General features: G+C 68.8%; 46 protein-coding genes (1 of these 46 running past the window's edge). 22 read left to right on the top strand and 24 right to left on the bottom strand.

Annotated features, from left to right (window positions below; genetic code table 11):
• Positions 1 to 2,141, top strand: the 3' portion of a protein-coding gene (gene ileS / locus AB0I35_RS21740) for an isoleucine--tRNA ligase (RefSeq protein ID WP_357397978.1). It extends 994 nt beyond the left edge of the window; the window shows 2,141 of its 3,135 coding nt (coding positions 995–3,135); the start codon falls outside the window, past its left edge; the stop codon is at positions 2,139 to 2,141.
• 511 nt (positions 2,142 to 2,652) lie between these two features.
• Here ileS and AB0I35_RS21735 read toward each other — a convergent pair.
• Positions 2,653 to 3,534, bottom strand: coding sequence for a UTP--glucose-1-phosphate uridylyltransferase (locus AB0I35_RS21735; protein WP_357397977.1), 882 nt, complete (start codon positions 3,532 to 3,534; stop codon positions 2,653 to 2,655).
• Between the two features lie 94 nt (positions 3,535 to 3,628).
• Between AB0I35_RS21735 and AB0I35_RS21730 the strand changes: the two genes are divergently transcribed.
• Together AB0I35_RS21730 and AB0I35_RS21725 are read left to right on the top strand one after the other, a co-directional pair.
• Positions 3,629 to 5,005 carry a DNA polymerase IV gene (locus tag AB0I35_RS21730; RefSeq protein WP_357397976.1) on the top strand — a complete coding sequence of 459 codons (1,377 nt, stop codon included), beginning with the start codon at positions 3,629 to 3,631 and terminating at the stop codon, positions 5,003 to 5,005.
• A 103-nt stretch (positions 5,006 to 5,108) separates the two neighbouring features.
• Entirely contained in the window at positions 5,109 to 8,339 is a 3,231-nt protein-coding gene (locus AB0I35_RS21725; protein WP_357397975.1) for an arabinosyltransferase domain-containing protein, read from the top strand.
• A gap of 122 nt (positions 8,340 to 8,461) precedes the next feature.
• Here AB0I35_RS21725 and AB0I35_RS21720 read toward each other — a convergent pair whose 3' ends face one another.
• Positions 8,462 to 9,385, bottom strand: a complete 924-nt coding sequence (locus AB0I35_RS21720; protein ID WP_357397974.1) for an ADP-ribosylglycohydrolase family protein — start codon at positions 9,383 to 9,385, stop codon at positions 8,462 to 8,464.
• 315 nt (positions 9,386 to 9,700) lie between these two features.
• Here AB0I35_RS21720 and AB0I35_RS21715 point away from each other — a divergent pair, with 315 nt between their 5' ends.
• A complete protein-coding gene (locus tag AB0I35_RS21715) occupies positions 9,701 to 10,570 on the top strand; it encodes a M12 family metallo-peptidase (RefSeq protein WP_357397973.1) in 870 nt (289 codons plus the stop codon).
• Between the two features lie 138 nt (positions 10,571 to 10,708).
• Here the strand turns inward: AB0I35_RS21715 and rarD are convergent, their stop codons facing one another.
• Positions 10,709 to 11,665 (bottom strand): EamA family transporter RarD, encoded by a 957-nt coding sequence (gene rarD, locus AB0I35_RS21710; protein ID WP_357397971.1) that lies wholly within the window; start codon positions 11,663 to 11,665, stop codon positions 10,709 to 10,711.
• A gap of 35 nt (positions 11,666 to 11,700) precedes the next feature.
• Between rarD and AB0I35_RS21705 the strand changes: the two genes are divergently transcribed.
• Together AB0I35_RS21705 and AB0I35_RS21700 are read left to right on the top strand one after the other, a co-directional pair.
• On the top strand, positions 11,701 to 14,121 hold the full coding sequence (locus tag AB0I35_RS21705) for an HAD-IC family P-type ATPase (RefSeq protein ID WP_357397969.1): 2,421 nt from the start codon (positions 11,701 to 11,703) through the stop codon (positions 14,119 to 14,121).
• A gap of 70 nt (positions 14,122 to 14,191) precedes the next feature.
• Positions 14,192 to 15,010, top strand: a complete 819-nt coding sequence (locus AB0I35_RS21700; RefSeq protein WP_357397968.1) for a PhzF family phenazine biosynthesis protein — start codon at positions 14,192 to 14,194, stop codon at positions 15,008 to 15,010.
• Positions 15,011 to 15,071: 61 nt separating this feature from the next.
• On the opposite strand, the gene AB0I35_RS21695 is transcribed toward AB0I35_RS21700, so the two are convergent.
• The 3 genes from AB0I35_RS21695 to lspA form a co-directional block, all read right to left on the bottom strand.
• On the bottom strand, positions 15,072 to 15,845 hold the full coding sequence (locus tag AB0I35_RS21695; protein ID WP_357397967.1) for a hypothetical protein: 774 nt from the start codon (positions 15,843 to 15,845) through the stop codon (positions 15,072 to 15,074).
• Positions 15,838 to 16,764 carry an RluA family pseudouridine synthase gene (locus tag AB0I35_RS21690; RefSeq protein WP_067497526.1) on the bottom strand — a complete coding sequence of 309 codons (927 nt, stop codon included), beginning with the start codon at positions 16,762 to 16,764 and terminating at the stop codon, positions 15,838 to 15,840. Before AB0I35_RS21690 ends, AB0I35_RS21695 begins: the two co-directional genes overlap by 8 nt.
• 73 nt (positions 16,765 to 16,837) lie before the next feature.
• A complete protein-coding gene (gene lspA / locus AB0I35_RS21685) occupies positions 16,838 to 17,371 on the bottom strand; it encodes a signal peptidase II (RefSeq protein ID WP_357398117.1) in 534 nt (177 codons plus the stop codon).
• 164 nt (positions 17,372 to 17,535) lie between these two features.
• Between lspA and AB0I35_RS21680 the strand changes: the two genes are divergently transcribed.
• The gene (locus AB0I35_RS21680; protein WP_357397965.1) at positions 17,536 to 18,483 is read left to right on the top strand and encodes a hypothetical protein; all 948 of its coding nucleotides are present in this window, start codon (positions 17,536 to 17,538) and stop codon (positions 18,481 to 18,483) included.
• Entirely contained in the window at positions 18,480 to 19,190 is a 711-nt protein-coding gene (locus AB0I35_RS21675) for a hypothetical protein (protein ID WP_357397964.1), read from the top strand. The genes AB0I35_RS21680 and AB0I35_RS21675 overlap by 4 nt, the downstream gene beginning before the upstream one ends.
• 90 nt (positions 19,191 to 19,280) lie before the next feature.
• Here AB0I35_RS21675 and AB0I35_RS21670 read toward each other — a convergent pair whose 3' ends face one another.
• A complete protein-coding gene (locus tag AB0I35_RS21670; protein WP_357397962.1) occupies positions 19,281 to 20,129 on the bottom strand; it encodes a TIGR03619 family F420-dependent LLM class oxidoreductase in 849 nt (282 codons plus the stop codon).
• Positions 20,130 to 20,245: 116 nt separating this feature from the next.
• Between AB0I35_RS21670 and AB0I35_RS21665 the strand changes: the two genes are divergently transcribed.
• Entirely contained in the window at positions 20,246 to 20,713 is a 468-nt protein-coding gene (locus tag AB0I35_RS21665; RefSeq protein ID WP_357397961.1) for a VOC family protein, read from the top strand.
• 40 nt (positions 20,714 to 20,753) lie between these two features.
• On the opposite strand, the gene AB0I35_RS21660 is transcribed toward AB0I35_RS21665, so the two are convergent.
• Complete coding sequence (locus tag AB0I35_RS21660; RefSeq protein WP_357397960.1) at positions 20,754 to 21,155, bottom strand: Rieske (2Fe-2S) protein; 402 nt, start codon at positions 21,153 to 21,155, stop codon at positions 20,754 to 20,756.
• A gap of 335 nt (positions 21,156 to 21,490) precedes the next feature.
• Between AB0I35_RS21660 and AB0I35_RS21655 the strand changes: the two genes are divergently transcribed.
• Positions 21,491 to 21,649 (top strand): hypothetical protein, encoded by a 159-nt coding sequence (locus AB0I35_RS21655; RefSeq protein WP_357397959.1) that lies wholly within the window; start codon positions 21,491 to 21,493, stop codon positions 21,647 to 21,649.
• A gap of 12 nt (positions 21,650 to 21,661) precedes the next feature.
• On the opposite strand, the gene AB0I35_RS21650 is transcribed toward AB0I35_RS21655, so the two are convergent.
• From AB0I35_RS21650 to AB0I35_RS21610, 9 genes are all read right to left on the bottom strand, one after another.
• Positions 21,662 to 22,282 carry an LON peptidase substrate-binding domain-containing protein gene (locus tag AB0I35_RS21650; RefSeq protein WP_357398116.1) on the bottom strand — a complete coding sequence of 207 codons (621 nt, stop codon included), beginning with the start codon at positions 22,280 to 22,282 and terminating at the stop codon, positions 21,662 to 21,664.
• A gap of 89 nt (positions 22,283 to 22,371) precedes the next feature.
• Positions 22,372 to 24,300 carry an acetate--CoA ligase gene (gene acs, locus AB0I35_RS21645; RefSeq protein ID WP_357397958.1) on the bottom strand — a complete coding sequence of 643 codons (1,929 nt, stop codon included), beginning with the start codon at positions 24,298 to 24,300 and terminating at the stop codon, positions 22,372 to 22,374.
• A gap of 76 nt (positions 24,301 to 24,376) precedes the next feature.
• Positions 24,377 to 26,011 (bottom strand): cation acetate symporter, encoded by a 1,635-nt coding sequence (locus AB0I35_RS21640; RefSeq protein WP_357397957.1) that lies wholly within the window; start codon positions 26,009 to 26,011, stop codon positions 24,377 to 24,379.
• Between the two features lie 70 nt (positions 26,012 to 26,081).
• Positions 26,082 to 26,438: a DUF485 domain-containing protein gene (locus tag AB0I35_RS21635; protein ID WP_357397956.1), complete on the bottom strand. Its 357-nt coding sequence runs from the start codon at positions 26,436 to 26,438 to the stop codon at positions 26,082 to 26,084.
• A gap of 215 nt (positions 26,439 to 26,653) precedes the next feature.
• Positions 26,654 to 28,399 carry a cation acetate symporter gene (locus AB0I35_RS21630; RefSeq protein WP_357397955.1) on the bottom strand — a complete coding sequence of 582 codons (1,746 nt, stop codon included), beginning with the start codon at positions 28,397 to 28,399 and terminating at the stop codon, positions 26,654 to 26,656.
• A gap of 191 nt (positions 28,400 to 28,590) precedes the next feature.
• Positions 28,591 to 28,956: a hypothetical protein gene (locus AB0I35_RS21625; protein ID WP_357397954.1), complete on the bottom strand. Its 366-nt coding sequence runs from the start codon at positions 28,954 to 28,956 to the stop codon at positions 28,591 to 28,593.
• Positions 28,953 to 29,744: a LytTR family DNA-binding domain-containing protein gene (locus AB0I35_RS21620; RefSeq protein WP_357397953.1), complete on the bottom strand. Its 792-nt coding sequence runs from the start codon at positions 29,742 to 29,744 to the stop codon at positions 28,953 to 28,955. Before AB0I35_RS21620 ends, AB0I35_RS21625 begins: the two co-directional genes overlap by 4 nt.
• A gap of 7 nt (positions 29,745 to 29,751) precedes the next feature.
• A complete protein-coding gene (locus tag AB0I35_RS21615) occupies positions 29,752 to 29,982 on the bottom strand; it encodes a hypothetical protein (protein ID WP_357397952.1) in 231 nt (76 codons plus the stop codon).
• A gap of 224 nt (positions 29,983 to 30,206) precedes the next feature.
• Positions 30,207 to 31,385, bottom strand: coding sequence for a histidine kinase (locus AB0I35_RS21610; protein ID WP_357397951.1), 1,179 nt, complete (start codon positions 31,383 to 31,385; stop codon positions 30,207 to 30,209).
• Between the two features lie 354 nt (positions 31,386 to 31,739).
• On the opposite strand from AB0I35_RS21610, the gene dnaE reads away from it, so the two are divergent.
• The 4 genes from dnaE to AB0I35_RS21590 all read left to right on the top strand — a co-directional run bounded on the left by dnaE (position 31,740) and on the right by AB0I35_RS21590 (position 40,389).
• Complete coding sequence (gene dnaE, locus AB0I35_RS21605; protein ID WP_357397950.1) at positions 31,740 to 35,282, top strand: DNA polymerase III subunit alpha; 3,543 nt, start codon at positions 31,740 to 31,742, stop codon at positions 35,280 to 35,282.
• A gap of 122 nt (positions 35,283 to 35,404) precedes the next feature.
• Positions 35,405 to 37,246 carry a hypothetical protein gene (locus AB0I35_RS21600; RefSeq protein ID WP_357398115.1) on the top strand — a complete coding sequence of 614 codons (1,842 nt, stop codon included), beginning with the start codon at positions 35,405 to 35,407 and terminating at the stop codon, positions 37,244 to 37,246.
• 64 nt (positions 37,247 to 37,310) lie between these two features.
• Positions 37,311 to 39,062 carry a malto-oligosyltrehalose trehalohydrolase gene (treZ, locus tag AB0I35_RS21595; protein ID WP_357397949.1) on the top strand — a complete coding sequence of 584 codons (1,752 nt, stop codon included), beginning with the start codon at positions 37,311 to 37,313 and terminating at the stop codon, positions 39,060 to 39,062.
• A 76-nt stretch (positions 39,063 to 39,138) separates the two neighbouring features.
• Entirely contained in the window at positions 39,139 to 40,389 is a 1,251-nt protein-coding gene (locus AB0I35_RS21590; protein ID WP_357397948.1) for a serine hydrolase domain-containing protein, read from the top strand.
• Between the two features lie 22 nt (positions 40,390 to 40,411).
• Here the strand turns inward: AB0I35_RS21590 and AB0I35_RS21585 are convergent, their stop codons facing one another.
• On the bottom strand, positions 40,412 to 41,872 hold the full coding sequence (locus AB0I35_RS21585; protein ID WP_357397947.1) for an MFS transporter: 1,461 nt from the start codon (positions 41,870 to 41,872) through the stop codon (positions 40,412 to 40,414).
• Positions 41,873 to 42,015: 143 nt separating this feature from the next.
• Here AB0I35_RS21585 and AB0I35_RS21580 point away from each other — a divergent pair, with 143 nt between their 5' ends.
• A complete protein-coding gene (locus AB0I35_RS21580; protein WP_357397946.1) occupies positions 42,016 to 42,609 on the top strand; it encodes a TetR/AcrR family transcriptional regulator in 594 nt (197 codons plus the stop codon).
• 16 nt (positions 42,610 to 42,625) lie between these two features.
• On the opposite strand, the gene ilvA is transcribed toward AB0I35_RS21580, so the two are convergent.
• Positions 42,626 to 43,978, bottom strand: coding sequence for a threonine ammonia-lyase IlvA (gene ilvA, locus AB0I35_RS21575; RefSeq protein WP_357397945.1), 1,353 nt, complete (start codon positions 43,976 to 43,978; stop codon positions 42,626 to 42,628).
• A gap of 49 nt (positions 43,979 to 44,027) precedes the next feature.
• Positions 44,028 to 44,462, bottom strand: coding sequence for a nitroreductase family deazaflavin-dependent oxidoreductase (locus tag AB0I35_RS21570; protein ID WP_181700639.1), 435 nt, complete (start codon positions 44,460 to 44,462; stop codon positions 44,028 to 44,030).
• A 97-nt stretch (positions 44,463 to 44,559) separates the two neighbouring features.
• On the opposite strand from AB0I35_RS21570, the gene AB0I35_RS21565 reads away from it, so the two are divergent.
• A complete protein-coding gene (locus tag AB0I35_RS21565; RefSeq protein ID WP_357397944.1) occupies positions 44,560 to 44,775 on the top strand; it encodes a hypothetical protein in 216 nt (71 codons plus the stop codon).
• Positions 44,776 to 44,779: 4 nt separating this feature from the next.
• Here the strand turns inward: AB0I35_RS21565 and AB0I35_RS21560 are convergent, their stop codons facing one another.
• The gene (locus AB0I35_RS21560) at positions 44,780 to 47,695 is read right to left on the bottom strand and encodes an AAA family ATPase (RefSeq protein ID WP_357397943.1); all 2,916 of its coding nucleotides are present in this window, start codon (positions 47,693 to 47,695) and stop codon (positions 44,780 to 44,782) included.
• A 157-nt stretch (positions 47,696 to 47,852) separates the two neighbouring features.
• On the opposite strand from AB0I35_RS21560, the gene AB0I35_RS21555 reads away from it, so the two are divergent.
• Positions 47,853 to 48,209 carry a nuclear transport factor 2 family protein gene (locus AB0I35_RS21555; protein ID WP_084457462.1) on the top strand — a complete coding sequence of 119 codons (357 nt, stop codon included), beginning with the start codon at positions 47,853 to 47,855 and terminating at the stop codon, positions 48,207 to 48,209.
• A gap of 28 nt (positions 48,210 to 48,237) precedes the next feature.
• Positions 48,238 to 48,654: a hypothetical protein gene (locus tag AB0I35_RS21550; RefSeq protein WP_357153095.1), complete on the top strand. Its 417-nt coding sequence runs from the start codon at positions 48,238 to 48,240 to the stop codon at positions 48,652 to 48,654.
• A 36-nt stretch (positions 48,655 to 48,690) separates the two neighbouring features.
• On the opposite strand, the gene treY is transcribed toward AB0I35_RS21550, so the two are convergent.
• The 3 genes from treY to AB0I35_RS21535 are packed head-to-tail and all read right to left on the bottom strand — an operon-like array spanning position 48,691 to position 53,833.
• The gene (gene treY, locus AB0I35_RS21545; protein ID WP_357397942.1) at positions 48,691 to 51,111 is read right to left on the bottom strand and encodes a malto-oligosyltrehalose synthase; all 2,421 of its coding nucleotides are present in this window, start codon (positions 51,109 to 51,111) and stop codon (positions 48,691 to 48,693) included.
• A gap of 7 nt (positions 51,112 to 51,118) precedes the next feature.
• Entirely contained in the window at positions 51,119 to 53,239 is a 2,121-nt protein-coding gene (gene glgX, locus AB0I35_RS21540; protein WP_357397941.1) for a glycogen debranching protein GlgX, read from the bottom strand.
• 57 nt (positions 53,240 to 53,296) lie between these two features.
• Positions 53,297 to 53,833: a cupin domain-containing protein gene (locus AB0I35_RS21535; protein WP_357398114.1), complete on the bottom strand. Its 537-nt coding sequence runs from the start codon at positions 53,831 to 53,833 to the stop codon at positions 53,297 to 53,299.
• A 28-nt stretch (positions 53,834 to 53,861) separates the two neighbouring features.
• On the opposite strand from AB0I35_RS21535, the gene AB0I35_RS21530 reads away from it, so the two are divergent.
• The 4 genes from AB0I35_RS21530 to bioD all read left to right on the top strand — a co-directional run bounded on the left by AB0I35_RS21530 (position 53,862) and on the right by bioD (position 57,580).
• A complete protein-coding gene (locus AB0I35_RS21530; protein WP_357397940.1) occupies positions 53,862 to 54,308 on the top strand; it encodes a MarR family transcriptional regulator in 447 nt (148 codons plus the stop codon).
• Positions 54,309 to 54,367: 59 nt separating this feature from the next.
• Positions 54,368 to 55,645: an adenosylmethionine--8-amino-7-oxononanoate transaminase gene (locus tag AB0I35_RS21525; RefSeq protein WP_357397939.1), complete on the top strand. Its 1,278-nt coding sequence runs from the start codon at positions 54,368 to 54,370 to the stop codon at positions 55,643 to 55,645.
• A 35-nt stretch (positions 55,646 to 55,680) separates the two neighbouring features.
• Entirely contained in the window at positions 55,681 to 56,832 is a 1,152-nt protein-coding gene (locus tag AB0I35_RS21520; protein WP_357397938.1) for an 8-amino-7-oxononanoate synthase, read from the top strand.
• Between the two features lie 73 nt (positions 56,833 to 56,905).
• Entirely contained in the window at positions 56,906 to 57,580 is a 675-nt protein-coding gene (gene bioD / locus AB0I35_RS21515) for a dethiobiotin synthase (protein ID WP_357397937.1), read from the top strand.
• Positions 57,581 to 57,671 lie beyond the last annotated feature (91 nt).

The following is a 57,671-nucleotide window of genomic DNA, read 5'->3' as shown; positions in this document are numbered from 1 at the left end:
ACTACGTCACCACCGACTCCGGCACCGGAATCGTCCACCTCGCACCGGCTTTCGGTGAGGAGGACATGGACGTGGCCTCGGCCAACGGCATCGAGATCGTGCAGCCGCTCGACCCGGCGGGCAAGTTCACCTCGATGGTGCCGCCGTACGAGGGCCTGATGGTCTTCGACGCCAACCCGGTCATCATCAAAGACCTCAAGGCCGCCGGAAAACTGCTTCGGCACGAGACGATCGAGCACTCCTACCCGCACAGCTGGCGTTCGGGGCAGCCGCTGATCTACATGGCGGTCCCGTCCTGGTTCGTCGCGGTCACCAAGTTCCGCGACCGGATGGTCGAGCTGAACAAGCACATCACCTGGGTGCCCGAACACATCCGCGACGGACAGTTCGGCAAGTGGCTCGAGGGCGCGCGGGACTGGAACATCAGCCGTAATCGCTACTGGGGCAGCCCGATCCCGGTGTGGGTGTCCGACGACCCGGCCCACCCGCGCGTGGACGTCTACGGTTCGCTCGACCAACTCGAGCGCGACTTCGGCGTGCGCCTGGAAGACCTGCACCGGCCCGGCATCGACGATCTCACCCGGCCCAACCCCGACGACCCGACCGGGAAGTCGACCATGCGCCGGGTCCCCGAGGTGCTCGACTGCTGGTTCGAGTCGGGTTCGATGCCGTTCGCCCAGGTGCACTACCCGTTCGAGAACAAGGAGTGGTTCGACAGCCACTTCCCCGGCGACTTCATCGTCGAGTACAACGGGCAGACCCGCGGCTGGTTCTACACCCTGCACGTGCTCTCGACCGCGCTGTTCGACTCGCCGTCGTTCAAAACCGTTGCCGCGCACGGCATCGTGCTCGGTGACGACGGCCTGAAGATGTCGAAGTCCAAGGGCAACTACCCCGACGTCAACGAGGTCTTCGATCGCGACGGTTCCGACGCGATGCGCTGGTTCCTGATGAGCTCGCCGATCCTGCGCGGCGGCAACCTCATCGTCACCGAGCGCGGCATCCGCGAAGGCGTCAGCCACGCGCTGCGCCCGCTGTGGAACGCGTGGACCTTCCTGCAGCTCTACGCCTCGAAGCCCGGTGTGTGGCGCACGGACTCGCCGAACGTGCTCGACCGCTACATCCTGGCCAAGCTCGCGGTGACCCGCGACGTGATGACCGAGGCGCTCGAGACCTACGACATCGCCGGTGCCTGCGATGAGCTGCGCTCGTTCGCCGACGCGCTCACCAATTGGTATGTGCGCCGGTCGCGTTCGCGCTTCTGGTCCGAGGACCGCGACGCGGTGGACACGCTGCACACCGTGCTCGAGGTGGCCACCCGCCTGGCCGCGCCGCTGCTGCCGCTGATCAGCGAGGTGATCTGGCGTGGGCTCACCGGCGAACGTTCGGTGCACCTGGCCGACTGGCCCGCCGAGTCCGAACTGCCGCACGATCCGGAGCTGGTCGCGGCCATGGACGAGGTGCGCACCGTGTGTTCCACGGTGCTGAGCCTGCGCAAGGCCAAGAACCTGCGGGTGCGGTTGCCGCTGGCCGAGGTGACCATCGCGGCGGCCGACGCCGAACGGCTCGCCCCGTTCACCGCGTTGATCGCCGACGAGGTCAACGTCAAGAAGGTCGACCTGACCACCGATGTCGCCGCGCACGGCCGTTTCGAGCTGGCGGTCAACGCCCGCGCGGCCGGTCCGCGCCTGGGCAAGCAGGTGCAGACGGTGATCAAGGCCGTGAAGGCGGGGGAGTGGTCGGAATCGGCCGACGGTGTCGTCACCGCCGCCGGGATCACGCTGCTGCCCGAGGAATACACCCAGCGCCTGGTCGCCGCCGAACCCGAATCCACGGCCGCCCTGCCCGGCAATGCCGGTCTGGTGGTGCTGAATTCGGTGGTCACCGAGGAGCTGGAAGCCGAGGGCTGGGCCCGCGACCTCATCCGTGACCTGCAGGAAACCCGCAAGTCGCAGGGCCTCGACGTCTCGGATCGCATCTCCGTCGTCCTCGAGGTCCCCGCCGAGCGGGCCGGGTGGGCCGAAACCCACCGTGACCTGATCGCCGGTGAAATCCTCGCCACCACACTGACTTTCGGTGCGGTGGACGCGGACGCCGCCACGATCACCGGCGGTGTGAAGGTCTCGGTCAGTAAGGCCTAGGTAGTCGACCTACCCCGGGTCACGCGACTGACCCGGGGTAGGTGCTGCATTGCGCGGGAAATCTTCGGCACGAACCGATTTCGCGCGGCCACAGGGTTATCGCGGTCGAGCTTTTCCGACATACCGAGCCAGATCGCCGAAGAGTTGCTGAAATGAGTGACTTCAGGCATCGCGTGGGGCACAATCAGATCTGTTGCTGCTCATGCGCATGGAACACGCTGAGATATCAGTGACGGTTCGTGATGAGTGTCCTGTGGAAGCGGTGTCGCGACGGTAGGGGTCCAAGCTCCGTCGCGACACCGGATCAGCGGGCAGCCACCCGCGCCATCGGGGATGCTGCCCGGTAACCGACCAGTCGGCGACCCGTCGCCGGGGCGAGGGGAGTCCACCATGCGACGAAAAGTCCTGCGACGTCTGCTCTTCGGATTCGTGGCAACGATCGCGACGAATATTGTCCTCTCGGACAAACGATCCTGACCGGTGGTGGGCGCCGCGCGTGCGCGGCGCCGTGTCACCGCTCGTCCACCAGCTGACGCAACAGCGGCCCGTACTCCGGATGGGCCAGCGCCGAAGCGAATTGGGCGACCAGGTAGTCGCCCGGGTTACCGGTGTCGTACCAGCGGCCCTGGATCACCTGCCCGTACACCGCGTGTTCGGCGGCGTACTTGTTGATCGCGTCGGTCAGGTACACCTCGCCGGTGCGGTGGGTGTACCAGTTGTCGGTCTGCAGCTGCAGTTCGTCGATGATGCCCGGCGTCACCACGTACCCGCCGATGGCCGCGTACGCCGACGGCGCGTCCTCCGGTTTCGGCTTCTCCATCAGCCCGGAGATGCGCAGCAATCCGTCGTCGAGGTCCTCGCGGACCACCGGCACGCCGTAGCGCTGCGACTCGCCCGGTTCCATCGGCATCAGGGCGAGCACCGGGCAGCCGGTGGACTCGTAGGCCTTGATGAGCTGCTGGGCGCGCGGTACCTCGGCGACGAACACGTCGTCGGGCCAGAGCACCAGCATCGGTTCGTCGCCCAGGTGGCGGGCGGCGTTGAGCACCGGGGTGCCGTTGCCGTACGGGCCGTGCTGGTCGAGGTAGGTGATGTGGCCCTCGCGCGATAGCTCACCCACCTCCTCCACGGCGTCGGCGTAGGCGGACTTGCCGTCGGCACGCAATTGGGCGACCAGCGCCGGGTTCGGCCGGAAATGGTCCTGGATCAGCGACTTGCCACTGGTCACCACGATGGTGATGTCGGTGATACCGGAGGCGACCAGCTCGCGCACCGTGTGCTCGATGACGGGTTTGTCGCCGACCGGCAGCATCTCCTTCGGCGTCGCCTTGGTCAGGGGCAGCAGCCGGGAGCCGATTCCCGCGGCCGGGATAACAGCCTTACGGATCTTCATCACCCGATCATCACACATTTCGAGGTGTCTGTGCGGTGCCTCGGTGGCGGCCGGGTGTCGAGGATCTGTCGGTGGGGCCGCGTACATTGCGCTCGTGAGTACCCATGTCCCGGTCGAGGCCAGGCCCGATGCCGCGGTCACCGCACGTCGGTGGGTGCTGCACATCGATATGGACGCCTTCTTCGCCTCGGCCGAACAGCTCACCCGGCCGACCCTGCGCGGCAGGCCGGTGCTCGTGGGTGGGGTCGGTCAGCGCGGGGTCGTGGCAGGTGCCAGCTATGAGGCGCGGGTGTTCGGTGCGCGTTCGGCCATGCCCATGCATCAGGCGCGGCGGCTGGTCGGTGTCTCGGCGGTGGTCGTGCCGCCACGCGGTGCCGTGTATTCGGTGCTGAGCGGACGGGTGTTCGACGCGCTGCGCAGCCGGGTGCCGGTGCTCGAGACGTTGTCGTTCGACGAGGCGTTCGCCGAACCGGCCGAGCTCGCCGGGGCGAGCGTCGCCGCCGTCGAGGAGTACTGCGCGATGCTGCGCGCGCTGGTCCGCGCGCGGACGGGTCTCACCGCCTCCATCGGCGCGGGCACCGGGAAACAGCTGGCCAAGATCGGCTCCGGACTGGCGAAACCCGATGGGATGCGGGTGATCTCGCCGGCTGAACAGGGCGCGCTACTGGCCGGGTTGCCGGTGCGCAAACTGTGGGGCATCGGTCCGGTCGCCGAATCGCGATTGCGCAGCCTCGGTATCGAGACCGTCGGCGCGTTCGCCGCGCTGCCGGAATCCGAGGCAGCCTCGATCCTCGGCGGCAGTGTCGGGGCCGCGCTGCACCGGCTGGCGCGCGGAATCGACGACCGGCCGGTCGCCGAGCGCGCCGAAGCCAAGCAGATCAGCGCCGAGAACACCTACGAGCGCGACATCGTCACCCTCGCCGACCTGCGCACCGCGATCACGGCCATGGCCGCCTCGGCGCACCGCAGACTCGGACGCGACGGTCGCGCCGCCCGCACCGTCGTCCTCAAACTCAAGAAGTCCGACATGAGCGTCGTGACCCGCTCGTTCACACTGCCCTACGCCACCACCGAACTGAGCACGCTGGCCGCGGCCGCGCAACGTTCGGCCGTCGACCCCGCCGAACTCGGGCCGATCCGGCTGGTGGGGGTCGGTTACGGCGGTCTCACCATGGTTCGCCAGGAATCGCTGTTCCCCGAACTCGACCAGGCGCTACCCGCCGATATCGACACCGATTCCGTCGAGGCGCCCGAGCCGGTGGCCGAACAAGCGGAAACGCCGGTGGGGCAATGGTCTCCGGGTATGGACGTGCGGCATCCGGAGTTCGGGCACGGGTGGGTGCAGGGGGCGGGCTACGGCGTAGTGACAGTGCGTTTCGAGACCAGTTCGACAGGTCCCGGCCCGGCGCGAACATTTCCTGCCGACGAATCGGGACTTTCGCCCGCCGACCCGCTCGCCAGCCTCGACTGAGCGGGCCACGCCCGGCACCGCACCCCGAACCGAAGGACGAGCGGGACGGCTCCACGCCGGGGCGGCTGGGGCGCGGGCGGGCGCGCGGTTAGGATCAGGCCCCGTGGTTGAGACGATCGTGCGGCAGGGGCATCCGCCCAGGGGTGCTTCGGAGCCGGTGCGACCGGGTTCGCCCGGCTGGGCGCGGGTCGTGGCGATCGTCGCCGGGCTGATCGCGGTGCTCAGCGCCGCGGCCATCCCCTTCCTTCCGGTCCGCGTCGACGCCGCGAGCGTGTCCTGGCCGCAGCAGGGCTCCCCCGCGTCGGTCGAGGCACCGCTGGTGGCCTACGCACCGGCCGCGCTGACGGCGACGGTGCCGTGTGCGGCATTGAGTTCGGTCGCGGCGACCGGCGGGGTGGTCGTGTCCACCGTGCCGAGGCAATCGGCGGACATGGAGAAATACGGCTTCGTCGTCAAGGTCGTCGCCGATACCCCCGAGCGTCCCGGCCGGGTCGACGTGGTGTCGCGCTCGATGCTGGTGTGGACCGCGCCGCTGGCCGAGGTGCTCGACCGGTCGTGCGCGCTCACCGTCACCTTGTCGCCGACCGGATCGACGGTCACCACAACAGGACTCGGGGAGGGCGCCACCCTCGCCGGTGATCTCCGTCCGCAGGTGGTCGGAGTGTTCAGCGAGCTCACCGGCGCCGCACCCGCCGACCTCGCGGTGCGCGTCGACGTCGATTCGCGCTATATCACCTCACCCACCTGGCCCAAGCTCGCGGTGATCGCGCTGTGCGTGCTCGCGACGCTCGTCGCGCTGTTCGCGCTGCACCGGCTCGACGCCGCCGACGGCCGGTCGGCGCGCCGGTTCCTGCCGCAGCGCTGGTGGCGGTTGCGCCCGGTCGACTGGCTGGTGTTCGCGGTGCTCGGGGTCTGGCATTTCATCGGCGCCAACACCTCCGACGACGGCTACATCCTCGGGATGGCAAGGGGCGCACGCAGTTCGGGCAACATGTCGAACTACTACCGCTGGTTCAGCGTCGACGAGGGGCCGTTCTACACTCCCTACACCGACATCATCGGCTGGCTCACTCACATCTCCACCGTCAGCCCGCTCGTGCGCCTGCCCGCGCTGCTCGCCGGTGTGCTCACCTGGTGGTTGATCAGCCGGGAGGTGCTGCCGCGCCTGGGTGTCGCGTTGCGGCACAGCAAGCTGGTCACCTGGACCGCGGCGCTGGTGTTCCTCGCGTTCTGGCTGCCCTACAACAACGGCTTGCGCGCGGAATTCGTTGTCGCCCTCGGTGTTCTGGTCACCTGGGTGTCGGTGGAGCGGGCCATCGCCACGCGACGGTTGCTGCCCTACGCGGTGGCGGTGATCGTGGCCGCGTTCACCCTCACCGGTGCGCCGTCGGGGCTGATCTGCCTCGGCGCGCTGGTGGCCGGTGCGCGCACCATGACGGCGGTGATCGTGCGCCGGGCCAAGACGGTGGGCTTCCTGTCGCAGCTGCTGCCGATCCTCGCGGCGGGCGTCGTCGTGCTCACCGTCGTCTTCGCCGACCGCACCCTGGCCGGTGTGCGCGAGATGTTCGCGGTGCACGAGAAGATCGGGCCGGGGGAATCCTGGTTCTTCGAGTTCCTGCGCTACCAGTTCCTGTTGCAGATCAACGCCGACGGCTGGCTCACCCGCCGCTTCGGGGTGTTCGTCATGCTGCTCGGCCTCGTCGTGTGTGCGGCGACCATGCTGCGGCGTGGCGGTCACATCCCCGGCACCGCCGTCGGACCCACCCGGCGTCTGCTCGGCATCACCCTCGCCGCCATGGTGCTGATGATGTTCTCGCCGACCAAGTGGACACACCAGTTCGGCGTCTTCGCCGGTCTGGCCACCTGCGTCGCCGCTGTCACCGCAGTCGCCGTGAGCCCGGCGGTGCTGCGGCCCTTGCGTAACCGGGCGCTGTTCGCCGCCGCGGTGTTCTTCGCGCTCGCGGTGACCTTCGTCGGCGCCAACGGCTACTGGTACGTGTCGGCGTGGGGTGTGCCGTGGTGGGACAAGCCGCCGTCGGTCGCCGGGTTCGGTATCTCCACGGTGTTCGCCGGACTCACCGGGCTCGCGCTGCTGATCGCCGCCTGGTTCCACATCCACCCGAATCCGTCGGCCAAACCGACGCGGCTCAGCGGTGTGCCGGTGCTCGCGGTGGCTGCCGCGATGATGGTGCTGTTCGAGGTGGCGTCCTTCGCCAAGGCCGCCGTCGCCCAGTACCCGGCGTACTCGGTGGCGAGTTCGAATCTGAACGCGGCATTCGGCGGCGGCTGCGGGTTGGCCGACGAGGTGCTCGTCGAAACCGACGCCAACGCCTCGATGCTCGCCCCGCTCACCGGTGACATGACCACGACCATGACGGGCGAATCGACCGGTTTCCGCCCCGACGGCGTGGCCCCCGTGCTCACCTCCGACGAGGTGGAATCCACGACCGGCCAAGCGAATTCGGTCTCCGACGACCCCGACGAGCTGCGCGACGCGACCACGTCGGCGGGTTCGGAATCGCGCCAGGGCTCGCTGCAGCTCCCGTTCGGCCTCGACCCGGCCACCACCCCGGTACTCGGCAGCTACCGGGCGGGCACGCAGGAACCTGCCGCCCTGACCACCGGCTGGTTCCGCTTGCCCGAGGGCCCGCGCGGCCCGCTGCTCGCGGTGTCGGTGGCCGGCAGGATCCGTTCGGTCGACGCCGACGGCATCGTGCATCCCGGCCAGGACCTGATGGTCGAATACGGCACCGCCGCGCCCGACGGCACGGTGCGGGTCACCGGTCAGGTGATGCCGATCGACATCGGCCCCGCACCGGTCTGGCGCAACCTGCGCGTGCCGCTCGACCAGCTCCCCGCCGACGCCACGGCGGTCCGTCTGGTCGCTGCCGACAAGGATCTCGGGCCCGACCAGTGGCTCGCCGTGACCCCGCCGCGCATGCCCCAGACCACCACCCTGAGCGCACTGGTCGGTCGCACCACCCCCGTACTGCTGGATTGGACTGTGGGCCTGCATTTCCCGTGCCAGCACCACATGCCCAGCTACAACGGTATCTCCGAAATCCCCGGGTACCGCATCCTCCCCGACCGCAACAGCGCGACCATCACCAACCTCTGGCAGGGCCACGACGGCGGCGGCCCACTCGGCTGGACCCAACTCCTCTTCACCGCCCGCACCCTCCCCACGTACCTGAACAACGACTGGGACAAGGACTGGGGCTCCCTCGAGCAATACCTCCCCCGAGACACCACAGCCACGCCCGCCGAGGTCTCGGTGAACCCCCGCACCGAGTGGGGCACCTGGACTCCCGGCCCCGTCATCACCGCCTGGTAACCCTGGACACTTGATCGCCACGCTCAGGTGGATGGATTGCACCCGATGTGCGCGGTTGCCGCCGACGCCCAGGGCATCTGTGCGAACCTGCGTGACTGGGCGGGGTTGCGTCTGCGCGGGTGTCAGGTGGTGGTGATGCGGTGGGCGAGGGTGGGGAGGTCGGTGCCGGTGAGGCCGGGGTAGCCGTGGAGGATGTCGCGCCAGCGGGTGGGGACGGCGGAGGCGCCCCAGCGGGCGCCGAGGAGGCCGCCTGCGATGGCGGCGGTGGTGTCGGTGTCGTTGCCCGCGCGGACGCACGCTTCCAGGGCGAGGGGAAGGTGGGTGGGTGCGGATCTGTCGGTGGTGGTGATGGCCCACCAGGCGGTCTGCAGGGCGTGGACGACCCAGCCGTTGTTGGGGAAGTCGGCGGGGGTGCCGTGTTCGGCCTCGTCGAGGCGGGCGGTCCAGTATTCGGAATAGGCTGAGCCGCGGACGTATTCGCGCACGCCGTCGAAATTCGCGTGCAGGACGGCGTGCCGGATGGCGTACGTCCAGATCTTGCAGGCTTCGACCGCCTGTTCGTCGTAGTGGGTGAGCATGCCGACCCGCCCGGCCGCCGCCACGCATTCGGCCGCGTCGTCGAGGTAGGCGAGCGCCACCGGCGCCGTGCGCATGAGCGACCCGTTCCCACCGGTCCGTCCGGTCAGCGACATCGCCGCCGCCTGCATGTCCAGCGCCGAGCTCGGCCTGATCGACAGCACCGCCCTGGTCTGATTGCCGATATCCGGCGGATCGGTGTCGTACCAGCGAACGAACCCCTCGGCCACCGCGTCCAGGTCGATCCCGGGCCCCCGCGCCGCGGCCTGGGCGACCACCAAGGCCATCGAGGTGTCGTCGGTCCACTCACCGGGCGCCCAGTGGAACGGCCCACCGCCGATCATGTCGATCACCACATCGGCCCCGGGCTCGGTGAACTCGTACCCCGCCCCCAGCGCATCCCCGGCAGCCGTCCCCACCAGCACCCCGGCCACCCGATCCGCAAACCCCGAATCCCGCACAGCATCCACCTCTTTCGCCGACGAACCGACTACTGACCCTACCGTCCACCCGCAGGCTCGGTCGGTCTGCCGCAATCCGACGTCCAGCGGGTCGGTGGGCGGGGAAGACCCGGCGCGGGCCGCCGCACGCTTACCGGCCCGCAGGTTTGTAAACAACGATGTTTCACATTCTCCTGCTGGTCCATCGAGTTGCAGCTACTGTTCCACACGCAGTTCGGTGAACGCGCCAGGAGTGAGAGATGAGCACCTTCCAGGCACGAACCGCGGGTGCCGAACTGGCGTTGCGACAGCCCCGACGCCCACGAATTCATCGAAAGGTTTCAGATGAAAGACAAGTCCAGGCCACTGCGAGCAGCGCGAATGGCCACGGCGTTCGCGGCAACGGTGATGTCCGCGATGACGATCACCGCGAGCGTCACGGCCTTTGCCGCGCCCGGCGGTCTCGATACCGGTTCAGGGTCCTCGGGTAGCGCGAATTCCGGTGCGAGCGGACCTGTCATCGATCTACTGGTGTACTACACGCCTGAAGTCCTGGCCGCACGCGGCAGCGAGCAGGCCGTGCTGGCCGCGATCGACAGCAGCGTGCGGGGCATGAACGATGCCTTGGCCCGCAGCGAGATCGCCGGTCAGGTCCGCGTCACGACAGCGCTGAAAGCTGGTGCCGGTGAATCGGTGACCGGCCGGGGCGGCAAGGCGCTGGACTGGCTGCGGGGCAACTCCGGCGTCCAGCAAGCCCGTGACCAATACAAGGCGGATCTGGTCTCGCTGGTGATCACCGGCGGCGAGGGCGTGGCAAGCCTGCCCAACTTACCGCTGAGCCAGGCCTCGGCGGGTGCCACGTGGAGTGTGGTCGGAAACGATTGGCTCGAACCGGATCTCGCGCACGGCGAGGCCGGAGTGTTCGCCCACGAACTCGGCCACAACCTGGGAGCCATGCACGACTGGGGCACCAGTCCCGGCAGCGGCGGCGAGTACCCCGAACGCCACGGCCACGTCACCGCGGCCAGTCACGTCGATATCATGGCCTACAACACCTCGCCCCTGTGCAAGACCACTTGCCAACGCAAGCCCTACTACTCCAATCCCGATGTCACTGTCGAGGGTGAGGCATTCGGCCGGCGCGGTGGTGAACATCCTTCCGACCTCGCTTCTGTCTTCGCGCTGACGATTCCGGTCGTCGCTGCTTACCGCTGACACCGCCATAGGTGTTCGGAGAACCGGCCGCTCCGAAAACCCATGGCGCGTCGCCCGGCCCACTACCAGTGACATGTCCCGGCGCTCGAACTCGCGGGTACTTCGAGTGCACGGCGTGACAGTCGCCACCTCGATTCACTAGGCGCCGGGATCGGAGTGACTGGTTGTCTGCACTGAGCGGCGCGCGGATGGTTCGGCGGCGCGGGCGAAGACGGGGCGACGGTTGCGGTGGGCTCGGCGGAGGGCGTCGGTGGTGAAGACGGCCAGCGCGGTCCAGATGAGGGCGAAACCGATCCAGCGGGAGGGTGGCATCGGTTCGTGCATCACCGCGACGCCCCAGGCCATCTGGAGGGCGGGGGTGAGGTACTGGAGGATGCCCATGGTCGACAGGGGAACGCGCTGGGCGGCGACGGCGAACAGCAGCAGCGGGATCAGGGTCACCGGCCCGGTGGCCATCATCAGCCCGAAATGCGCGGGGCTGGAGGTGAACTCACTGCGCCCGGTGGCCAGCAAGACGATCACGAACGCCAGCGCGAACGGGGCGGCGACCATCCCCTCGGCGGCGATCCCGCGCAGCGCGTCGAGCCGGATCACCTTCTTCACCAGCCCGTAGGTGGCGAACGAACACGCGAGCACCAGGGCGATCACCGGCGGTCTGCCGTAGTCGACGGTGAGCACGACCACCGCCAGCGCACCGAGCGAGAGCGCGGCCCACTGGGCACGGGAGAGCCGTTCCCGGAAGAACACCACCCCGAACGCCACGGTCACCAGCGGGTTGATGAAGTACCCGAGCGCGCACTCCACCACGTTCCCGGAGATCACCCCGAACACGTAGACGCCCCAGTTGATCGAGATCGCCGCCGACGCGACCGCCGCCAGCCGCCAGGTCCGCGCGTCGATTGCCCGCATCTCCCGCAGCCGCCCGCTGAGCAGCAACACCAGCACCACGACGACCAAGGTCCAGATGATCCGCTGCGCCACCACCTCCACGGCCGACGCGAACGCCAGCAGCCCGAAGAACGCCGGAAACAGACCCCAGATCAGATAAGCCCCCGTCCCGAAGACGACACCGGGCGGGGACGTTCTTGGCTGCATTCATCCCATGTTACGACTGACGTAGCCTGTCGGGCATGTCCATATCCGTGCGGGAGCCCGCCACCGGGCTCAGCGCAACAGAGGTCGAACAGCGGCGCCGTGACGGTCAGACCAACGACGTGCCCGCGCGGGCGAGCCGGTCGGTCGGCGAGATCGTCCGCGCGAACGTGTTCACCCGCATCAACGCCATCCTCGGTGTGCTCTTCCTGCTCGTGCTGTCGACCGGTTCGGTCATCGACGGCATGTTCGGGCTGCTCATCGTGGCCAACAGCGCGATCGGCATCATCCAGGAGGTGCGCGCCAAACGCACCCTCGACCAGCTGGCCATCGTCGGCCAGGCCATGCCGACCGTGCGGCGCGACGGCGTCGCGAAGGAGATCGCCCCGGGTGAGGTGGTGCTCGACGATCTGATCGAGCTCGGCCCCGGCGACCAGATCGTGGTCGACGGCGAGGTGACCGAGGCCGCCGCCCTCGAGGTGGACGAGTCGCTGCTCACCGGTGAGGCCGATCCGATCGACAAGGGTGTCGGCGCCCCCGTGATGTCGGGCAGCTTCGTGGTGTCGGGCTCGGGCGCCTACCGCGCGACGAAGGTCGGCAAGGACGCCTACGCCGCCAAGCTGGCCGAAGAAGCGAGCAAGTTCACCCTGGTGCACTCGGAACTGCGCTCGGGTATCGACAAGATCCTGAAATTCATCACCTACCTGCTGATTCCGGCCGGTCTGCTCAGCATCTACAACCAGCTCGTCTCCAGCGGCGAGTCGTGGCGCCCGGCGGTGACCGGCATGGTCGCGGCCCTGGTGCCGATGGTCCCCGAGGGCCTGGTGCTGATGACCTCCATCGCCTTCGCGGTCGGTGTGGTCCGTCTCGGTAAACGCAACTGCCTGGTGCAGGAGCTGCCCGCCATCGAGGGCCTGGCCCGCGTCGACGTGGTGTGCGCGGACAAGACCGGAACCCTCACCGAGAACGGGATGCGCCTGGCCCGCGTCGAACCGCTCGGCTCCTTCGACGAGGCGAGCGTGCGTCGGGTACTCGCCGCCCTGGCGGCCGACGATCCACGCCCCAATGCCAGTGTGCAGGCCATCGGCGAGGCGCTGCCCGACCGCCCGGACTGGACCGGGACGGCCGTCGCCCCGTTCTCCTCGGCCAAGAAGTGGAGTGGCATTTCCTATGGTGCCCACGGTGATTGGCTCCTCGGCGCACCCGACGTGCTGCTCGATCCCACCTCCGGGACCGCCGCGCACGCCGAGCAGGTGGGTGCCCAAGGTCTGCGGGTGCTGTTGCTCGCGCGCGGTGACCGCCCGGTCGATGCCCCCGACGCGCCGGGCCGGGTGGAGCCCGCCGCCCTCGTCGTGCTCGAACAGAAGGTGCGCCCCGACGCCAAGGACACCCTCGAATACTTCGCGAGCCAGCATGTCTCGATCAAGGTGATCTCCGGCGACAACGCCGTCTCGGTCGGCGCGGTCGCCGCCTCGCTCGACCTGCCCGGTGGATCCGATCCCGTCGACGCGCGCACCCTGCCCGAGGACCGCGACGAACTCGCCGACGTACTCGACGGGAAATCCACCTTCGGCCGCGTGCGCCCCGACCAGAAACGGGCCATGGTCGGCGCCCTGCAGTCGCGCGGCCACACCGTCGCCATGACCGGTGACGGCGTCAACGACGTGCTCGCCCTCAAGGACGCCGACATCGGTGTCGCCATGGGCGCGGGCAGCCCGGCCACCCGCGCGGTGGCCCAGATCGTCTTGCTGGACAACAAATTCGCGACCCTGCCGTACGTGGTGGGGGAGGGGCGACGTGTCATCGGCAATATCGAGCGGGTGTCGAATCTGTTCCTCACCAAGACCGTGTACTCGGTGCTGCTGGCGTTCCTGGTCGGCCTGGCGGGTGTGGGTTCGCAGATCTTCGGCTACGACCCCATCGGGTATCCGTTCCTGCCGCGCCACGTGACCATCGCGGCCTGGTTCACCATCGGCATTCCGGCGTTCGTGCTGTCGCTCGCGCCCAACAACGAGCGGGCCCGCACCGGGTTCGTCGGCCGGGTGATGCGGCTGGCGGTGCCCTCGGGTGTGGTGATCGGCGTCGCGACGTTCGTGGCCTACCTGATCGCGTACGCGGGCCCCGAGGCCTCGGAGACGCAGCGGGTGCAGGCCGGGACCACCGCGCTGATCACGCTCATCATGATCGCGGTGTGGGTGCTCGCGCTGGTCGCGCGCCCGTACGTGTGGTGGAAGGTGGTGCTGATCGCGGTGTCGGTGCTGGCCTATGTCGCGCTGTTCACGATTCCGTTCACCCGCGAGTTCTTCAAGCTCGACCCGTCGAATCCGCGGCTCACCCTGGCCGCGGTGGTGTGTGGTGTGATCGGCATCGTGCTGGTGGAACTGGCCTGGTGGGTGCAGGCGCGACTGACCGGCAACGCGGGCAAACTCGTCCCGCCGGTCGGGGCACAGGGGGCGTAACCGGGGCCGGGCCCGCCTCGAGAACCCTTGTGCCGGGCGAAGTTTCGGTGTTGGAGTACCTTTGCCGGTTATGGAGGTATTGCTGCACCAGATCGACGCTTTCGCCGACGCGCCGTTCTCGGGCAACCCGGCCGCGGTCATGCCGTTGCCCACCTGGCTGCCGGACACATTGCTGCAACAGCTCGCCGAGGAGAACAACCTCGCCGAGACGGCGTTCTATACCTCCCAATTACCCCCGGAGGCAGGCGGCCCACCCGGTGACTGGCCCGCGTTCCACCTGCGCTGGTTCACTCCGGCCGTCGAGGTGGACATGTGCGGGCACGCCACCCTCGCCTCGGCGGCTCAGATCATCTCCGACATCCACCCCGAACACGACCGCGTCAGCTTCTACACTCGTTCCGGCTGGTTGCACGTCGACCGCACCGACGACGACGAATACGTCCTGAACCTGCCCGCCCTCGCCTCGGTCCAGGTCGATCCCGACCCTGCTCTGGTCGCGGCGCTCGGCGTCACCCCGGTGCGTGCCTACACCGGTCAGGACGAGATCATCGTGGTCGCCGGCGAAGACGAAGTTCGTTCGGCCACACCCGATTTCGGCGCCTTTCCGCAGCTGCCACGCGGTGCGGTCCTCACCGCTCCCGGTCGTTCGAGCGACTTCGTCTCCCGCTTCTTCGGGCCCGGCGTCGGCGTTCCGGAAGACCCGGTCACCGGCTCGGCCCACGCACAGCTGGTTCCCCTCTGGGCCCGCGAACTCGGGCACTCCACCCTCACCGCCCGCCAGCTGTCCCGCCGTGGCGGCACCTTGCGCGGCGAACTGGCCGACAACCGGGTCCTGCTCCTGGGCCGATGCAGACGCTATCTCGACGGAGTCGTCACGCTGCCGGACTGAGGCCGCGACGGAGCCGGGCACTGATCGAGCCAGGCGCTGAGCGGACACAACGCGTGCGTCCCTACTCGGTGGGAACGGGACCGTCGTCGGGGGTGGGGGTGATCGTCCCGGTGTTCTCCGGCAGCAGCGGGCTCACCGCGAAGCGCCCGGCGACGGCGTCGGCCGGAAGCGCTTGCACCGCACGCACTCCCGGTGCGGCGGCGAGATCGCGGAGTTGGGGTAGCGTCCCACGGACGACGATCCCGGCCGTGCAGGCGTAGCCGCCGCGCAGCCGGGAAGCGCTCACCCGCACCACTTCGGCGCTTCGGCCGTCCCGCACCTGCTGCGATTCGAGCAGCCCAGCCGCCGCTTCGCCCGAACGCACGGCGGGTTCGTCGCCCGCGGGCGTAGCGACGGTGACGACCGGGGTCTGCACCCGATCGATCGGCACGTGCTGGATGACCCCGGAGATCCGCAACCCGTCGGCAATGCCCGGAAGCTGTTGTGGCGTCTGGTATTCCGTGAACGACACCAGCGCCCAGCGCGGATCGGCATCGGTGCCGTCGAGGGAGGCTCGAGCGTCGGCGAGGTAGTCGTCGACCTGCTCGCCCTGGGCGGGCCCGAGCCGATCGGTCGCCACGTGACCCGCCGCGTGCGGACGGGTGAACGCCACGATCAGCAGCACTAAGGCCAGCACCGCCGCCGCACCGAGCACCACCTTCGACCGACCCGACAGACCGGTCGAATCGTCCACGCCCGCTACTTCTTCGGGCGGGACAGTCGGCGCGACGAGATCCCCGCGGTCGTCCGGCGCCGTCGTCGACGCCGGATCGGACGACCGCGGGTCGTCAGGCATTGCGTAATACGTCCAGGGCGCCCGCCAGGTCGGCGGGGTACTCGCTGGTGATCTCGAGCCAGCGCCCGTCGGCCGGGTGATGGAAACCCAGCTGGCGCGCGTGCAACCACTGCCGTTCCAGCCCGAGCCGCTTGGCCAGCGTCGGATCGGCGCCGTAGGTGAGATCACCCGCGCAGGGGTGACGGATCGCGGAGAAATGCACGCGGATCTGATGGGTGCGCCCGGTCTCGAGATGCACGTCGAGCAGGCTCGCCGCCTGGAACGCCTCGATAGTGTCGTAGTGAGTGATGCTCGGCCTGCCGTCGCCGGTGACGGCGAACTTCCAGTCGTTGCCGCGCGCACGCCCGATCGGCGCGTCGATGGTGCCGCTGCTCGGATCGGGGTGTCCCTGCACGAGAGCATGGTATTGCTTGTCGACCGTGCGTTCCTTGAAGGCGCGCTTGAGCATCGTGTAGGCGTGTTCGGATTGGGCCACGACCATCACGCCGGAGGTGCCCACATCGAGGCGGTGCACGATGCCCTGCCGTTCGTGCGCGCCGGAGGTGGAGATGCGGTAACCCATCGCGGCCAGTCCACCGACCACGGTCGGGCCGGTCCAGCCGACACCGGAATGCGCGGCGACGCCGATCGGCTTGTCCACCGCGACGATGTCGTCGTCGGCGTAGAGGATCTTCATCCCCTCCACCGGGGCCGCTTCCACGGTCAGTTCACGTTTGGGTTCGGGGAAGATCACTTCCAGCCAGGCGCCCGCGGTGAGCCGGTCGGACTTGCCCGCGGCGACACCGTCGAGCTGCACCGACCCTTCCTCGGCGAGCGCGGCCACCGCCGTGCGCGAGAGGCCGAGCAGCCGCGAAAGCCCCGCGTCCACCCGCATCCCGTCGAGCCCGTCGGGCACGGGCATAGTCCTGGTTTCTCTCATACTGCGTCCTCCTGCGCCTGCCGGAGGGGCGCTCCGTTCTTACGCAGGTCGCCGCCTCCTGGCTTCGACTCGGTCATGCGGTCTTCTCGGTGTGTTTGCGACCGCTGCGGGTGCCGTCCGGTTCGAAGCCGAAGATCGTCAGCGCGACCAGCAGAATCGCCCCGCACACGATGGCCGAGTCGGCCACATTGAACACCGGCCACCAGCCGATCGCGACGAAGTCGACGACATGGCCCTGCAGCGGGCCGGGGGAGCGGAAGATCCGGTCCACCAGGTTGCCCATCGCCCCGCCGAGCACCATGCCGAGCCCGATCGCCCACCACAGCGAACGCAGGGTGCGACCGATGCGGATCACACCGACCACCACGGCGGCCGCGATCAACGTGAGCAGCCAGGTCATGCCGGTCGCCATCGAGAACGCCGCGCCCGGATTGCGCACGAGGTCCAGGCGCGCGAAGTCGCCGATGATCGGCACCGGGTCGTCGGGATCGATGTAGGCGACCGCGAGGCACTTGGTCAGCAGGTCGAGTCCGAACAGCACGGCGGCGATGATCAGCAGCGTTGTCAACCGGCGGCGACCTGGGGTTTCGGGCTTGGTCACCGTGATGGTTTCCGGTGCGTCGGCGGCGTCGCCGGTCGCGGGGACTGCGGCGTTGTCGGTTGACCGGTCTTCACTCACGTGTCCATCATTCCTTAGTCGTTCGCGGAGCCGCGTCGCGGACCGGCCGGAGTCCCAGCAGTTCCTCAGGAAGCGGTCGTACCCTGATCGCTGTGACGGTGTTGTCTAGTTCTCGCTTACCCCGCATCGCGCGCCCCGGGGTGTTTCTGGTGGCGCTCGTGCTCGGGTTCGCGACCTTCGGTGCCGGGTGCGCCGATCGGTCGCCGTCGACCGCCGATTCCGAGGGCCTCGAGCCGCTCGGCATCGGCAAGGAGGTGACCGTGCCGATCACCGCCGCGGTCGCCACCGTCGTCTCCCCGGGCGACGAGCCCCGCAGCCGGCTGCGCCCCCTCTACAGCGTCGGCGCCACGCAGGAGGTGACGTTGCGCACCGACTACCGCATCCAGCAGCAGGTCAACGATCAACCGGTGCGCGACTTCTCGCCCGCCGCGCTCACCATCCCGATGACCGCGCGCGCCGATGTCGACGGCGTGGATCTGACGGTCGGCACCGTCACCACCCCCGACCCGGCGCTGAACAAGGCATTCACCAACGCCGACGGTTCCCAGGCCGGGCTCGCGATGAGTGACCTCGGTGCCATCACCGAACTGCGGATGGCGCCCTCACCCGAGACGCCCAACTCGGCGCGGGCAGCGCTCGAGCAGGCGTTCTATCAGGCGGTGTACCAGTCCGTGGCGTTCCCCGACGAGCCTGTCGGGGTGGGCGCGGTGTGGACCGTGCACCAGCAGATCACCGGCGGAGTCACCCTCGATCAGGTCACCACCGCGACCCTGGTGAGCCGCGACGGCGACCGGCTCACCATCGACCTGCAGGTGAACCAGACCCCCACCGGAAACGTGTGGACGCTACCCAACAACGCGGGCGCCTTGGACATCCAGAACTACGTGATGCAGGGCGCGGGCACGATCACCGTCGATCTCGGTCTGCCGCTGCCTGTTTCCGGTGCCATCGAGGTGGGCGGTCAGCAGACCTATCACGATCCGCGCAGCATGAGCACGCTCGTGCAGACCCAGTCGACCCGCATTTCCTGGACCGAATGATGCGATCGGTCCTGGCCCGCGCGGGCGCGGTCGCTTCGGCCTGCGCGGCGCTGGCAGCGTGCTCGTCGACGTCCGACGACTGCGGTGCGTCGTGTGCGTCGACCTGGCCCTCGCCTGCCGCGGTGGCTCCCGGATCCGGGTCCGTCGTGCGTGATCAGGCGCAGCTGACCGCGGGCCTGCTCGCGGCCGGCGACCTGCCCGGCGACTTCACGGCGGTCCCGCCGCGCAGCGCGGGCGACGACACCGCGGTGCCCGCCGACGCGCCGACCGACCCCGCCGACTGCGGCAGGCTGCTCACACCGATCGCCCAGCAGTGGCCAGGCTCGGCCACCGCCGCCTCGGTCCAGTTCGCCGGACCGAGCTTCGCCACCATCGACATCGACGCCGCGAGCTATCCCGATACCGCCCTCGCCGCCGCGTTCGACTCGCTGCAATCCAGGCCACGGCGCTGCGCCAGCTACACCGGTGACGAGGGGGGCGTGCGCATCGACTACCGGACCGCCCCGCTGGATCAGCCGCCGGTCGGCGACGCGGGGTCGGCGTTCACGTTGACCGCGACGAGCGAGGGCCTGACCCTGACTTCGGCCACCTCACTCGTTCAGGTGGGCAACACTCTGGTCCAGGTGGTCGTGACCGCTCCGGAAGAAGTCGATCCCGGCGTACTGGCCGACCTCACGGCGGCTCAGGTGCGCAAGCTGCGCGGCTGAGCGGCGACCGCCAGCCGAGTCTCCAGGAGCGTTTGAAGGCCGGTCGGCGTCGCAGGTGTGACCGGCGCGGCCGGAGTTGGGCCCCACTCGTCAGCCGAGCAGGCCGAGCTTTCCGCCGAGATGTGCGATGTAGCCGGTCACCTCGGCAGCGTCCCGGTCCGGCAGCCCGAAGACAACCTCCGTGACACCGAGATCGGCCCACCGAGCGAGCTGGTCGGCATTGTGCTTGCCCGCGAGCGCGATCACGCGCGGGCTGCCCTCGCGCTCGGCTTCCTTCCAGACACGCCGCAGCAGTTCGATTTTCGCGCCGAGGTCGTCTTCGGTGGGTGTGGTGATCCAGCCGTCGGCGTGCGCGGCGAGCCAGGTGAAGGTCTTCTCGGTGCCGCCCGCGCCGAGCAGCACCGGAACTCCCGCACGCACCGGCTTCGGCCACGACCAGCTCGGCCCGAACTTCACGAAGTCGCCGTCGAACTCGGCCTCCTCGGTCGACCACAGCGCCCGCATGGCGTCGAGATGTTCGCGCAGCACCGTGCGGCGCTTGTTGGCGGGCACGCCGTGGTGGGCGAGCTCGTCGGTGTTCCAGCCGAAACCGACACCGAGTTCCACCCGGCCGCCGCTGAGGTGGTCGAGCGAGGCGATGGATTTGGCCAGGGTGATCGGGTGATGCTCGGCGGGCAGCGCCACCGCCGTCGACAGCGTGATCCGGCTGGTGACCGCGGCGGCGGTGGCCAGGGCGACCCACGGGTCGAGAGTGCGCAGATAGCGGTCGTCGGGGAGGGAGGAGTCTCCGGTCTGCGGATGCGCCGCGGCCCGGACCACCGGGATATGGGTGTGCTCGGGCACGTAGAAGGCGTCGAATCCCGCCTGCTCGGCGGCCGAGGCCGCGTCGGCGGGCGTAATGCCCCGGTCACTGGTGAACAACACGATCCCGTACCGCACGCCCCGGCCCTCCTGGATAGTCAAAACTGAAACAAGTTCTACCAGGGTTCCGGTGTGGGCGACAGGGGAATAGGCTCGGTGGCATCCGAGCAATACCGTCGACCCGGAGGTATCCGATGTCCGATGTGTCACCTATTCCCGCTGGTTATCCGGCGATCTGTCCCGGCATCGCCTGCGCGGGAGCCGCGGACGCGCTCGCTTTCTACATTTCCGTCCTCGGCGCCACCGAACGCATGCGCATGCCAGGTCCCGACGGCACGATCGTCCACAGCGAACTGCTGATCGGTGATTCCGTCCTGATGGTCGGCGACCCGGTTCCCGACATCGGCTTCGTCGACCCGAAGGCCATCGGCGGCTCGCCGGTGAACCTGATGGTCTACGTCCCCGACGCCGACGCCGTTTTCGCCGCCGCCCTCGACGCGGGCGCCTCGGAGATCACCCCGATGGCCGACCAGTTCTACGGTGACCGCACCGGCTCCTTCGAGGACCCGTGGGGTCACCGCTGGACCGTGGCCACCCACATCGAGGACGTGTCGCCGGAGGAAATGGACCGGCGCATGGCCGAGATGATGAACGCCAGCTGAGCGCACCCGCCGGGCTCCGATCCGGAGCCCGGCGCAACCGCTACCCGGAAACGATCGAATCCCCTTCGACCCGAACCGGTTTCGTAGGCAATGGGTTGCGCGCGGGCCCGCCGCGCACGGCGCCGTCCAGCTCGAACCGGCTCCCGTGACACGGGCACACGATCACCCCGTCCTTCACCGACGACACCTTGCACCCCGCATGCGTGCAGGTCGCCGAAAGCCCGACGAATGCCCCCGCCGTCGGCTGCGTGATCACGGTGTCGCCGACGATCACCCCACCGCCCACCGGCACGTCCCCGGTCTTGGCCAACGCCGTCCCCGGCGCGGCAGGCGCCCCCGTCGACCCCGACCCACCCCCACAAGCAGGCACCACCGCCACCGCGGCCAGCGCCCCGGCCCCTACCACCACACTCCGTCGCCCCACCACAACATCGCCGCTCATCGCCGCCTCCTCCTCGAATACCGAGCGGCCGATTCCGCTCTTCTCTCAGACAACGGCACGAGTTCCCTCCCGGTTCGAAACGACACTCGGGCCAGCTCTTATTGAAGGAGCCCTGGATGGCAGAGCTACTGCGGTGCCACTGGTCGAGTTCGATGGACCGTGGTGGTCTTTCCCGTCGTGACCGGAGCGCGGGGACCCGACGACCTGCCCGCCGTCGCCCCTGTCTCGCTCGTGCTTGCCACGGCCACCCGAAGCTATATCGACGGGCTCACCGAATTCCGGCACCTCGGCCCACCGGATACGCCCGCCGCGATGGACGGAGTGAAATCGACCGCTTGGTCGAGGCGGGCGTCCTCCTCCAGCTCACTGTCGGGCGCCGCAATCGCGCCTTCGAGGCACCCGAGGTGTTCGAGGCCTTCAGCGCGCTCGAACGGTGCCGGGCGAATCCCGAGGGGTCGACCCGTTCGCCGCACCGCCCGGTGCCGCGCACCTGAGTCCGCGCCCCGCTATTGGAGGCGGAACTCGACCATGGCGATGGCGTCGTCGAGAGCCGTCGACAGGTGGTTGAGGCGGGTGTGGGGGTCGGGGGCGGTCAGGGCGGTTTGGCGGTCGGTCAGGGAGATGGGGAGGGCGGCGGCAAGGGCGTAGGAGCGGGTGGTCGGGTCGATGGGGAGCTGGTCGAGGGTGGCCGACGGGGGTGGGTGGCGGATGCCGCTGCGCAGGGCGAGGCGGGTGGTGAGGTCGTGGAGGCGGGTGGCGCGTTCGCGCAAATCGTCCAGGAGGGCGGTGTCGTCGGCGCCGGGTTCGTCGGGCCAGACCGAGGTCTCGGCGCGGGGGTAGGGGTCGTCGGGGAGCCATTGCTGAACGCGCAGGCGTTCGGTGCCGAGGCAGCGCAGCCGGAACCGGTCGCCGGGCAGTTCGGTCACATCGGTGATCTGGGCGAGCACACCCACGTCGGTGCGTACGTCGCCACCGCCGACCTCGCTGCCACGTTCGATCAGCACGACGCCGAACTCCGGTTCGCGACTGCCGTCGAGGCAGTCGCGAACCAGCGTCACATACCGTGGCTCGAAGATCTGCAGGGACAACGGCTCACCGGGCAGCAGCACGGTACCCAGGGGGAACATCGGAATCTCCACGGTCACAGCATGCCCGGTTCGATCGCGCTGTTCGTGCTCGGACTCGCCGGGCGGCCGAGAGCCCTGGTCCCGGGCATTCATGCCTTGGCGATCGCCTCGAAGACGGCGGGGTCGACGAGGGTCGAGGTGTCGCCGAGTTCGCGTCCTTCGGCGACGTCGCGCAGGAGCCGGCGCATGATTTTGCCGCTGCGGGTTTTGGGGAGTTCGGGGACGATGTGGATTTCGCGGGGTTTGGCGATGGGGCTGATCTGTTTGGATACTTCGGCTTTGAGGGTGTCGACGAGGGTGTCGTCGGGTGTGGTGGATCCGGTGAGGATGACGAAGGCGACGATGCCTTGGCCGGTGGTGGGGTCGGTGGCGCCGACGACGGCGGCTTCGGCGACGCTGGGGTGGCCGACGAGGGCGGATTCGACTTCGGCGGTGGAGATGCGGTGGCCGGAGACGTTCATGACGTCGTCGACGCGGCCGAGGACCCAGAGGTCGCCGTCGGTGTCGAGTTTGGCGCCGTCACCGGCGAAGTACCAGCCTTCGGAAGCGAAACGCTGCCAATAGGTTTCGCGGTAGCGGTCCATGTCGTTCCAGATGCCGCGCAGCATGGACGGCCACGGCTTGTCCAGCACGAGCAGGCCCGACGCGTCGGCGCCCAGCGGTGATCCGTCGTCGTCGACGACCTTCGCCGAGATGCCGGGCAGCGCACGCATGGCGGCGCCGGGCTTGGCGTGGGTGACGCCGGGCAGTGGCGAGATCATGATGGCGCCGGTTTCGGTCTGCCACCAGGTGTCCACGATGGGAGTCTCGTTGTCGCCGAACACTTCCCGGTACCAGCGCCAGGCTTCGGGGTTGATCGGTTCGCCGACCGAACCCAGCAGACGCAGTGACGACAGGTCATGGGCGTCGGGGATCTCGCGACCCCACTTCATGAATGTGCGGATCAGCGTGGGCGCCGTGTAATAGATGGTGACACCGTATTTTTCGATGATCTCGAAGTGGCGGTGCTCGTTCGGTGAGTTCGGGGTGCCTTCGTAGACGACCTGGGTGGCGCGGTTGGCCAGCGGTCCGTAGACGATGTAGCTGTGTCCGGTGACCCATCCGATGTCGGCGGTGCACCAGTAGACGTCGTGTCCGGCCTTGTGATCGAAGACGTTGTGGTGGGTGTAGGCGGTTTGGGTGAGGTATCCGCCGCTGGTGTGCAGGATCCCCTTCGGCTTCCCGGTGGTCCCGGAGGTGTAGAGGATGAACAGCGGATGCTCGGCGGGAAAAGCCTGCGCCTCGTGCGACGGCGAAGCGGTGGAAACCGTTTCGTCCCACCACAGATCCCGAACCTCGGTCCACGGCACATCCAACCCGGTCCGCCGCACCACCAGCACATGCTCGACGCTGGTCGGGTCGTCACCGAGCGCCTCGTCCACGGCGTACTTCAGCGGCGCGGGCTTACCTCGCCGCCACTGCCCGTCGGTCGTCACGATCAGCCGCGCTTGCGCGTCGTCGACCCGCTGACGCAGTGCGCTCGGCGAGAACCCGGCGAACACCACCGAATGCGTCAAACCCAGCCGCGCACACGCCAGCATCGCCACGATCGCCTCGGGGACCATCGGCATGTAGATGGCGACCCGGTCACCGGCGACGAGCCCGAGCGCGCTGAAAGTGTTCGCCGCCCGGCACACTTCGTCGAGCAGGTCCTGATAGGTGATCGCCCGCGAATCGCCCGGCTCACCCTCCCACAGGACGGCGACCTGGTCGCCGTGCCCGTCGAGCACATGCCGGTCGAGGCAGTTGTAGGCCACGTTCAGCTCGCCGTCGGCGAACCAGCGTGCCACGGGTGCGTCGGACCAGTCCAGCACCTGGGTGAACGGCGTGTGCCAGTGCAGGCGGCGCGCCTGTTCGGCCCAGAAGCCGTCGCGGTCGGCGTCGGCCCGCTCGTAGAGGTCGGCGGTCGCGTTCGCCTGGGCGGCGAACTCCGCACTCGGTCCGAAGCTGGTCGCGGGATTGGTCACTGCGCCGGTCACAACAATTCTCCTTCGAAACACTCAGGGGTACAGCCCGTTCCGGTGGGGCGAACCACCGGAACGGGCGTGGGGGACATCAGTGCGAGATCGCCTTCTCCGCACCGACGCCGGTCAGGGCACGCACTTCCATCTCTGCGGCCTTGCCGAGGTCGACCTGCTCGCCGCGGCCACCCAGATAGGTGCCGACCACACCGAGCACGAACGCCAGCGGGATGGACACGATGCCCGGGTTGGACAGCGGGAACCAGTGGAAGTCCGTCCCGGTGATCATCGAGGTCTTGGTGCCCGACACGGCGGGCGAGAACACGATGAGCACGATGGTCGAGATCAAGCCGCCGTACATCGACCACAGCGCGCCGGTGGTGTTGAAGCGCTTCCAGAACAGCGAGTACAGGATGGTCGGCAGGTTCGCCGCCGCCGCGACCGCGAAGGCCAGCGCCACCAGGAACGCGATGTTCTGGCCGTTGGCCAGGATGCCGAGCCCGATGGCCAGCACACCGATCACCACCGCGGTGATCCGCGAGACCCGCACCTGCTTGCGCTCGTCGACCTTGCCCTTCTTGATCACGCTGGCGTAGATGTCGTGCGCGAACGACGCCGACGCGGTGATCGTCAGACCGGCGACGACCGCGAGGATGGTCGCGAACGCCACCGCCGAGATCACCCCGAGCAGGATCACGCCGCCGAGCTCGAAGGCCAGCAGCGGTGCCGCCGCGTTCTGCCCACCCGCCGCGGCCAGGATCTTGTCCGGGCCGACGATGGCCGCCGCGCCGTACCCGAGCACCAGGGTGAACAGGTAGAACGCGCCGATCAGACCGATCGCCCACACCACCGAGCGCCGAGCCTCTTTCGCGGTCGGCACCGTGTAGAAGCGCATCAGGACGTGCGGCAGACCGGCGGTGCCGAGCACGAGTGCCAAACCGAGCGACAGGAAGTTCAGCTTCGACATCTCGCTGCCGCCGTACTGGGCGCCGGGGGCGAGCACGTCGCGGCTCGCGACGGCCTTGTTGGCCGACTCGCTCACCGATTCCTGTGCGGCACCGAGGATGTCGGACAGGTTGAACCCGAACTTGGCGAACACCATCACCGTCATCAGCGCGGCACCGGCGATCAGCAGGACCGCCTTGATGATCTGCACCCAGGTGGTGCCCTTCATCCCGCCGACGAGCACATACACGATCATCAACACACCGACGATCGCGATGACCACCGATTGCCCCGCACGCGAGGAGATGTCGAGCAGCAAGGCGACCAGACCGCCCGCGCCCGCCATCTGCGCGAGCAGATAGAACAGCGACACGGTGAGCGTGGTCAGCGCGGCCGCGGTGCGAACCGGGCCTTCCTTCAACCGGAAGCTGAGCACGTCGGCCATCGTGAATTTGCCGGTGTTGCGCAGCATTTCGGCCACCAGCAGCAGCGCGACCAGCCACGCGACGAGGAACCCGATCGAATACAGGAACCCGTCGTAGCCGTAGACGGCGATGGCGCCGGCGATACCGAGGAAGCTGGCCGCCGACAGGTAGTCACCGGCGATGGCGATGCCGTTCTGCGGACCGGAGAACCCGCGACCACCGGTGAAATAGTCCGCGGCACTGGCGTTGTTGCGGCTGGCCCGGATCACCACGATCATGGTGACCACCACGAACAGCCCGAAGATAGCGATATTGGCGACGGGGTTACCCACCGTCGTATCCGCGGCGAGAATGCTCATGCTGTGTCCTTTCGGCATGCTCGGGCGCCCTGCGTGGTTACGCGAGCTGCCGCCTTCGGGCGCTGACCGATCATGCCGCGTCCCCTTCGAGTTCTTCCCGGATGGCCGCGGCCCGCGGATCCAGTTCACGATTGGCGAACCGGACGTACACGCCGGTGATGACGAATGTGGAGACGAACTGCGCGAGGCCGAGCAGCAGTCCGACGTTGATATTGCCGAAGACCGAGGTGGCCATGAAGTCGTGCGCGTAGGCACCGAGCACCACATAGGTCAGGTACCACACCAGGAACAGTGCGGTCATCGGGAAGACGAAGCGGCGCAGCCGGTTCCGCAGATCTTGGAACTGCGGGCTCGCCTGCACGGCGAGGAATTCGTCGGCACTCGGCGGGCGCCGGTCGGGCGCTTCTTCGGTGTCGGTTTCGGTCATGCTGCGTCCTTGATTGCATGCCCGCGAGGCCCTACGTGGTTACGCAGGCTGCCTCCTTCGGGCCTTGACTCGGTCATGCGGTGGGGTCCTAGCGTGAAGGGGGACTTGCTCTGTGATGACGGTAGGACGCACGGCGTTCTGTGGTGTGGGTCACTCGGTGAAGGTGCTCACCTGTGCGGTGAACGGTCGTCGGCGTGCGATGAACGGTCGGCCGGTCAGCGGTCGACCGGGTTGCGGTCCGCGCCCATCCCGAGCCGTTCCGGCGCGTGCATGCGCAGGAAGATGCCCGCGACGACCCGCCCGTCCGGTCGCTTGCCGAGCAGGCTCACCACGATGGTCACCGCGAAGGCCAGCGGCACGCTCACCGCGCCCGGATAGTCGACGATCGCCGTCGCCCAGCCGTTCGCCACGTGCGTGGGTGCACCGCCGAGCACCGCGAGCACGGTCGCCCCGCCCGCGGTGACAGCGCCGACGAGCATCCCGCAGGCCGCGCCGGTGGCGGTGAGCCCACGCCACCAGATGCCGAGTACGAGCAGCGGGCACAGGGTCGAGGCGGCCACCGAGAACGCGAGCGCGACCGTGCGCGACAGGTCGAGCGAGGCGACGGTGAGCGCGAGGGTGAGCGGAACGAGCCCGGCCACCAGCGCCGCCGCCCGGAAGTCGCGGATCCGGCCGCGCAGCACGTCGGTGCTGAGCACCCCGGCAAGACTCACCAGCAACCCCGACGACGTGGACAGGAACGCCGCGATCGCTCCGGCCGCCGCCAGCGCGGTGAGCACTTGGCCACCGAGCCCGCCGAGGACAGCACCGGGCAACAGCACGACCGCCGCGTCGGAGGCTCCGGTGATGAGCAGTTGCGGCACGTACAGCCGGGCAAAGACGCCGAGCAGGATCGGGAACAGATAGAACACGCCGACCAGACCGATCACGGTCAGCGCCGTGCGTCGCGCGGACGGTCCGTCCCGGTTCGTGTAGAAGCGGACGAGCACGTGCGGTAGCCCCATGGTGCCGAGGAATGTCGCCACGATCAGCGAGAACACCTGGTACCGGGGATGATTCCCGCCGAAGCCGCCGCCGGGTTCGACCCAGCCGGTGCCGCCGGACGGTGCGCCGGCGACGACGGGTACCGCCGAACCGGGTGCCAGGAGCAGTTCGGAGCCTTCGGTCAGGGTGTGGTTGCCCGGTGTCAACGTCACCTCGCCTGCGGTGTCCTGCCCGTCGAGGGTGCCGTGCACGGTGACCACTTGGGAAACATCAAGGTGCACAACCACATCCGTGGTGATGTCGACCGTGGTGAGCCGGTCGACCGTCGGCGGGGCCGGGGTGCCGAGCGGGCGTTCGTCGGCGAGGAAATGCAACCCGAGGACTAGGGCGGGGATCGCGACGGCGGTCAGCTTCAGCCAGTACTGGAACGCCTGCACCAGCGTCACCGAACGCATCCCGCCCCCGATCACATTGGCCAGCACGATGGTGCCGACCGCGACCGCGCCCACCCAGGCGGGCACCCCGAGCAGCAGGTGCAGAGTCAGGCCCGCGCCCTGGAACTGGGGGATGAGGTACACCGCGCACACCACGACAACCACCCCGGCGGTTATGCGCCGCAACCGGATCGAGCCGAGCCGGAACTCGGCGAAGTCCGGGACGGTGTAGGCGCCGGAGCGGCGAAGGGGAGCGGCGACGAACATCAGCAGACCCAGGTACCCCGCCGTGAACCCCACCGGATACCACAGTGCGTCGGCGCCGTACTTGGCGATCAAACCCGCGACGCCGAGAAAGGAAGCGGCGGAAAGGTATTCGCCCGAGATCGCGGCCGCGTTCCAGCGTGAACCGACGGTGCGGGAAGCGACAAGGAAGTCCGATGTGGTGCGCGACAGGCGAACCCCGTACAGGCCGATGCCGATCGTTGCCACGGCTGCCAGGAGCAGCGCCGCCACGGTGAGCATCGGAAAGCCCGAGGTCATCGGGGCGCGCTCCGGTGCGAAGCCGCATCCAGCCTCGTGGCCACATCGCCCGCCGTCGCAGTGGATGCCGTGCGGTAGCTCGCAGTGGCATCGGTTAGCTCGTGCAACGGTGACATCGCCGACCGGACGGCCTCGCACGTGGTCCGGCTGCGCGGGCGCGACCTAGACGCCGGTACTCGACCAGGCACAGCTCAGTCACCTGCCAGTTCGAGAAAGTCGTCCTCGTTGCGCTGGGCCAGCCGAACATACACCCGCCCCACCGCGTACAGCAGCGGGAACGCGAGGAGGCCGAGGATCAACCACGGCAGGCGGACGCCGAGAACGGTCGCCGAGGCGATGGCGTCGATCCCGAACAGCAGCGGGAGTGCACCGAATCCGGCGACGACCACGAAACCCAGGCGCAGCGCGAGCCCGAGCTGGGCGCGGATCAGCCCGCCGATCAGCGCCGCACCGAGATCGGTCTGCTCGACCACCTCGGTGCGGGTGCGCACCCGACGCGCACCGCGCCGCTGGGCCAGCACCACCCGTTCGCGCTGTGGTCGTTGCGGGCCGGTCACCGCTGCGACCAGTTCTGCCGGGGCCCGTGCACGAGCCGCTGTTTGAGTTCGCGCACCTGCCGTCTGCTCACGGGCAACTCCACCGCCCCGGACGAACCCTCGGCGCGCAGGCAGACCACCGTGCCGCTTCCCGTGCTGCGCAACCCGGTGACCAGCCGCAACGCCACCAGATACGACCGGTGCACCCGCAGGAAACCCGCACCCTCCCACCGGGATTCGAGGGCGGACAAGGGGATCCGCACCAGATGCGAGCCGGACGTGGTGTGCAGTCGCGCATAGTCGCCATCGGCCTCGACCCAGGAGACATCGGCCCGATGCACGAGCGTGGTCACCCCGCCGAGCTCCACCGGAATCACCTCGCTGGGATGCGTCTGCGCGGGCGGGGTGGCCACCGGCGCCCGCGCCGCCGCGATCCGCCGCACCGCCTCGGCCAGCCGCGCCGCCCGCAACGGTTTGAGCAGGTAATCGACAGCCCCCAGATCGAACGCGGCCACCGCGTGATCGTCGTGCGCGGTCACGAACACCACCGCGGGCGGTTCGGCGAACTCCGACAGAATCCCCGCCAGCTCCATCCCCGTCAGCCCCGGCATGTCGATATCGAGAAACACCGCGTCGACCGGGTGTGCCCGCAACACCCGCAACGCCCCCGTCGCCTCGGACGCCCCGTGCACTTCCCCCACCCCGACCTGCTCGGTGAGCAGATACACCAGCTCGTCGAGCGCGGGCTTCTCGTCGTCGACAGCCAGCACCCGCAGAGCGGTCGAAGTGTCATCAGTGTTCCAGGTCACAGCCAGCTCATCGTAGCGGCTGGGTTTCAGACGCCGACCACATACCGCCGCGCCTGCCCGAGGTCGGTCTCCACATCCCTTCGAGGACGCCCCCGTTGCGCTCGATCGTCCGCGCCGAGTCGACCTCGTCCTCCGCCGACAGTCCGAATCCGTCCTCATGGGTGCCAGGTCCCCACTCGTCGTGGGCATCGAGCCACGCGGTACGCCAACGCACGTCCGGCGCGATCAACTCGGGCATACCGCCAGGTTATCGCGCGGGCGATGCCTGCTGGGGACAGTTTCGTCGAGTGCTTCCGGGCACGATGTGGTGGTGCGACAACCGCTGATCCGATCGGCCACGTAGGTGATTCGCACGGATTACCAGCGGGCTGTCGTTCGCCGCCGCTTCGTCGCGTTGCCGCTCGATAAGCCACTGGCCGACCATCAGGTCGCGTGGGGTGCCGACGACCCGGCCGCGACGAGTCAGGCGCGGATTCCGGGGCGGAACTTGGGGACTCGCATGCTGACCTTCGTGCCTGCGCCCGGTGCGGTTTCGACGACCAATCCGTAGTCGTTGCCGAAGGCGGCGCGGAGGCGGTCGTCGACGTTGGACAGGCCTACGTGGGCGGCTTCGCCGGTGCGGGTGGGGCCGGAGGTGTCGACGGCGTCGAGGGCGCCGGAGCGCAGCAGGTCGGGGTCCATGCCGATGCCGTCGTCCTCGACGCTGATGAGGCAGTCGGTGCCCTCGTCACTGGCGACGATGCTGAGCTGGCCGCCGTGCCTGCCGCCGCCGAGGCCGTGCCGCACCGCGTTCTCGACCAGCGGCTGCAGGGCGAGGAACGGCAGCACCACACCGAGCACCTCCGGGGCGATCCGTAACCGCACGTCGAGCGCGTCGCCGAAACGTGCCTGCTCCAATGCCAGATACCGTTCGATATTGCGCAATTCGTCGGCGAGCACGGTGAATTCGCCCGCCGCCCGGAACGAGTACCGGGTGAAGTCGGCGAATTCGAGGATCAGTTCGCGCGCCCGGTCGGGATCGGTGCGCACGAACGAGGCGATCGTGTTGAGCGCGTTGTAGATGAAATGCGGACTGATCTGCGCGCGCAACGCCCGCACTTCCGCCCGGTCGACCCGCGCCCGCGAGGCATCGAGTTCCGCCAATTCCAGCTGCCCACAGGCGTATCGCGCCACCTCGGCCGCCGCACCGAGCATTCCCGGCCCCGGTTTCCCGGTGATCACCATTCCCAGCGCACCCACTGCCGCCCCCACATCGATCAGCAACGGCTGCGCGATCAACGTGTGCTCGTCACCGTCGACCAGCACCGGCCGCTCCGAAGCGATAGCCCGCCGTGCCGCCGCACCGAACGACCCGAGCATCCCCGTATGCGGCCCGTCCCACGCCAGCAACACCCCCTCCGCATCCGCGACCCCCAACCCCTCCGCCGCCGCCAACGTCCGCAGATGCGGGGCCGCCGCCCGCGCCGACTCCTCGGTCAACCCCCGCCGCAACGGCACCGCCGCCAACGACGCCGTATGCAACGCCTGATGCACCGCTCGCTGCGCGGGAGTCGTCACCACCCGCTGCGTCCGCCGCCAGATCAGCAACACGACCAACGCCATCGCCGCCACCACCGCGACAGCCACCACGAAGGTGGTCATAAGAGTTTCCGGTCTGAGCGCACACGTCGATCATGACGCGGCTTCGCTCGGAGTGGCGCCATCTGAGCGAGGTGGTTGTTCGTCAGCTCGCTTAGCGCTCTCTTCGACGTCCAACACACCGGGTCGCGACTCGCACGCCCCGATTGTGGCGACGGCACAGATTTTCGATACGTTGTCGAGTGGCTCTGGTATAGCGTGCCGCCAAGGCCTTTAGTAGGCCGATCAGTCTCATTGGGACCGATCGGTCTTCTGTGTCGGTGGGTGCTGGAACACTCCGGTGCGACGCCAGTTGCCACATCGGTGGAGTGCTGCATTTGCTCCGCCACAGCTTCAAGTTCAGGGAAGGGACTTGCCTTGTCGTCCGGATCGTTCGTTCACCTGCACAACCACACCGAGTACTCCATGCTCGACGGTGCGGCGAAGATTTCGCCGTTGTTCGCGGAGGCGGAGCGGTTGGGGATGACCGCGGTCGGGATGACCGACCACGGCAACATGTACGGCGCTTCGGAGTTCTACAACTCCGCGAAGAAGGCGGGCATCAAGCCGATCATCGGTATCGAGGCCTATATCGCGCCGGGTTCGCGGTTCGACACCAAGCGTGTGCTGTGGGGCGATCCGTCGCAGAAGAGTGACGACGTCTCCGGTTCCGGTGCCTACACCCATATGACGATGGTCGCCGAGAACGCGACCGGTCTGCGCAACCTGTTCAAGCTGTCGAGCCTGGCCTCCATCGAAGGCCAGCTCGGCAAGTGGGCGCGGATGGACGAGGAGATCATCGCCCAGCACGCCGAGGGCATCATCGCCACCACCGGTTGCCCCTCCGGCGAGGTGCAGACCCGTCTTCGCCTCGGCCATGAGCGCGAAGCCCTCGAGGCCGCCGCGAAGTGGCAGGAGATCTTCGGTAAGGAGAACTTCTTCCTCGAGGTGATGGACCACGGTCTGTCGATCGAGCGTCGTGTGCGTGAGGGCCTGCTCATGGTGAGCAAGCAGCTCGATATCCCCCCGCTGGCCACCAACGACTGCCATTACGTCACCAAGGACCAGTCGACCAATCACGAAGCGCTGCTGTGCATCCAGACCGGCAAGACGCTCTCGGACCCCACCCGCTTCAAATTCGACGGTGACGGCTACTACCTGAAATCAGCCGAGGAGATGCGTGCCATCTGGGACGCCGAAGTCCCCGGCGCCTGCGACAACACCGAACTCATCGGCGAACGGGTCCAGCCCTACGACGAGGTGTGGGAACACCGCGACCGGATGCCGATCTTCCCGGTCCCCGAAGGCCACACCCAGGCCAGCTGGCTGCGCAAGGAAGTCCTCGAAGGCCTGGATCGCCGCTTCCCCGACGGTCCGTCGCGCGAATACCTCGACCGCGCCGACTTCGAGCTCAAAGTCATCTGCGACATGGGCTTCCCCGCCTACTTCCTCGTCGTCGGTGACCTCATCAAGCACGCACTCGAGGTCGGTATCCGCGTCGGCCCCGGCCGTGGATCGGCCGCCGGTTCGCTGGTCGCCTACGCGATGGGCATCACCAATATCGACCCCATCCCGCACGGTCTGCTGTTCGAGCGATTCCTCAACCCCGAGCGTGTGTCGATGCCCGATATCGATATCGACTTCGACGATCGCCGCCGCGGTGAGATGGTCCGCTACGCCACCGAGAAGTGGGGCAGCGACCGGGTGGCCCAGGTCATCACGTTCGGCACCATCAAGACCAAGGCCGCGATCAAGGACTCCGCGCGAGTCCTGTTCGGCCAGCCCGGTTTCGCCATCGCCGACCAGATCTCCAAGGCACTGCCCCCGCCGATCATGGCCAAGGACATCTCGGTCGCCGGCATCACCGATCCCGACCACGAGCGGTACAAGGAAGCCGCCGAGGTCCGCGAACTCATCAGCACCAACCCCGATGTCGCCAAGATCTACGAGACCGCCAAGGGTCTGGAAGGGCTGATCCGCAACGCGGGCGTGCACGCCTGCGCGGTCATCATGTCCTCGGAGCCGCTCACCGACGCCATCCCGGTGTGGAAACGCGCACAGGACGGCGCGATCATCACCGGTTGGGACTACCCGTCGTGCGAGGCCATCGGCCTGCTGAAGATGGACTTCCTCGGCCTGCGCAACCTCACCGTCATCGGTGACGCCCTGGAGAACATCAAGGCCAACCGCGGCATCGACCTCGACATGGACAACCTGCCGCTCGACGACCCGGCCACCTACGAATTGCTCGCCCGCGGCGACACTCTCGGCGTGTTCCAGCTCGACGGCGGCGCCATGCGTGACCTGCTGCGCCGCATGCAGCCCACCGGCTTCGGCGACATCGTCGCGGTGCTCGCGCTCTACCGTCCCGGCCCGATGGGCATGAACGCCCACAACGACTACGCCGACCGCAAGAACGGGCGGCAAGAAGTCAAACCGATCCACCCCGAGCTCGAAGAGCCACTGAAAGACATCCTGGCCGATACCTTCGGCCTGATCGTCTATCAGGAACAGATCATGCAGATCGCGCAGAAGGTGGCCGGGTACTCGCTCGGTCAAGCCGACATCCTGCGCCGCGCCATGGGTAAGAAGAAGCTGTCGGTGCTGGAAGAGGCCTATGCCGGCTTCCGCGAGGGCATGCTCGCCAACGACTTCTCCGAACCGGCCATCAAGGCGCTGTGGGACACGATCCTCCCGTTCGCCGGTTACGCGTTCAACAAGTCGCACGCCGCCGGATACGGCCTCGTTTCCTTCTGGACGGCCTATCTGAAGGCGAACTACCCGGCCGAGTACATGGCCGGTCTGCTCACCTCCGTCGGTGACGACAAGGACAAGGCCGCGGTCTACCTCTCGGACTGCCGCAAGATGGGCATCACGGTGCTGCCGCCCGATGTCAACGAGTCGGAGCAGAACTTCGCCTCGGTGGGCAAGGACATCCGCTTCGGTCTCGGCGCGGTGCGCAATGTCGGCGCCAATGTGGTGTCCTCGATCATCGCCGCCCGCAAGGAGAAGTCGAAGTTCACCGACTTCTCCGATTACCTGAACAAGATCGACGCCACGGCCTGCTCCAAGAAGGTCACCGAATCCCTCATCAAGGCAGGTGCTTTCGACTCGCTCGGGCATCCGCGCAAGGGTCTGATGCTGGTGCATTCCGATGCGATCGATGCGGTGATGTCGACCAAGAAGGCCGAGGCGATCGGCCAGTTCGACCTGTTCGGCGGGATGGACGACGCCGACGAGTCGATGGCGTCGGTGTTCAACGTGAAGGTGCCCGACGACGAATGGGAAACCAAACACAAGCTGGCCCTGGAACGGGAGATGCTCGGCCTGTACGTGTCGGGCCACCCGCTCAACGGTGTCGAACACGTCCTCGCCGCCCAGGTGGACACCCCCATCCCGGCCATCCTGGAAGGTGACGTCAAGGACGGCGCGCAGGTGACCATCGGCGGCATCCTCGCCTCGGTGAACCGCCGCATCAACAAGAACGGCCTGGCCTGGGCATCGGCACAGCTCGAGGACCTCACCGGTGGTGTGGAGGTGCTGTTCTTCCCGCAGTCCTACTCGGTGTACGGCATGGACGTGGTGGAGGACGCCGTCGTGCTGGTGAAAGCACGCGTCTCGGTCCGTGACGATCGCATCTCGCTGATCGCCAACGACCTTGTGGTGCCCGACCTTTCGGCGATCGGCGTGGCCAAGCCGGTGTCGGTGGTCATGACCACCCGTATGTGCACTCCGGAGAAGGTCAAGGAACTCAAGAAGGTCCTCTCGCGTCATCCCGGCACCTCCGATGTGCACATCCGCCACGTCGGCGCCAGGGAGAAGACCACCCTGCTCAAACTCGACGACGCCTGGCGGGTATCACCGTCCTCGGCGCTGATGGGCGACCTGAAAGCACTGCTCGGGCCGGGCTGCCTGGGCTGAAGGACGGCTGTTCGCCCGATCAGGAGACATGCCGAACTTCCGGACGCCGGGTGGTGCCGACACCCAGACCCCGGCGGGGTGATGGCCGGACAGGAGGGGACGGGCTAGCGTCGAGAGGCGTGATGTCTGTGACGCTGCTCGACTCGCCCCTGTCGACCGCATCGTCCGCTCGCCAGATGTGGTCACGGTTGCCTGCACGTGCGGTGATCGGCGTGGCCGCCGCGTTGATCCTCGCCCAGCTGGTTCTGCGGGGCTGGGTGGCGTTCTCCGGCTTCTTCTACTGGGACGATTTCATCCTCATCGGGCAGGTCAGCAGGCACCCCCTGTGGTCGGCGGAGTTGCTGCTGACCAGCCACGACGGGCACGTGATGCCGTTGGCGATCGCGTTGACCTGGCTGGTGACGAAGGTGGCGCCGCTGAGCTGGCCCGTCGCGGCGGCGGTGCTCGTCGGGTTGCAGCTGCTCGCCTCGCTCGCGGTGCTAAGACTGCTCGTCGTGCTGATGGGGTGGCGGGCGCGGCTGCTCGCACCGTTGCTGTTCTACCTGTTCGTGCCCTTGACCGTGCCCGCGTTCGCCTGGTGGGCGGCGGCGGTGAACGCCTTGCCGTTGCAGATCGCGCTGGCCTGGGTGAGTGCGGACGCCGTCCTGCTGGCGCGGACGGGCAGGCGCCGGTACGCGGTATCGGGTGCCCTCGTCGTCGCCGTGGCCTTGCTGTCGTTCGAGAAGTCGATCGTCGTGCTGCCGGTCGCGTGCGCGGTGGTCGCGTTGTCGGCGCATGTCGCGGGCCGATCATGGCGCGACGCGGTCCATCGCGGGGGAGCGCTCTGGGTGGCGGGCGGCGCCGTTCTGCTCGCCTGGGCCGCTGTGTTCCTACTGGTCATCCAGCGCCCCCGCGGCCTGACCGGGCCGGAAGATCCCGGCGCGCTGCTCAGCCGGGCGCTGTCGGACGGACTGGTCCCCGCCTTGTTCGGCGGTCCGTGGCGCTGGGAACGCTGGCAACCGGCCACCCCCTGGGCAGACCCGCCAGGCCTGGCTGTACTCATCTGCTGGGTGCTGCTGGTCCTGTCGGCGGCGTGGACAATTCGCTCCCGGGCGCGGGTGACTTGGGTCTGGCTAGGCGCTGTGGGATACGCCATCGGGACCATCGCTCCGGTGATCGTGCTGCGCGACGGGCCCGGCACCGCCGCCCTGCTGCTCCAGTCCATGCGCTACTTCGCCGACTTCGCCGTGATCGCCACGGTCGCCCTCGCACTGATTCTGCAGGCACGGCGTTGCGCTGCCACGCAGGAGGATTCGTCACTCCACCGTCGCATCCCGAGAGACCTGCCCACCTCGACGCTGTTCGCGATACCAGCCGTCCTGTTCCTGCTGAGCAGCGTCATCTCCACGATCACCTTCACCCAATCGTGGGAACCGAGCCCGGCGCGCACCTACCTCACCGGCGTGCGCGCCGCCCTTCCCGCGGCGACGGACGCCCCACTGCTGCCTCAGGAAGTCCCCTGGAATGTCCTGAACCCGTTGGCTTTTCCCGAGAACATGACCGACCATGTCCTCGCCCCGATCGCGACGCCGACCACGTTCGCCGCAGCCACCCCGACGCTGCGGATGATCACCGACACCGGCGAGATCGTCGACGCGCACGTCTGGTGGAACCGCGCCGTCACTCCGGGGCCGGAGCCACAATGCGGCCACCGAGTGCGCGGCAGCACACCGATCCCCTTGGACGGCCCCATGCAGATCCGCGACTGGACCGCCCAGATCAACTACCTCGCCGACCGCGACGGCCGGATCGCGGTGTCCTTCGAAGGCGACACCGAAACCGTCGCCGACGTGCGAAAGGGCCTGAACACGGTGTACATCCGATTGCTCGGCGGCGGCGACGCGCTGCGCATCCGCCCGCTCGACCCCGAACAATCGCTGTGCGTCGGCGTCGGCCCGGTCGGCGTCGCAGCCTTCCCGCGCTGACCACCGCGACCGCTCGGCAATCGTTGCCCGGGCGTGCCGCGCCCCGCCGTGCGATGCTGACGGTATGAGGCAGTTTCGGGTGTGGGCGCCGGAGGCGAGCGCGATGCGACTGCACCTCGAGGGGGTGGTTCACCCCATGCGCCGCAACGGCGGCGGCTGGTGGTCGGTCCGGGCCGAGGCAGGTCAGGGCGCGGAGTACGGCTTCCTCATCGGCGACGACCCGACGGTGCTGCCCGACCCGCGCTCACCGCGTCAGCCCAACGGCGTCCATGCCCTGTCCGCCGTCCACGACCTCGATCCCGCCGTCTGGACTGATCGGTCCTGGACCGGCAGGCAACTGGCCGGCTCGGTGTTCTACGAACTGCACATCGGCACCTTCACCCCGGAAGGCACCTTCGACGCCGCGATCGAACGCCTCGACCACCTGGTCGAACTCGGCGTCACCACCGTGGAGCTGATGCCGGTGAACGCCTTCGACGGCACCCACAACTGGGGTTACGACGGCGTGCTCTGGTACGCGGTGCAGGAAACCTACGGCGGTCCCGACGGTCTGCAACGTTTCGTCGACGCCTGCCATGGCCGAGGTCTCGCGGTCTGCCTCGACGTGGTGTACAACCATCTCGGCCCCTCCGGCAACTACCTCCCACGCTTCGGGCCCTACCTCACCACCGGCCGAAACACCTGGGGTCAGAGCGTGAACCTGGACGGCCCCGGCTCCGATGCCGTGCGCCGTCACATCGTCGACAACGCCCTGCGCTGGTTGCGCGACTTCCACATAGACGCACTGCGCCTCGACGCCGTCCACGCCCTCGTCGACCACACCGCCACGCACCTGCTCGAAGAACTCGTCGTCGAAACCACCGCGCTCGCATCGCAGCTGGGCCGCCCGCTCACCCTCATCGCCGAAAGCGACCTCAACGACCCACGCCTGATCACCCCGCGCGCGGCAGGCGGCTACGGCCTGACCGGTCAGTGGAACGACGACCTCCACCACGCCGTGCACACCGCCGTCTCCGGCGAAAGACAGGGCTACTACGCCGATTTCGGCTCACTCGCCTGCCTGGCACAGACCCTTACCCACGGATTCTTCCACGCCGCGACCTATTCCAGCTTCCGTGGCCGAACCCACGGCATCCCGATCCGCCGCGACCTGATCCCCGGCAGCGCCCTGCTCGGCTACACCTGCAACCACGATCAGATCGGCAACCGTGCCGTCGGCGACCGCCCCAGCGACTACCTCGCCCCCGGCCAGCTGGCGGTGAAAGCGGCTCTGGTGCTGCTGTCCGCGAGTACGCCGATGCTGTTCATGGGTGAGGAATGGGGCGCGCGCACCCCGTTCCAGTTCTTCACCTCCCACACCGACCCCGTTGTCGGTGCCGCGACCGCCGACGGCCGCCGCGCCGAGTTCGCCGCCCACGGCTGGGCCACCGACGACGTCCCCGATCCCCAGGACCCCGCCACCTTCACCCGCTCGAAACTCGACTGGACCGAACGCGGCCGTGAACCGCACGCCCGGCTACTGGCCTGCTATCGCGCTTTGCTCGCCCTGCGCAAGTCGAGGCCCGAGTTCGGTGATCCCTGGCTGGAACGGGTCTGGGCCGACTACGACGAGAGCGCTCGCTGGTTCGTGCTGCGACGCGGCCGGATCTCGGTGGTGTGCAACCTGTCCGAGGACGAGGCGGTGATCCCGGTGTACGGCCGGGTGCTGCTGGCGTGGGCACCGGCGACAGAAAATGAAGGGGGAACTCTTGTTTCGGGTCACAGTTTCGTCGTACTCGAGGAGGGGGAGGGCGCGGGAACCGTGGTCACCGACTGATCTCACGCGGCCACAGCTCGGCCACGGTGCGCGCGAGATCGTTGCCGAGGCGACATAACGGTCGTACGGTTGAGCAATGAGCAACGAGGCTTACGGGCAGGACAGTGCTGCCCTTCCGACCGGTGTGGGCGGTTATGCGCCGGCCGGTTTCGGTCCGCTGGTGCGCGCTTTCGCCGCCCTGATCGGACATCGGCGCGACGCGGGCGGCGCCATCGCGATCTACCGGCACGGCGAACCCCTGGCACACCTGTGGACCGGCAGCGCGGGCGATCAGCCCTGGTCGGCGAACACCGGTTCGATCGTCTTCTCCGCGACGAAGGGCGTCACCGCCACCGTCATCCACCGTCTCGCCGATCGCGGGCTCCTGGATTACCAGGCCCCGGTCGCCGAGTACTGGCCTCGCTTCGCCGCGCACGGCAAGGGCGCGATCACCGTGGCCGACGTGCTCACCCACCGTTCCGGGCTGTCGTCGCTGTCCCCGATCGCCGACAGCGCCCAGGAACTCCTCGACCACGAGCTGATGGAAGACCGGCTGGCCATGGCCAAGCCCGACCGGCTGCTCGGTGTGCCGACCTACCACGCGCTCACTTACGGCTGGCTGCTGGCGGGCATCGCGCGCTCGGTCACCGGTCGCAGCATGAGCGAACTTATCCGCACCGAGGTCACCGACCCGCTCGGTGTCGAGGGCTTCCACCTCGGCCGTCCGGCGGCGGGTTCGTCGACCGAGTACGCCCGCCTCGCCGGCACCCACCTGCGCCTGGCCGGGCATCCGGTGGCCGCCGGTTTCCTCAACCGGGTGGGCTTCCGTATCCCCGGCGCGCTCGGCGCGGCGGCGCGCTGCCTGTATCTGACCGGCCTCAACGGCATTCTCGACGGGGAGGACCCGCCGATTCTCGACACCGAGATGCCCGCGGGCAACGGCGTCGCCACCGCTGCCGGACTCGCCCAGCTCTACGCGGGTCTGGCCGACGGCGTCACCCTCGACGGGTCACCGTTCCTGCGCCCCGAAACGCACCAGCTCATCCGGCGCGTGCAGACCTACCGCCTCGACCACGCCCTGTTCTACATGCCGATGATGTGGCATCTGGGCTACCACTCGATGCCCGCGCCCGGTGCGCACACGGCCTTCGGTCACATCGGTCTCGGCGGGTCGTTCGGCTGGGTCGACCCCCGCTCGGGCCTGTCGGTCGGCTTCGTCCACAACCGCCTCGACCAGGCGCTGCTGCCCTACGACCAGTTCGCCATGGGCTGGCTGCTGCCGCTGGTGATGTCGGGCGTGCGCGCCACCCGCGACCGCGGGCAGCGCGTCGACCGGGCCGCCGCCTAGCCGCCGCCGTCGCCCTTGCCGGTTACTCGGCGAGGGCGAGGTCCGATTCACGGTCCTCGGGTACGGATGTCGCGGCCGGTGGGGTGCTCTGCGGGATGAACACCGCGACCACAGCCGCCAGCGCGATGGCGCCCGCGGCCAGCCAGAACGCGGTGGTGAAGCCTGAATCCGCGGGCAGCGCCGTCCCGGCGACGACACTGCCCGCGAGCACGGTTGCCGCGACCTGCGACCCGATCGAGGAGCCCACCGACCGGATCAGCGCGTTGACGCCGGTGCTCTCGGCGGTCTTCTCGGCAGGCACCGCGGACATGATCAGATTCGGCATGGCCGCCATCCCGAGACCGATGCCGACGAAGGTCACGACCGTGAACCCGATGACAGCGCCCTGGGAGCCGTGCGACAGCGCGAGCGCCGCGAATCCGGCGGCGGCGGTGAGCGCGCCGAGTACCAGCGGCACAGCGGCGCGGACCCGACCGACGAGACGCCCGGCGACGACCGCGGCCGCCAGCATGGCGATCGAGCCGGGGATCATCAGCAGACCGGACCCGGTGGCGTCCATGCCGAAGCCGTACTCGCCGGTGTCGGGGGTCTGGGCTAGTTGGGGGATGAGCGAGAACACCGCGAACATGCCCGCGCCGAACAGCAGCATGGTGATATTGGTGATCAGCACGGTCGGACGCCGCAGCACGTGCATGTCGATCAGCGGTTCGCCGACGCGGGTCTCGAAGGCGACGAAACCGATCAGGACAACCAGACCGCCGAGGATGAGGCCGAGAGTGCGCGCATCGGTCCACCCCCACGTCGAGCCGCGGCTCAGCGCGAGCAGCGGCATGGTGAGGCCGATGCTGAGCAGCGCGATGCCGGCGAAGTCGATGCGCGTGGGCGTCGGGATCGACCGCTCCGGCACCCGCAGCACGCCGACGAGCGCGATCGCCGACATGATCGCGCCCGACCAGAAGACCCACTGCCAGGACAGGTGATCGATCAGCAGGCCACCGATGAGCAAGCCGCCACCCGCGCCGATCCCGGCCAGCGCCGAGATGAGACCCAGTGCGCCGCCGCGTTTCTCGGCGGGAAACGTGTCGCCGATGATGCCGTAGCACAGCGGGAAGATGCCACCGCCCGCCCCTTGGACGACCCGGGCGGCCACGAGCACCCAGATCGACGGCGCCAGCGCCGCGGCCACGCTGCCGAGTGCGAACAGGCCGAGCGCGATGACCAGCAGCTTCTTCTTGCCGTACATGTCGCCGAGGCGGCCGAAGACCGGGGTGAGGATCGCGGCCGAGATCAGGTAGGCGGTGAGCACCCATCCGACATCTGCCGTGCTCGCGTGCAGTTCGTGGCCGAGGATCATGATGCCGGGCACGATCGCGGTCTGGGCGAGCGCGAAGGCGGCGGCGGCCAGGGCGAGGAACACGAGATTGGTGCCGAGTCCCCCCGAGTCGTGCGGGGCTTCGGACTCTCGGGTCGTCTGATCGATCATGGGGAGCTCACGCCTCCGTGTGGTTCCGCGCGGTAAGTGGACCTTGCAGTCCGCATCGAGAACTATACTGGACCCTGGAGTCCGTTTATTGCAGAGGGTGAGGCTGTGATCGTCATGACCGTCCGATTCGGCACAATCGCAGGGTGACTGCTCCCGAGTGCGACCCGACGCCCGACCGCGACGTCGACTGGTCCACCAAGCGATCCGATGCCAGGCGCAATCACGAGCGCGTGGTGGCGGCGGCCGTCGAAGTGTTCGCCGAACACGGCATCGAGGCCACGATTCCACAGGTCGCCGCCCGTGCGGGCGTCGGAAAGGCGACCGTGTACCGCAGCTTTCCGACCAAGGACGCGCTGGTGCAGGCGGTGGCGCGGTATCAGCGCGCCTGGTTCTACCGTCGCGGCCTCGCCGCCCTGGAGCAGCTGAAGGCCGGCGGTGACCCCTTGGCGATCCTGCGCGATCTGCTCGCCGAAACCGTCGAACGCCTCGCCAACGACCGGGCCCTCGCCGAAGCCCTGCCCGAGACCGCGAAGCCGTCGCCCGCGGGTGAGGAATCGTTGGAATCCATCATCCTCGCGGGCCAGCGGCAGGGGGTGATCCGCGAGGACGTGACGGCCCGCCACGTGCGCGTACTACTCGGCGGTGTCGCGGGCAGTCTGTTCCGCCAGCAGGAACGCGACCCCGAGCAGTGGCGGATCTACGGCGAGCTGATCTTCAACGCCGTGAAGAAGGCCTGACGAGGCTCGGTCGGCGCTAGGTGAGGTAGCGGTACGCGGGCGAGCCCGGTTCCAGGCGTTCCGCCTGGATCGGCGACTCCTCGATGCGGTGCAGCAGCGAGGCCAGGTCGTCGGTGGCACCGAGCTCGATGCCGACCAGCGCCGCCCCGGTCTCGCGGTTGTTGCGCTTGACGTACTCGAACATGGTGATGTCGTCGTCGGGCCCGAGGACATCGTCGAGGAAGCGGCGCAGCGCACCCGGTTCCTGCGGGAAGTCCACCAGGAAGTAGTGCTTGAGCCCGCGATGCACCAGGGACCGTTCGATGATCTCGCCATAGCGCGACACATCGTTGTTGCCGCCCGACACCAGCACCACAACGGTGGAGCCCGGCTCGATGTCGATCTCGGCCAGCGCCGCCGTCGCGAGCGCGCCCGCGGGCTCGGCGATGATGCCCTCGTTCTGGTACAGGTCGAGCATCGCCGTGCAGATGGCGCCCTCGTCGACCTGCATCATCCGGAAAGACGCTGTGCCGGTGGGGGATTCGGTGGTGGTGAGCAATGGGAGCGAGGCGTGCGAGACGACTCGGCCACCGAACGAGGCCGCCGCCTGATACGGCAGGTCACCGATGCGGCGCACGGCGGCGCCGTCGACGAACGGGTCGATCTCGGGCAGGGTCACCGGACCGCTTGCCACCAGCGCCGCCGTCATCGAGGCCGCGCCCGCGGGCTCCACGCCGAGCAGACCGGCGCCCGGCGCGCGCTCGCGCAGGTAGGTGCCGATGCCGGCGAGACAGCCGCCGCCGCCGACCGGCACGACCACCAGATCCGGTGCGGTACCGAGTTGTTCGAGGAATTCGGCGGCGATGGTGCCCTGGCCCGCCGCGGTGCGCGGGTCGTCGAACGGGGGAACCATGGTCGCGCCCGTGCGAGCCACGTCGTCGGCGGCGGCCGCGGCGGCCGCGTCGTAGGTCTCGCCGACCGCGATCAGTTCGACGAACTCGCCGCCGTGCACGCGGATGCGGTCACGCTTCTGCTTCGGGGTGGTCGTCGGGACGTAGATGCGTCCGCGCACGCCCATCGCCTGGCAGGCGAAGGCCACGCCCTGCGCGTGATTGCCCGCGCTGGCCGCGACCACACCGGCGGCGCGTTCGGCGTCGGTGAGCTGCACCATCAGGTTGTAGGCGCCGCGCAGCTTGTAGGAGCGCACGGCGGTGAGGTCTTCGCGCTTGAGGTACACCTGCGCGCCGGTGCTCGCCGACAGGCGCGGGCTGTACTGCAGCGGTGTCGGCTCGATGATGTCGGAAATTCGCTGCGCGGCCACATCGATCTCGTCCGCGGTGAGCGGCGGACGGGTCAGGGAAACTTCGGCGACGTCAACGGTGGAGGACACCCGACAATGCTACCGAGGCAGCCACGGGTGTCCGGCGTCGGCGGGTCGGTCAGCGGGGCGTCAGCACGAAGACCGGGATCTCGCGGTCGGTCTTCTTCTGATATTCGGCGTAATCGGGCCAGACCTGCACCGCGCGGTCCCACCACAGCGCCTTCTCCTCGCCGAAGACCTCGCGGGCGGTGTAGTCCTTGTTGACTGTGCCGTCGCGCAACTCGACGTGCGGTTCGGCCTTGATGTTGTAGTACCAGACGGGGTGTTTCGGCGCGCCGCCCAGCGAGGCGACGACGGCGTACTCGCCGTCGTGCTCGACGCGCATCAGCGGTGTCTTGCGCAGCTTGCCGGTCTTGGCGCCCTTGGTGGTGAGCAGGATGACCGGTTTGCCTTGCAACGAGGTGCCCTCGGCACCGCCGGAGGCCTCATAGGCCTCCGCCTGTTCGCGCGCCCAATCGGAAGTGCTCGGTGCGTACTCTCCTGTCAGTGGCATGACCAGCACAACGACTGTTCCGGCTGTGATGTTCCCGACCTCACCCGAAGGCGAGGTTTCGGTGGACCGAACTCTTGTTTGCGCCTATCCTGTGTGCATGGCAGTGGTGACCCCATCGACAGCAGCCGCGACGGTCGACGTCGCCGGCGTCGCGTGGCCGGTCTACAAGCTCGAGGCGTTGGTCGCCGGGCTCGTGGTCGCCGCGCTGCTCCTGCTCGTCGTCGGATCGCCGCAGGTCGCCGTGCTCGCCGCCGCGTCGGTCGCGGCCGTGCGATGGGTCGTCGGCGCCGCCAACGCCCATCCTCGTACCTGACCGATCAGTCGAGGTCGAGCGCGTTCAGTTCGCCACGCGAGAGCACACCCAGTTTCGGATACGCCTTGTACAGGTGATGCCCGACCGTGCGATGACTCAGGAACAGCCGGGCGGCGATCTCCCGATTCGACAGTCCCTGCGCGGCCAACCGGACGATCTGTGATTCCTGCGGCGTGAGCAGGCTCAACGGCCCGTTGTCGGTGCGTGTGGCTGTCCCCACGCCCAGGGCGCTGAGCTCGGTTCGTGCCCGTTCGAGCCAGGGCGCGGCCTCGAGCCGATCGAACACCTCGGCGCACCGCTCGAGTTCGGTGCGGGCCTCGACCTTGCGTTTCTCCCGGCGCAACCATTCGCCGTAGAGCAGCCGGGTCCGTGCCTCGTCGAACGGGCGGTTGCCGGTGAGCGCCGCACGGAAATGCGGTTCGGGGTCGTCGGCCAGCAGTGCGCGGCCGCGCGCGGTCAGCGCCGCGATCCATTCCTGTCCGGCGCGCTGCGACCAGTCGGCGAGCCTTTCCAGTGCCTCGGTCGCGCGCTCCGCCGCGCCGAGTCGCACCGCGACCTCGATCTGATCCGGCAGCGTGCGCAAGCCGATCACCTGGTGGCGGGCCGGTTCGACGGTCATGTGGTCGAATTCGGCCTGCGCCCGGTCGAGCACGCCCGCGCCGAGCGCGAGGAGGCCGCGAGCCGCGTGCGCCCAGGACGCGCCGACCGCCAGGGGCCCGCCGAGCTGGTCGGACACGGCCTGATCGGCTTCGGCACGGCAGCCCTGTTCGTCCCCGCGCGATGCCGCCAGGTAGGCGAGAAAGGCGTGCAGCTGGCTGACCCACTGCGCCTGCCCGATATCGCGCGCGATCGCCAGCCCTTCCTCGGCGGCCACCCGGCTCTCCCTCGGACGCCCACCGAACAGTTGCCCTTCGGCACGGAAGAACAGCAGGGGAGCGAGCAGGGCGATGCGTCCCTGTTCGCGGCATTCGGTGAGGAGCTCGGCCGCCACCTCGTCGACCTGGTCGTCCTGCCCGACGACGAGCCCACTGCCGCACAGTTGCACCAGATCGGCGGGATTGTCGGTACCGGCGGCCCGGGCGGCGTCGACAACGGCCCGCAGGTCGGTGGTCCGCCTGCCCGACACCGAGCCGGTGAGATACCGCGCGATCGGGGTGGCCGGGTCGTCCTCCGCCAGGTCCAAGGTGGTCAGGAAGTGAGCCACTTCGTCCAGTTCGGTGGGGCCGAGATACCAGGCGGTGTGCACTGCCCTGGTCAGAATGCGGGCGGCGGTCGCCGGGTCGTCCGTGCCCGCCGCACGGGCCGCCGACATGAACCGCCGATGCGCGGAACCTGGTGTGCCCGAAGCGAACTCGGCTTGCGCACGCACCAGTTCGAGCCGCTGCGCGTACTCGTCACCGCCGACCTGCGCGGCCGCGCGCTCGGCCAGCCGCGCGGCCTGCTCGGTGAGCCCGGCCTCCGTCGCCGTCTCGGCGGCGAGTACCAGCCGCCGCACCCGCGCCGCACCGTCGACGCTCAGCGCCGCCGCCCGGTCATAAGCCGCGACCGCCCCGTGGAAGCCGTTGCGGCGGCGGGCCCGGTCGGCGGTGTTCTCCAGCGCGGCGGCGGTCTGCTCATCGGGCCCTGTTGCCGCACAAGCCAAATGCCAGGCGCGAAGGTCGGCGTCGCTGTCCTCCGGGATCGCCGGAGTACCGACTCCGACCGAATCGTCGGCTCCGGTCATCGGATCGTGGACAGCTGTGGCCGAATCGTCCGTACCGGTCGCCGGGTCGTTGACGGCTGTGGCCGAATCGTCGGCACCGGTCACCGGGGTGTGGGCAGCGGTGGCCGAGCGGTAGGTGCCGGTGGCTGAACCATCCGCGGCGGTCGCTCTCGGCCCAGCGGCCGCAGGCACCGCGACGATCGAATGGGCTGCGGGTGTGTAGGCGTCGGCGAGGGCGCGGTGGGCGGCTAGGCGCTGGGTGAGCGCCGCACCCTGGTAGACCGCCGAGCGCAGCAGCGGGTGGTGCCAGATGAGCCGTCCGTTGACGAGGACGATCATGCCCGCGTCCTGTGCCGGTTGCAGATCCGGTAGTCCCGCACCCAGGGTGGCGGCGGCGCGCAGCACCCGGTCGATGTCTCCCATGCCCGCCGCGGCGGTGACCAGGAGGACGGTCCGGGTGGCGGCGGGGAGCCGGGCGATACGGCTGTGGAAGGCAAGTTGCAGACGCTGGGTCAGCGGCAGCGGGTTCGTGGCGTCCACCCCGCTGTCGTCGACGATCGACGGAAGTTCCCGCAGCGCAAGCGGATTCCCGCCCGACTCGGTGAGCAGCCGATACCGCGTGGCGGGGGACAACCGGGTCTCGCCCGCATCGAGCAGTGCGGCCGCCGCTTCGGGTGCCAGACCGGTGAGGGCGAGTTCCGGCAGACCGGGGGCCGGGAAATCGCCGGGCCCGGTGCGCGTCGCGAAGAGCATCACCACCCCCTCGGCATCGAGCCGCCGCGCCGCGAACAGCAGGGCATCGGCGGTGGCCTGGTCCAGCCAGTGTGCGTCGTCGACGATGCACAGCAGCGGCCCGTCGGCGGCTTCCTCGGCCAGCAGCGTCAGGACCGCGAGACCGATGAGCATCCGGTCGGCCGGTGCCCGCTCACCCAAGCCGAACGCCGCCTCGAGCGCGTCGCGCTGTCGAGGCGGCAACTGCCGCACCAGCTCCATGCCCGGCTTCACCAACAGATGCAGTGCCGCAAACGGCAGTTCGGCCTCGGATTCGATACCGGCACTGCGCGCCGTCGGAATACCTTGGGCGGCAGCGTAATCCAGCAGCGCTGACTTACCGATTCCCGCCTCACCGCGGATCACGAGGGCCGCGCTGCGCCCGGCACGCGCACCGGCGAGCAGGTCGTCGAGCATGGCCTGTTCGGCGTCGCGTCCGTGCAGCATGTGCTCAACCGTATCGCCGTACCGGCGATGACAGTAGCCGCGTCGCGAAAGTACCTATAGGCGACTGATTCGCCGACCCCCACTCGACCCATAACGTTGGTGTCATCGCAGAAACAACGAGCGAAACACCAGCTCAGAGACTATTTCGGAGGTCGAGATGAACACCGTCGTCGCGCAGTACCTGGAAGCCTGGAACACCCGCGAGCCCGGCGCCCGCCGCTCCGCCGTCGCCCGGCTGTTCACCCCGCAGGTCGGCTACGTCGACCCGATGGTCGCGGTGAACGGACACGCCGAACTCGAAGCCGCGATCGCCGGCGTGCAGACCCAGTTCCCCGACTGGACCTTCCGGCTGGCCGGCCCGGTCGATGCCCACCACGACCAGGTCCGCTTCACCTGGGGTCTCGGCCCCGCCGACGGTGACGCCGTGGTGATCGGCTTCGACGTCGCCGTCCTCGTCGACGGCCGCATCGACCGCGTCTACGGCTTCCTCGACCACGTTCCCGCCGCCGCCTGAAACCCCTTCACACACCAGGAGATCCGCCATGACCACCGCCACCCGCCCCGGCCGCCTGTCCGCCCTGCTCACCTCCGGTGAGAACCTGCTCCGCCTGTCGCTGCGCACCGACGCCGTCGTCACCGGCGCCAACGGCATTGCCTACCTCGCCCTCGCGGGCCCGCTCGAGCGCCTGCTCGGCCTCGACACCACCGCGAGCCTGGCGATCGGCGCCTTCCTCACCGCCTACGGCCTGGCCGTCGCCGTGATCGGTGCCAGGTCGCCGATCAACCGGACCGCCGCGGCCGGTGTCGCGATCGGCAACGCCGCCTGGGTGCTCGCCAGCCTCGCCGCGGTCGTCACCGGTGCCCTGAACCTGACGACGGTCGGCGCCGTGTGGGCCGTGATGCAGGCGATGACGGTCGGCGCCTTCGCCGCCCTGCAATACCTGGGCCTGCGACGCTGAACCGGACGCGGGATCGCCGAGGCGGTCCCGCGTTTCTCAGCGCACCAGCAGCGCGACCGGCAACCGGGTGAACAACGTGTCCAGCCGCACGGTGCCCGCATAGGTGTTGCCGGTCAACCTGTCGGTCCAGGTGCCTTCGGGCAGGGGCAGGGTGGTGTCGGTCCACCCCGTCGCGGCCAACCCGACCGAATGCCGGGTGGCCGCGACGATCACCTCGGGCGATTCCCCGGCGGGCCCGCGCCCGTAGGCGACGAGCCGGTGCGCGTGCTCACCGACCGCGTAGAACGGCCGGTACATCCCGCCGACGAAGCATTCCGGCCGCTCCCGCCGCAACCACAGCGCATAGGCGACCACCCACATCTTCGCCGCCCCCGTGGTGTCCAGAGTCGGTGTGTCGGTGAGGGATTGAAGCAGTCCCGCCCGCACCGCGAAGTTCACCGGCCGTCGGTTGTCGGGGTCGACCACCGAGTCCTCCCACACTTCGGTGCCCTGATAGATGTCCGGAATCCCCGGCGCGCACAGCTGGAGCAGCTTCTGTGACACCGCGTCCGACCAGGCATGCGGTGCCAGCTCGTGCGCCAGATCACCGATCCCGGTGCCGACCGGACCGTCGATCACCGCGTCGAGCCAGGCGTGCACCGCCGACTCGAACTGCGCGTCGGGTTCCTCCCACGACGTCTTGGTCCCGGCCTCCCGGATCGACTTCTCCGCGAACAGATGCAACCGGTCACGCAGTCCCGGCACCGACGACGCGGGCCGCCCGTCGGCAGGCCACACCCCGAACATGTTCTGCAGCAAGAACAATGCCGTCGCGCCGTCGGGCGCCGGTGTGGTTTCGAGCCAGCCGCGCACCCGCTCCGACCAGAGCTCGGCCACCTGCGAGAGCACCCCGATCCGGGCGCGTACATCCTCGCCGCGCTTGGTGTCGTGCGTCGACAGCGCGGTCATGGTCGCCGGCCAGCGCTGCGAGCGCTCACTGTTGGACAGGTGGAAATCGTTGACCGAGTGGCCGAAGCGCGCCGGGTTCCCACCCACCTCCTGCAGCGACACCAACCGCGCACCCTGATAGAACATGGTGTCCTCCACGGCTTTCGCGGTGATCGCCCCGCACACCTGGTTGAACCGCGTCGCCGCCTCCCCGCCCACGGCCAGCGCCGTCACCAGCACCGACAGCGGCGCCGTGAGCTCGGCATTGCGCTTCTCCACCTCCGCGACCACCGCCGCGGTCATCCCGGCCAGCGGTGCGTAATCCACCCGGTACACGGGCATGAACGCCAGCACCTCGATGGTCGCGTTGCTCACGGCAAGGGTGTCGAAACTGCCCGCGTTGCCGTCGCGTTTGATCGCGGCGACCAGCCGTCGGATCTCGGGGGCCAGAATGGTTTCGGCGACCGCCCGTTTGATCCGGTGCTCGGTTTCCCCGAACCAGGCGCGATCGCTGCCGTGTCCGGCCACCTGTTGTGACAGCTCGGTGAGCGCGGGTTCACCGGCCGGATCGATGAGCACCCCGCCCACGTCGGCCAACGCGTCGTAACCCGTGGTGCCGTCGATCGGCAGAGTGGCGTCGAGCGGTTCACGATTGGCCAGGATCTTCTCGACCAGCAGCAACCGCTTGGGCCCGATCAGACGACGCAATCGCGTGAGATACGCACTGGGGTAGGCCAACCCGTCCGGGTGGTCCACCCGAACACCGTCGATCAGGTCGTGTTCACACCAGGCGGCCAGCTCCCGGTGCGTCGCCTCGAACACCTCCGGGTCCTCCTGGCGGACGGCGGCCAGACTGTTCACCGCGAAGAACCGCCGATAGGTGCACACCCCGGCCTTCCAGCTCACCAGCCGGTAGTGCTGGCGATCGTGGATCCGCAGCGCGTGGTCACCGTCGGTGCCGGGCGCGATCGGGAAACGCAGATCGTGCAGCGCGAGCATGGGTTCGGGACCGGACCGGTCGACGGTGAGCGCGGCGGGGTCGTTCTCGTTCTGCAGGACCGGCAGCGCCAACCGCCCACCCGCACCGTTGCTCGGACTCCAGTCGATGTCGAAGTACTTGGCGTACTGCGACTTCCGGCCCAGCCGCAGCACATCCCACCACCACGGATTCTGCTGCGGATCACCGACTCCCACGTGGTTGGGCACCAGATCGACGATCAAACCCATTCCGCGACTGCGCACTTCGTCCGACAGCGCCTTGAGTCCGGTCGGCCCCCCGAGCGCGGCCGACACCGTGGTCGGGTCGGTGACGTCGTACCCGTGCGTCGACCCGTGCGCCGCGGTCAGGATCGGGGACAGGTACAGATGCGAAATCCCCAGCTGCTGCAGGTATTCGGCAATGGCACGGGCATCGCCGAAGGTGAGCGCGTCGGGACGCAACTGGAGGCGGTAGGTGCTGCGCACCGTGCTCGGGCGGATCGGCGCGCGGTGCAGCCGGGTCAGGGGATCGGTCACGTAGGTCTCGGTCATCGTCTCGCTAGGCGGTTCGGCGCAATACGAGCAGGCAGCGGCTGGGAACGGGCAGCACCGCCGCTGCCGCATGCACGGCTTCGGCGGCACCGGTGGGGGTCGAACAATCAAGGGCGAGCGCCCATTCGGCACCGAACTCCGGCCCGGGCAGCACGAAATCGAGCGCTTCGTCGTGCGCATTGAAGCACAGCAGGAACGAGTCGTCGCTGATCCGTTCCCCGCGCGGGCCGGGCTCGGGAATGCCGTCGCCGTCGAGCAGCACGGCGAGGGATTTGCCGAATCCGCTGTGCCAGTCCTCGGTGGTCATCTCCGCCCCGGCGGGCGTGAACCAGGCGATCTCGCGGCGATGCCCCTCGCCGTCGGCCGGACCGGGGGCGAGGAAGCGGCGACGCCGGAAGATCGGATGCTCGGTACGCAACGCGATCACCGAGCGGGTGAATTCGAGCAGGTCCGCGTTCTGCCGCGCCAGCGACCAATCCATCCACGCCAGCGGCGAGTCCTGGCAGTACACGTTGTTGTTGCCGAGCTGGGTGCGGCCCATCTCGTCACCGTGGGCCAGCATCGGGGTGCCCTGGCTCAGGATCAGCGTGGCCAGCAGATTGCGCTGCTGACGCGCCCGCAGTGCCTCCACCTCGGGGTCGTCGGTCGGTCCTTCGACACCGCAGTTCCACGACCGGTTGTGGCTTTCGCCGTCGCGGTTGCCCTCGCCGTTGGCCTCGTTGTGTTTCTCGTTGTAGGACACCAGGTCCCGCAAGGTGAATCCGTCGTGCGCGGTGACGAAGTTGATGCTGGCGCCGGGGCGTCGCCCGGTCGGCTCGTACAGATCCGACGACCCGGTGAGCCGCGAGGCGAACTCACCCAATGTCGCCGGTTCACCACGCCAATAGTCGCGCACCGTATCGCGGTACTTGCCGTTCCATTCGGTCCACAAACTGGGGAAGTTGCCCACCTGATAACCGCCCTCGCCCACGTCCCACGGTTCGGCGATGAGCTTCACCTGACTCACCACCGGATCCTGGTGCACCAGATCGAAGAACGCGGAAAGCCGGTCCACATCGTGCAATTCGCGCGCGAGCGTGGCCGCGAGGTCGAAGCGGAAGCCGTCGACGTGCATATCGAGGATCCAGTAGCGCAGCGAATCCATGATGAGCTGCAGGGTGTGCGGATGCCGCACGTTGAGACTGTTGCCCGTACCGGTGAAATCCTTGTAGTGCTCGGGGTTGTCGTCGTCGAGCCGGTAGTAGGCGCCGTTGTCGATACCGCGCAGGCTCAGGACCGGCCCCCGGTGATTGCCCTCACCGGTGTGGTTGTAGACCACATCGAGAATCACCTCGATGCCCTCGGCGTGCATCGCCCGCACCATCGCCTTGAACTCGGCGACCGCGGCATCCCCGCTGCGGCGGGAGGCGTACTCGTTGTGCGGAGCCAGATACCCGATGCTGTTGTAGCCCCAGTAGTTTCGCAGTCCCTGATCGGTGAGCACATGATCGTGGAAGAACTGGTGCACCGGCATCAGCTCGATCGCCGTGACCCCGAGCGCTTTCAGATGCCCGATGATCGCCGGATGTGCCAGCCCCGCATAGGTGCCGCGTAGTTCATCCGGGATGTCGGGGTGCGTCATGGTCATGCCCTTGACGTGCGCCTCGTAGATCACCGTCTCGTGGTACGGCCGATTCGGCGGCCGGTCGTTGCCCCAATCGAAGAAGGGGTTGATGACCACCCCGGTCATGGTGTGGCCCAGCGAATCCAGGCCGTAGGTGTAGAGCGAGGGATCGTTGACGAACTCGCCGTCGAAGGCCTTGCCGTACGGGTCGAGCAGCAGTTTGCCCGGATCGCAGCGCAGCCCCAGTTCGGGCTCGTAGGGCCCGTGGACGCGGAATCCATAGCGCTGACCGGGAACGACCGAGGGCAGATAGGCGTGCCAGACATAGCCGTCCACCTCGTCCAGATCCACCCGCGTCTCGGACCCGTCCTCGCCGATCAGGCACAACTCCACCCGGGTTGCCACCTCGGAGAACACCGAGAAGTTCGTGCCCCCGCCGTCGTAGGTGGCACCGAGCGGGTATGCCGTGCCCGGCCACACGCTCAGCGGCGTCACCTCACCGGTTCGGTCGTTGGGGCTCGACATGCTACGACAGTAGAGGAATCCGCGGGCCGACCGCGCGTGCTCGCGCTGGGTGCTGCGTCACCCCGCAGTCAGCCGCCGCGCGTAGCCCGTGCGCCGGGCCAGCGCGGCGAGCCCGCCGAGAACCCACCGTTGCAGCAGCGCGGGCGGACCGGCCAGGTAGCCGTCCTGGTACTCCCACAGCAGGGCGAGCGCCAGCGGGTTGCGGGGCAATCGCCGCTCGGTGGTCTTGTTCGCGTTGTCCAGCCCACTCCAGAACTCGAACATCTCCCAGTGCCGCAGCGGCGGCCGGATCACGTGGTCCATCACCGTGCCCTCGGCCTCGTTCCAGAATTCGTGCACGGCACGCGGCGGTGCGGTGACGGTGTCGCCCGGTCCGGCGACGATGTCGGCGCCGTCGATGCGGAAGCGCACCTGCCCGCCGCGGATCGTCCACGTCTCGCTGATCTCGGGATGCCAGTGCGGGCCCGCCTGCCTGCCGGTACGCGGCAGCTCGTGCTCGAGCCGGAGATAGGCACCGTGCGCGTCGGTGCCGCGGTCGACGAGCGTGACCCGATGCCCGTTGCGGAAGGTGAGGACGGTGCCGGTGCGTGCCATATCCAAGATATAAAGGTAACCTTCCTATATGTCAAGGTCTACGCTGCTGAAACTCCTGGTCCAAGCCACCGATGCCTACGAACGGGAACTCGACACCGCCCTGCGCGCAACCCTCGGCACGGAACTGCGACCCGCGCACTACGCGGTCTTCCGCTACCTGGCGCCGAACGGTTCGCGCGTGACCGGCCTGGCCGAGTCGGCCGGAATGACCCAGCAGTCGATGGGGGAGCTGGTCACCCACCTCGAACGCTGTGGCTATGTCGAACGCATCGCTGATCCCGCCGACAAACGCGCACGTCTGATCGTGCCGACGACGAAAGGCCGCGATGCCCTCGCCGTGGCCGAGCGGGAGATCCGGCGCATCGAGGCCGCCGTCGCGGGCGAACTGGGCGCGGAGCCGCTCGGCGATGTCCGCGCGGCCCTTGCCCGGATTCCCGATGCGGTCGCGAGTCTGTCCGCCGTCGGCGACAGGTGATAACTTGAACGGCGTTCAAGGCCGTCGCAGGCGGCACCGGGCAACGACGAGGACACGCTGTGGACCTGACCCCCGAGCAGATCACCGCCCTGGACGCCGATCACGTCTGGCACCCCTACGGCGGTTTCCCGGCTACCACCGAACCGCTGGTGGTGGCGAGCGCGGTGGGCACCCGCCTCACCCTGGCCGACGGTCGTGAACTCGTCGACGGAATGAGCTCCTGGTGGGCAGCCGTGCACGGCTACCGGCACCCCGTGCTCGACGAAGCTCTCTTCGCGCAGTCGCAGCGGATGAGTCACGTGATGTTCGGTGGACTCACCCACGAACCCGCCGCCCGCCTCGCGCAGCTACTCGTCGAGATCACTCCCGCGGGCCTGGACAAGGTGTTCCTCTGCGACTCCGGTTCGGTCTCGGTGGAAGTGGCCGCGAAGATGTGCCTGCAGTACTGGCGGGCGCTCGGGCGTCCGGCCAAGAACCGCCTGCTGACCTGGCGCGGCGGCTACCACGGCGACACCTTCACGCCGATGAGCGTCTGCGATCCCGAGGGCGGCATGCATGCGCTGTGGACCGATGTCCTCACCGATCAGGTCTTCGTGCCCGCCCCGCCTCGCGAATTCACCCAGGACTACGTCGCCGAGCTCGAACACGCGATCCACACCCATCGCGACGAGGTGGCCGCCGTCATCGTCGAGCCCGTCGTGCAGGGCGCGGGCGGTATGCGCTGGCATGATCCGCGCTACCTCACCGAGCTGCGCCGCATCTGCGACGCCGACGACGTGCTGCTCGTCTTCGACGAAATCGCCACGGGTTTCGGCCGCACCGGCGCGCTCTTCGCCGCCGACCACGCCGGGGTCGCCCCGGACGTCATGTGTGTGGGCAAGGCACTGACCGGCGGCTATCTCACCCTCGCCGCCGCGCTGTGCACCACCCGCATCGCCGAAACCATCAGCGCCGCGCACGGCGGCCTGATGCACGGGCCGACCTTCATGGGCAACCCACTGGCGTGCGCGGTCGCGGTGGCCTCGATCGAACTGCTGCGCTCGCGTGATTGGCGCGGTGAGGTAGCACGGATCGAAGGCGAGCTGCGCGAAGGTCTCGCGCCGATCGCCGAGCTGCCGGGGGTCGTCGACGTGCGCGTGCTCGGAGCCATCGGCGTCGTCGAACTCGCCGAACCGGTCGACATGCGCGCAGCCACCGATGCCGCTGTCGACGCGGGTGCCTGGCTGCGTCCTTTCCGCAATCTCGTCTACACCATGCCGCCGTTCATCAGCAGCTCCGCCGATATCGCCACCATCACCGGCGCCGTGCAGGCCGCCGTGAAAGCCTCGATCCGATGACCGGCCTGAACGGTGTTCAAGTATCCTCCTCAACTGTGACTACGGACCCGTTGAGCTGGCTGGACGAACGCGCCACCGCGCGCACCGCCGCCGGGCTGCGCAGGCACCTGCGCGTGCGCGAACCCGAGCAGGCGAGCATCGACCTCGCCTCCAACGACTACCTCGGCCTGGTACGTCACCCGGAAGTGATCGAGGGCGCGATCGCCGCGGTCCGCCGCTGGGGCGCGGGCTCCACCGGTTCGCGGCTGGTCACCGGAACCACCGCCGAACACGAGCTCCTGGAAACCGAACTGGCCGAATTCGTCGGCGCCGAAACAGGGTTGGTCTTCGCCTCCGGTTACGCCGCCAACCTGGGTGTGGTCACCGCCCTGGCCGGGCGCGACAGCTTCATCGTCTCCGACGCGGGCAGCCACGCCTCGCTCGTCGATGCGTGCAGGCTCTCCCGTGCCCGGATCGCCGTCGCACCGCACCGCGATGTCGCCGCAGTCGACCGGCTGCTGGCCGAACGCGTCGAGGAGCGGGCGCTCGTCCTCACCGACTCGGTCTTCAGCGCCGATGGTGACCTCGCGCCGCTCGCTGACCTGCACCGGGTCACCCGGGCCAACGGCGCGGTCCTCGTCGTCGACGAAGCCCACGGACTCGGCGTCCGCGGCGCCGGCGGCAGGGGATTGGTGCACGAACTGGGCTTGGCGGGTGAACCCGACCTCGTCATCACCGCCACCCTGTCGAAGGCGTTCGCCGCCCAGGGCGGAGTAGTACTCGCCGACAACAGGATTCGTGCCCATCTCATCGATGTCGCCCGCACGTTCATCTTCGACACCGGCCTGGCACCCGCTGCCGTCGGCGCCGCCCGCGCGGCCCTGTCGCTGCTGCGCCGCGATCCGGCCATGGCCACCCGTGTCCTGGACCGCGCGGCGGACATCGCCCGCGTCGCGGGCGTGCCCGCACCGACCTCCGCCGTGGTCTCGGTAGTTCTCGGCGACGCCCAACGCGCCTTCGACGCCGCCCAGGCGTGCCGAGCGCGCGGGCTCGAAGTCGGCTGCTTCCGTCCGCCGTCGGTCCCCGAGGGAACCTCGCGCCTGCGACTCACCGCCCGAGCCGACCTCACCGCCGCCGAGCTGGACACCATCGCCGAGGTGCTCGGCGAAGTCCTGGCCGAGGCACGTGGGGACGCGCTGGTCGTCTGACGCGCGCGCCCGCCCGAAGCTGGGCAGGAACGGAACGGATCGGCGATGAGCCGAGGATTGGTGAGGTAGCGAGATGGGTGTTCTTCTGGTCAGCGGTACATCGACCGATGTCGGCAAGACCGTGGCCACGGCCGCGGTGGCCGCCGTCGCGTCGGCCGAGGGCCGAACGGTCGCGGTGTGCAAACCCGCCCAGACCGGCATCGCGCCCGGCGAACCCGGCGACCTCGCCGATGTCACCCGCCTGACCGGCGTCACCCGCACCCTCGAACTGGCCCGCTACCCGGAACCGCTCGCTCCCGACACCGCCGCCCGCCGGGCGGGCATGCCCTTGCTGACACTCGCGGAGACGGTCGCGGCTATCGAGACACTCACCGACGCCGACCTGGTGCTCGTCGAAGGGGCGGGCGGACTGCTGGTCCGGATGGGGGAGTTCACCCTGCTCGACCTCGCCGAGAAACTCGGCGCCCCCGTTCTGGTCGTCGCTGCCGCCGGCCTCGGCACCCTCAACCACAGCGAACTCACCACAAGAACCCTTGCTGCCGCAGGAGTGCAGTGCGCCGGGCTCGTCATCGGCGCCTGGCCCGATGAACCCGACCTCGCATCCGAATGCAACCGCCACGATCTGCCCCGGATCACCGGAACGCCGTTGCTCGGCGCCATACCCGCAGGGGCGGGACGGTGGGACCGCGACCGGTTCACCGGTGCGGCTCCGGGCTGGTTCGACCAAGATCTGAAAAACCTGCTCTGACCAGCCGATTTGACTTCGTGTTTGGCGGCACGTAACTTAGTTCGAGTCAGAGCGACACGGACACCGACTCAGCCCCGCTGAGACACGAGGT

Origin of the sequence: Nocardia sp. NPDC050378 (assembly GCF_040655675.1) — a bacterium.
GTDB classification, from domain to species: domain Bacteria; phylum Actinomycetota; class Actinomycetes; order Mycobacteriales; family Mycobacteriaceae; genus Nocardia; species Nocardia coubleae.
Note: the sequence above shows the minus strand (reverse complement) of the source record. Positions and strands in the feature narration are given on the sequence as shown.

Excerpts from the sequence above, each read along its gene's own strand:
- bioD (WP_357397937.1), top strand. The coding sequence starts at position 56,906 with ATGGGTGTTCTTCTGGTCAGCGGTACATCGACCGATGTCGGCAAGACC.
- AB0I35_RS21570 (WP_181700639.1), bottom strand. The coding sequence starts at position 44,462 with ATGCCACTGACAGGAGAGTACGCACCGAGCACTTCCGATTGGGCGCGC.
- AB0I35_RS21675 (WP_357397964.1), top strand. The coding sequence starts at position 18,480 with ATGATGCGATCGGTCCTGGCCCGCGCGGGCGCGGTCGCTTCGGCCTGC.
- AB0I35_RS21650 (WP_357398116.1), bottom strand. The coding sequence starts at position 22,282 with ATGTTCCCCCTGGGTACCGTGCTGCTGCCCGGTGAGCCGTTGTCCCTG.
- AB0I35_RS21610 (WP_357397951.1), bottom strand. The coding sequence starts at position 31,385 with ATGACCACCTTCGTGGTGGCTGTCGCGGTGGTGGCGGCGATGGCGTTG.
- AB0I35_RS21590 (WP_357397948.1), top strand. The coding sequence starts at position 39,139 with ATGAGCAACGAGGCTTACGGGCAGGACAGTGCTGCCCTTCCGACCGGT.
- AB0I35_RS21660 (WP_357397960.1), bottom strand. The coding sequence starts at position 21,155 with ATGAGCGGCGATGTTGTGGTGGGGCGACGGAGTGTGGTGGTAGGGGCC.
- AB0I35_RS21585 (WP_357397947.1), bottom strand. The coding sequence starts at position 41,872 with ATGATCGATCAGACGACCCGAGAGTCCGAAGCCCCGCACGACTCGGGG.
- AB0I35_RS21665 (WP_357397961.1), top strand. The coding sequence starts at position 20,246 with ATGTCCGATGTGTCACCTATTCCCGCTGGTTATCCGGCGATCTGTCCC.
- AB0I35_RS21565 (WP_357397944.1), top strand. The coding sequence starts at position 44,560 with ATGGCAGTGGTGACCCCATCGACAGCAGCCGCGACGGTCGACGTCGCC.
- AB0I35_RS21695 (WP_357397967.1), bottom strand. The coding sequence starts at position 15,845 with ATGCCTGACGACCCGCGGTCGTCCGATCCGGCGTCGACGACGGCGCCG.
- AB0I35_RS21600 (WP_357398115.1), top strand. The coding sequence starts at position 35,405 with ATGTCTGTGACGCTGCTCGACTCGCCCCTGTCGACCGCATCGTCCGCT.
- AB0I35_RS21705 (WP_357397969.1), top strand. The coding sequence starts at position 11,701 with ATGTCCATATCCGTGCGGGAGCCCGCCACCGGGCTCAGCGCAACAGAG.
- AB0I35_RS21535 (WP_357398114.1), bottom strand. The coding sequence starts at position 53,833 with ATGGCACGCACCGGCACCGTCCTCACCTTCCGCAACGGGCATCGGGTC.
- AB0I35_RS21715 (WP_357397973.1), top strand. The coding sequence starts at position 9,701 with ATGAAAGACAAGTCCAGGCCACTGCGAGCAGCGCGAATGGCCACGGCG.
- rarD (WP_357397971.1), bottom strand. The coding sequence starts at position 11,665 with ATGCAGCCAAGAACGTCCCCGCCCGGTGTCGTCTTCGGGACGGGGGCT.
- AB0I35_RS21640 (WP_357397957.1), bottom strand. The coding sequence starts at position 26,011 with ATGAGCATTCTCGCCGCGGATACGACGGTGGGTAACCCCGTCGCCAAT.
- treY (WP_357397942.1), bottom strand. The coding sequence starts at position 51,111 with ATGACCGAGACCTACGTGACCGATCCCCTGACCCGGCTGCACCGCGCG.
- AB0I35_RS21630 (WP_357397955.1), bottom strand. The coding sequence starts at position 28,399 with ATGACCTCGGGCTTTCCGATGCTCACCGTGGCGGCGCTGCTCCTGGCA.
- glgX (WP_357397941.1), bottom strand. The coding sequence starts at position 53,239 with ATGTCGAGCCCCAACGACCGAACCGGTGAGGTGACGCCGCTGAGCGTG.
- AB0I35_RS21550 (WP_357153095.1), top strand. The coding sequence starts at position 48,238 with ATGACCACCGCCACCCGCCCCGGCCGCCTGTCCGCCCTGCTCACCTCC.
- AB0I35_RS21530 (WP_357397940.1), top strand. The coding sequence starts at position 53,862 with ATGTCAAGGTCTACGCTGCTGAAACTCCTGGTCCAAGCCACCGATGCC.
- AB0I35_RS21690 (WP_067497526.1), bottom strand. The coding sequence starts at position 16,764 with ATGAGAGAAACCAGGACTATGCCCGTGCCCGACGGGCTCGACGGGATG.
- treZ (WP_357397949.1), top strand. The coding sequence starts at position 37,311 with ATGAGGCAGTTTCGGGTGTGGGCGCCGGAGGCGAGCGCGATGCGACTG.
- AB0I35_RS21700 (WP_357397968.1), top strand. The coding sequence starts at position 14,192 with ATGGAGGTATTGCTGCACCAGATCGACGCTTTCGCCGACGCGCCGTTC.
- AB0I35_RS21735 (WP_357397977.1), bottom strand. The coding sequence starts at position 3,534 with ATGAAGATCCGTAAGGCTGTTATCCCGGCCGCGGGAATCGGCTCCCGG.
- AB0I35_RS21560 (WP_357397943.1), bottom strand. The coding sequence starts at position 47,695 with ATGCTGCACGGACGCGACGCCGAACAGGCCATGCTCGACGACCTGCTC.
- AB0I35_RS21635 (WP_357397956.1), bottom strand. The coding sequence starts at position 26,438 with ATGACCGAAACCGACACCGAAGAAGCGCCCGACCGGCGCCCGCCGAGT.
- AB0I35_RS21615 (WP_357397952.1), bottom strand. The coding sequence starts at position 29,982 with ATGCCCGAGTTGATCGCGCCGGACGTGCGTTGGCGTACCGCGTGGCTC.
- AB0I35_RS21555 (WP_084457462.1), top strand. The coding sequence starts at position 47,853 with ATGAACACCGTCGTCGCGCAGTACCTGGAAGCCTGGAACACCCGCGAG.